The 57,671-nt window shown below is 50.1% G+C and carries 50 protein-coding genes (1 of these 50 running past the window's edge); 27 read left to right on the top strand and 23 right to left on the bottom strand.

All coding sequences use genetic code 11. The features are described from left to right. Positions 1 to 182: 182 nt before the first annotated feature. Both J5069_RS22165 and J5069_RS22170 read right to left on the bottom strand, forming a co-directional pair. Positions 183 to 1,184, bottom strand: a complete 1,002-nt coding sequence (locus J5069_RS22165) for an NADP-dependent oxidoreductase (protein WP_264645875.1) — start codon at positions 1,182 to 1,184, stop codon at positions 183 to 185. Positions 1,185 to 1,265: 81 nt separating this feature from the next. Beyond that, positions 1,266 to 2,069, bottom strand: coding sequence for an SDR family NAD(P)-dependent oxidoreductase (locus J5069_RS22170; RefSeq protein ID WP_264645876.1), 804 nt, complete (start codon positions 2,067 to 2,069; stop codon positions 1,266 to 1,268). A 108-nt stretch (positions 2,070 to 2,177) separates the two neighbouring features. Between J5069_RS22170 and J5069_RS22175 the strand changes: the two genes are divergently transcribed. The 3 genes from J5069_RS22175 to J5069_RS22185 all read left to right on the top strand — a co-directional run bounded on the left by J5069_RS22175 (position 2,178) and on the right by J5069_RS22185 (position 4,414). After that, on the top strand, positions 2,178 to 3,227 hold the full coding sequence (locus tag J5069_RS22175; protein WP_264645877.1) for an aldo/keto reductase: 1,050 nt from the start codon (positions 2,178 to 2,180) through the stop codon (positions 3,225 to 3,227). A gap of 83 nt (positions 3,228 to 3,310) precedes the next feature. After that, on the top strand, positions 3,311 to 3,895 hold the full coding sequence (locus J5069_RS22180) for a TetR/AcrR family transcriptional regulator (RefSeq protein ID WP_264645878.1): 585 nt from the start codon (positions 3,311 to 3,313) through the stop codon (positions 3,893 to 3,895). A gap of 87 nt (positions 3,896 to 3,982) precedes the next feature. Further along, positions 3,983 to 4,414 (top strand): winged helix-turn-helix transcriptional regulator, encoded by a 432-nt coding sequence (locus J5069_RS22185; protein WP_264645879.1) that lies wholly within the window; start codon positions 3,983 to 3,985, stop codon positions 4,412 to 4,414. A 48-nt stretch (positions 4,415 to 4,462) separates the two neighbouring features. On the opposite strand, the gene J5069_RS22190 is transcribed toward J5069_RS22185, so the two are convergent. Then, the gene (locus J5069_RS22190; protein WP_264645880.1) at positions 4,463 to 5,314 is read right to left on the bottom strand and encodes an SDR family oxidoreductase; all 852 of its coding nucleotides are present in this window, start codon (positions 5,312 to 5,314) and stop codon (positions 4,463 to 4,465) included. 271 nt (positions 5,315 to 5,585) lie between these two features. Here J5069_RS22190 and J5069_RS22195 point away from each other — a divergent pair, with 271 nt between their 5' ends. From J5069_RS22195 to aroG, 3 genes are all read left to right on the top strand, one after another. Then, positions 5,586 to 6,302, top strand: a complete 717-nt coding sequence (locus tag J5069_RS22195) for a DUF554 domain-containing protein (protein ID WP_222160046.1) — start codon at positions 5,586 to 5,588, stop codon at positions 6,300 to 6,302. A gap of 167 nt (positions 6,303 to 6,469) precedes the next feature. Next, positions 6,470 to 7,198 (top strand): nicotinamide riboside transporter PnuC, encoded by a 729-nt coding sequence (gene pnuC, locus J5069_RS22200; RefSeq protein ID WP_264645881.1) that lies wholly within the window; start codon positions 6,470 to 6,472, stop codon positions 7,196 to 7,198. 212 nt (positions 7,199 to 7,410) lie between these two features. Then, positions 7,411 to 8,463, top strand: coding sequence for a 3-deoxy-7-phosphoheptulonate synthase AroG (gene aroG, locus J5069_RS22205; protein ID WP_264645965.1), 1,053 nt, complete (start codon positions 7,411 to 7,413; stop codon positions 8,461 to 8,463). Between the two features lie 72 nt (positions 8,464 to 8,535). On the opposite strand, the gene J5069_RS22210 is transcribed toward aroG, so the two are convergent. From J5069_RS22210 to galE, 9 genes are all read right to left on the bottom strand, one after another. Further along, positions 8,536 to 9,678 (bottom strand): PDDEXK nuclease domain-containing protein, encoded by a 1,143-nt coding sequence (locus tag J5069_RS22210; protein ID WP_264645966.1) that lies wholly within the window; start codon positions 9,676 to 9,678, stop codon positions 8,536 to 8,538. Between the two features lie 305 nt (positions 9,679 to 9,983). Beyond that, positions 9,984 to 10,736 (bottom strand): 2,3-diphosphoglycerate-dependent phosphoglycerate mutase, encoded by a 753-nt coding sequence (gene gpmA / locus J5069_RS22215; RefSeq protein WP_264645882.1) that lies wholly within the window; start codon positions 10,734 to 10,736, stop codon positions 9,984 to 9,986. 207 nt (positions 10,737 to 10,943) lie between these two features. Further along, a complete protein-coding gene (locus J5069_RS22220) occupies positions 10,944 to 14,075 on the bottom strand; it encodes an efflux RND transporter permease subunit (RefSeq protein ID WP_264645883.1) in 3,132 nt (1,043 codons plus the stop codon). Beyond that, positions 14,072 to 15,592, bottom strand: coding sequence for an efflux RND transporter periplasmic adaptor subunit (locus J5069_RS22225; protein ID WP_264645884.1), 1,521 nt, complete (start codon positions 15,590 to 15,592; stop codon positions 14,072 to 14,074). The genes J5069_RS22220 and J5069_RS22225 overlap by 4 nt, the downstream gene beginning before the upstream one ends. Beyond that, positions 15,589 to 16,866 (bottom strand): TolC family protein, encoded by a 1,278-nt coding sequence (locus tag J5069_RS22230; RefSeq protein WP_413542273.1) that lies wholly within the window; start codon positions 16,864 to 16,866, stop codon positions 15,589 to 15,591. Before J5069_RS22230 ends, J5069_RS22225 begins: the two co-directional genes overlap by 4 nt. A gap of 13 nt (positions 16,867 to 16,879) precedes the next feature. Continuing rightward, positions 16,880 to 17,260 (bottom strand): copper-binding protein, encoded by a 381-nt coding sequence (locus J5069_RS22235; RefSeq protein ID WP_264645885.1) that lies wholly within the window; start codon positions 17,258 to 17,260, stop codon positions 16,880 to 16,882. Positions 17,261 to 17,448: 188 nt separating this feature from the next. Further along, positions 17,449 to 17,859, bottom strand: a complete 411-nt coding sequence (locus J5069_RS22240) for a hypothetical protein (RefSeq protein ID WP_264645886.1) — start codon at positions 17,857 to 17,859, stop codon at positions 17,449 to 17,451. A gap of 139 nt (positions 17,860 to 17,998) precedes the next feature. Further along, the gene (gene galM / locus J5069_RS22245) at positions 17,999 to 19,042 is read right to left on the bottom strand and encodes a galactose-1-epimerase (protein ID WP_264645887.1); all 1,044 of its coding nucleotides are present in this window, start codon (positions 19,040 to 19,042) and stop codon (positions 17,999 to 18,001) included. A gap of 19 nt (positions 19,043 to 19,061) precedes the next feature. Beyond that, positions 19,062 to 20,078 (bottom strand): UDP-glucose 4-epimerase GalE, encoded by a 1,017-nt coding sequence (galE, locus tag J5069_RS22250; RefSeq protein ID WP_264645888.1) that lies wholly within the window; start codon positions 20,076 to 20,078, stop codon positions 19,062 to 19,064. 807 nt (positions 20,079 to 20,885) lie between these two features. Here galE and J5069_RS22255 point away from each other — a divergent pair. Beyond that, positions 20,886 to 21,599, top strand: a complete 714-nt coding sequence (locus J5069_RS22255) for a PAS domain-containing protein (protein ID WP_264628080.1) — start codon at positions 20,886 to 20,888, stop codon at positions 21,597 to 21,599. 52 nt (positions 21,600 to 21,651) lie between these two features. Further along, positions 21,652 to 22,368 (top strand): PAS and helix-turn-helix domain-containing protein, encoded by a 717-nt coding sequence (locus J5069_RS22260; protein WP_264645889.1) that lies wholly within the window; start codon positions 21,652 to 21,654, stop codon positions 22,366 to 22,368. 66 nt (positions 22,369 to 22,434) lie between these two features. Here J5069_RS22260 and modF read toward each other — a convergent pair whose 3' ends face one another. Beyond that, entirely contained in the window at positions 22,435 to 23,916 is a 1,482-nt protein-coding gene (gene modF / locus J5069_RS22265) for a molybdate ABC transporter ATP-binding protein ModF (RefSeq protein WP_264645890.1), read from the bottom strand. Between the two features lie 101 nt (positions 23,917 to 24,017). Continuing rightward, the gene (gene modE, locus J5069_RS22270) at positions 24,018 to 24,809 is read right to left on the bottom strand and encodes a molybdenum-dependent transcriptional regulator (RefSeq protein WP_264645891.1); all 792 of its coding nucleotides are present in this window, start codon (positions 24,807 to 24,809) and stop codon (positions 24,018 to 24,020) included. A 237-nt stretch (positions 24,810 to 25,046) separates the two neighbouring features. On the opposite strand from modE, the gene J5069_RS22275 reads away from it, so the two are divergent. The 4 genes from J5069_RS22275 (at position 25,047) to modC (ending at position 27,891) form a co-directional block, all read left to right on the top strand. Further along, positions 25,047 to 25,196 (top strand): AcrZ family multidrug efflux pump-associated protein, encoded by a 150-nt coding sequence (locus tag J5069_RS22275; protein WP_264645892.1) that lies wholly within the window; start codon positions 25,047 to 25,049, stop codon positions 25,194 to 25,196. Between the two features lie 174 nt (positions 25,197 to 25,370). After that, positions 25,371 to 26,147 carry a molybdate ABC transporter substrate-binding protein gene (gene modA, locus J5069_RS22280; RefSeq protein WP_264645893.1) on the top strand — a complete coding sequence of 259 codons (777 nt, stop codon included), beginning with the start codon at positions 25,371 to 25,373 and terminating at the stop codon, positions 26,145 to 26,147. Next, a complete protein-coding gene (modB, locus tag J5069_RS22285; protein ID WP_264645894.1) occupies positions 26,144 to 26,833 on the top strand; it encodes a molybdate ABC transporter permease subunit in 690 nt (229 codons plus the stop codon). The genes modA and modB overlap by 4 nt, the downstream gene beginning before the upstream one ends. Further along, positions 26,833 to 27,891, top strand: coding sequence for a molybdenum ABC transporter ATP-binding protein ModC (modC, locus tag J5069_RS22290; protein ID WP_264645895.1), 1,059 nt, complete (start codon positions 26,833 to 26,835; stop codon positions 27,889 to 27,891). The genes modB and modC overlap by 1 nt, the downstream gene beginning before the upstream one ends. Positions 27,892 to 28,061: 170 nt before the next feature. On the opposite strand, the gene J5069_RS22295 is transcribed toward modC, so the two are convergent. Next, positions 28,062 to 28,883, bottom strand: a complete 822-nt coding sequence (locus J5069_RS22295) for a pyridoxal phosphatase (RefSeq protein ID WP_264645896.1) — start codon at positions 28,881 to 28,883, stop codon at positions 28,062 to 28,064. Positions 28,884 to 28,979: 96 nt separating this feature from the next. Between J5069_RS22295 and pgl the strand changes: the two genes are divergently transcribed. Further along, the gene (gene pgl, locus J5069_RS22300; RefSeq protein ID WP_264645897.1) at positions 28,980 to 29,978 is read left to right on the top strand and encodes a 6-phosphogluconolactonase; all 999 of its coding nucleotides are present in this window, start codon (positions 28,980 to 28,982) and stop codon (positions 29,976 to 29,978) included. Positions 29,979 to 30,155: 177 nt separating this feature from the next. On the opposite strand, the gene fdnI is transcribed toward pgl, so the two are convergent. From fdnI to metG, 4 genes are all read right to left on the bottom strand, one after another. After that, positions 30,156 to 30,794, bottom strand: coding sequence for a formate dehydrogenase-N subunit gamma (gene fdnI, locus J5069_RS22305; protein WP_264645898.1), 639 nt, complete (start codon positions 30,792 to 30,794; stop codon positions 30,156 to 30,158). After that, positions 30,791 to 31,681 (bottom strand): formate dehydrogenase subunit beta, encoded by an 891-nt coding sequence (gene fdxH, locus J5069_RS22310; protein ID WP_264645899.1) that lies wholly within the window; start codon positions 31,679 to 31,681, stop codon positions 30,791 to 30,793. The genes fdnI and fdxH overlap by 4 nt, the downstream gene beginning before the upstream one ends. 11 nt (positions 31,682 to 31,692) lie before the next feature. After that, entirely contained in the window at positions 31,693 to 34,740 is a 3,048-nt protein-coding gene (gene fdnG, locus J5069_RS22315) for a formate dehydrogenase-N subunit alpha (protein ID WP_264645900.1), read from the bottom strand. Positions 34,741 to 35,154: 414 nt separating this feature from the next. Beyond that, positions 35,155 to 37,182, bottom strand: coding sequence for a methionine--tRNA ligase (gene metG, locus J5069_RS22320; protein ID WP_264645901.1), 2,028 nt, complete (start codon positions 37,180 to 37,182; stop codon positions 35,155 to 35,157). Between the two features lie 226 nt (positions 37,183 to 37,408). Here metG and apbC point away from each other — a divergent pair, with 226 nt between their 5' ends. Beyond that, entirely contained in the window at positions 37,409 to 38,518 is a 1,110-nt protein-coding gene (gene apbC, locus J5069_RS22325) for an iron-sulfur cluster carrier protein ApbC (protein WP_264645902.1), read from the top strand. A gap of 287 nt (positions 38,519 to 38,805) precedes the next feature. Here the strand turns inward: apbC and J5069_RS22330 are convergent, their stop codons facing one another. Then, positions 38,806 to 39,090 (bottom strand): GIY-YIG nuclease family protein, encoded by a 285-nt coding sequence (locus J5069_RS22330; protein ID WP_264645903.1) that lies wholly within the window; start codon positions 39,088 to 39,090, stop codon positions 38,806 to 38,808. 230 nt (positions 39,091 to 39,320) lie between these two features. Here J5069_RS22330 and udk point away from each other — a divergent pair, with 230 nt between their 5' ends. From udk to dcuC, 4 genes are all read left to right on the top strand, one after another. Next, the gene (gene udk / locus J5069_RS22335; RefSeq protein WP_196906238.1) at positions 39,321 to 39,962 is read left to right on the top strand and encodes a uridine kinase; all 642 of its coding nucleotides are present in this window, start codon (positions 39,321 to 39,323) and stop codon (positions 39,960 to 39,962) included. Positions 39,963 to 39,999: 37 nt separating this feature from the next. Further along, positions 40,000 to 40,581, top strand: a complete 582-nt coding sequence (dcd, locus tag J5069_RS22340) for a dCTP deaminase (protein ID WP_222160069.1) — start codon at positions 40,000 to 40,002, stop codon at positions 40,579 to 40,581. Between the two features lie 44 nt (positions 40,582 to 40,625). Next, positions 40,626 to 42,476: an outer membrane assembly protein AsmA gene (gene asmA, locus J5069_RS22345; RefSeq protein ID WP_264645904.1), complete on the top strand. Its 1,851-nt coding sequence runs from the start codon at positions 40,626 to 40,628 to the stop codon at positions 42,474 to 42,476. Between the two features lie 474 nt (positions 42,477 to 42,950). Then, the gene (gene dcuC, locus J5069_RS22350; RefSeq protein ID WP_264645905.1) at positions 42,951 to 44,303 is read left to right on the top strand and encodes an anaerobic C4-dicarboxylate transporter DcuC; all 1,353 of its coding nucleotides are present in this window, start codon (positions 42,951 to 42,953) and stop codon (positions 44,301 to 44,303) included. A 58-nt stretch (positions 44,304 to 44,361) separates the two neighbouring features. Here dcuC and hepT read toward each other — a convergent pair whose 3' ends face one another. The 3 genes from hepT to J5069_RS22365 are packed head-to-tail and all read right to left on the bottom strand — an operon-like array spanning position 44,362 to position 46,753. Next, positions 44,362 to 44,763 (bottom strand): type VII toxin-antitoxin system HepT family RNase toxin, encoded by a 402-nt coding sequence (gene hepT, locus J5069_RS22355; protein WP_264645906.1) that lies wholly within the window; start codon positions 44,761 to 44,763, stop codon positions 44,362 to 44,364. After that, positions 44,760 to 45,143, bottom strand: a complete 384-nt coding sequence (gene mntA, locus J5069_RS22360) for a type VII toxin-antitoxin system MntA family adenylyltransferase antitoxin (RefSeq protein ID WP_264645907.1) — start codon at positions 45,141 to 45,143, stop codon at positions 44,760 to 44,762. The genes hepT and mntA overlap by 4 nt, the downstream gene beginning before the upstream one ends. 23 nt (positions 45,144 to 45,166) lie before the next feature. Further along, positions 45,167 to 46,753 carry a TerC family protein gene (locus J5069_RS22365; protein ID WP_264645908.1) on the bottom strand — a complete coding sequence of 529 codons (1,587 nt, stop codon included), beginning with the start codon at positions 46,751 to 46,753 and terminating at the stop codon, positions 45,167 to 45,169. Positions 46,754 to 47,347: 594 nt separating this feature from the next. Between J5069_RS22365 and wecA the strand changes: the two genes are divergently transcribed. From wecA to J5069_RS22410, 9 genes are all read left to right on the top strand, one after another. Continuing rightward, a complete protein-coding gene (wecA, locus tag J5069_RS22370; RefSeq protein WP_264645909.1) occupies positions 47,348 to 48,436 on the top strand; it encodes a UDP-N-acetylglucosamine--undecaprenyl-phosphate N-acetylglucosaminephosphotransferase in 1,089 nt (362 codons plus the stop codon). Positions 48,437 to 48,550: 114 nt separating this feature from the next. Further along, complete coding sequence (locus tag J5069_RS22375; protein ID WP_264645910.1) at positions 48,551 to 49,687, top strand: polysaccharide export protein; 1,137 nt, start codon at positions 48,551 to 48,553, stop codon at positions 49,685 to 49,687. A gap of 26 nt (positions 49,688 to 49,713) precedes the next feature. Next, positions 49,714 to 50,148, top strand: a complete 435-nt coding sequence (locus tag J5069_RS22380; RefSeq protein WP_264645911.1) for a protein tyrosine phosphatase — start codon at positions 49,714 to 49,716, stop codon at positions 50,146 to 50,148. A 15-nt stretch (positions 50,149 to 50,163) separates the two neighbouring features. Continuing rightward, the gene (wzc, locus tag J5069_RS22385; protein WP_264645912.1) at positions 50,164 to 52,332 is read left to right on the top strand and encodes a tyrosine-protein kinase Wzc; all 2,169 of its coding nucleotides are present in this window, start codon (positions 50,164 to 50,166) and stop codon (positions 52,330 to 52,332) included. 69 nt (positions 52,333 to 52,401) lie between these two features. Further along, complete coding sequence (locus J5069_RS22390) at positions 52,402 to 53,679, top strand: hypothetical protein (RefSeq protein ID WP_264645913.1); 1,278 nt, start codon at positions 52,402 to 52,404, stop codon at positions 53,677 to 53,679. After that, entirely contained in the window at positions 53,672 to 54,427 is a 756-nt protein-coding gene (locus J5069_RS22395; RefSeq protein ID WP_264645914.1) for a glycosyltransferase family 25 protein, read from the top strand. The genes J5069_RS22390 and J5069_RS22395 overlap by 8 nt, the downstream gene beginning before the upstream one ends. Continuing rightward, complete coding sequence (locus tag J5069_RS22400; RefSeq protein ID WP_264645915.1) at positions 54,424 to 55,374, top strand: glycosyltransferase family 2 protein; 951 nt, start codon at positions 54,424 to 54,426, stop codon at positions 55,372 to 55,374. The genes J5069_RS22395 and J5069_RS22400 overlap by 4 nt, the downstream gene beginning before the upstream one ends. Then, positions 55,361 to 56,821, top strand: a complete 1,461-nt coding sequence (locus tag J5069_RS22405) for a hypothetical protein (protein WP_264645916.1) — start codon at positions 55,361 to 55,363, stop codon at positions 56,819 to 56,821. The genes J5069_RS22400 and J5069_RS22405 overlap by 14 nt, the downstream gene beginning before the upstream one ends. Next, positions 56,814 to 57,671, top strand: the 5' portion of a protein-coding gene (locus J5069_RS22410) for an oligosaccharide flippase family protein (RefSeq protein WP_264645917.1). 405 nt of this gene lie beyond the right edge of the window; only the first 858 of its 1,263 coding nucleotides appear in the window; the start codon lies at positions 56,814 to 56,816; its stop codon lies beyond the right edge, outside the window. Before J5069_RS22405 ends, J5069_RS22410 begins: the two co-directional genes overlap by 8 nt.

The following is a 57,671-nucleotide window of genomic DNA, read 5'->3' on the forward strand; positions in this document are numbered from 1 at the left end:
TCGTTAGCTCAGTCGGTAGAGCAGTTGACTTTTAATCAATTGGTCGCAGGTTCGAATCCTGCACGACCCACCATTTCTTAGATATCCTCCTGAAATTCACCGTCTTCACATTTTCATGCGCGCCTGTCGGGCTGGTAAGACGCTGCGCTCAGGTTCGAGCCGAGCGAAGCGCGACAGCAACGCTATTTCATGCTGATGACAACTTTACCTTTCGCTCTCCCTGTTTCGACGTAAGCCAAAGCGTCTGCTGTCATATCAAATGGAAATACCCGATTAATAATCGGCTTGATTGCGCCGGACTCAATCAGGGCACCTATCTCGCACAGTTGCTCTGCGTGGGCGCGCATAAAGACAAACCGATAGCTGATACCCAAACGTGCCGCTTTCTTTCGGATACGGTAACTGAGAAGCCGTATGACCTGCTGTAGCCACCAGGGCAGCCCTTGCTCTATGGCAAACGCAAGATCGGGCGGTCCAGAGATCGAGATAAGCTGGCCTCCGGGTTTTAGTACCCGTAGCGATTTCTCCAGGGTCTCCTTGCCAAGGCTGTTGAGCACCACATCATAGTCATGCAAGACAGTGGCAAAGTCCTGTTTGTGGTAGTCAATCACCACATCCGCCCCTAGCGCCTTCACCCATGCCAGATTACGCGTACTGGTGGTGGTGGCAACGAAAACGCCCAGATGTTTGGCAAGCTGAATGGCAATGGTACCTACGCCGCCGGAACCCGCATGGATAAGCACCTTTTGGCCTTTCTTTAGCTTCGCGGTTTCCACCAACGTCTGCCAGGCTGTCAGGCCCACCAGTGGAAGGGCGGCGGCTTCCTCCATGCTGAGGCTATGGGGCTTTACTGCCAGCGAATGTTCGTTCACCGCGATGAACTCGGCAAAAGTGCCGATACGCGCCTGATCGGGGCGAGCGTAAACCTCATCGCCGGGTTTGAATCGACTTACATTCCGTCCAACGCGCACAACAACGCCCGCAACGTCATTACCCAACACTAACGGCATTCGATAGGGCAGTATTAGCCGAAATTCTCCGTTGCGGATTTTAGCATCCAGTAGATTGACACTGGCTGCATGAACCTGCACCAGCACGTCATCGTCGTGCATCGACGGTTCAGCAACCTGGCCCATTCTGCCAGTATTTTTCTTGCCATAGCGATCGATGATGTATGCCTTCATAGTCGGGCGATCTCCTTGATGAAGAGGGGCATCTGCCGACATGCTGGATGGGGCGACGTCGGCAGAGACACTTTGCTGGTGTTATACGGCGTCAGGGTGGGGGTCTGTACGATAACGTTCAGCGGCATGCTGTTGCGCAAAGCCTGACAGCATCGCTCCGCGTGCTGCCTGATAGGCTTCCCACTGTTCAACCTGATGCAGCGGCGGGATGGTGACGGATTCCCGCCGATCGAAACCGACTAATGCGGCATCAACTAATTCATCGACTTCCATCACGGCGGGAAGCGTATTCACATCTGTACCAGAACGTTCCCAGATTTCCGTGCGCGTTGCAGCGGGAAGCACGGCCTGAACGTAGACTCCTTTCGGGGACAGCTCGAGGCTAAGTCCCTGAGACAAAAACAGCACGAATGCCTTGGTGGCACCGTAGACGGTCAACCCGAACTCCGGCGCTAATCCAACCACTGAACCAATATTAATGATTGCACCTGCGCCAACGGTTGCCAGTCGCGGGGCGATTGCGCTGGCAAGACGCACCAGGGCAGTGGTGTTGAGTGTGACAAGCTTTGCTATATCGTCGGTTGTCTGTTCAACAAAGCTCCCCGCGATATTCATACCAGCGTTGTTCACCAGGATCCCGATGCGATCGTCACCGCGTAGCCGCGCTTCTACGGCAGCAAGGTCGTCGGGTTGGGTGAGGTCGGCAGGAAGGATATCGACGGCAACTCCATGCGCTTGGCGCAGCCGGGTGGCCAAGGTTTCCATGCGCGTCCGGTCACGGGCGACCAGCACAAGGCTATGGCCGCGACGGGCGAAGCGTTCAGCATAGGTTGCACCAATGCCAGATGAGGCGCCGGTGATGAGAACGGAAAGGCGTGTGTTCATAAATAGGCTCTCGTGTCTGATAAATAGAGGATGAATATCATGCTTGCATTATAGATGATGCATGACATATATTTTAAATGTCAATCGACATTTAAATGAGGTGCCAACATGAAATACACGACATTTGGTCGTAATACGGGTTTACGCGTCTCTGAACTGGCGCTTGGTACGGGCAACTTCGGTACGGGGTGGGGCTACGGTTCTGAAAAAGAGCAGGCGAAACAGGTTTTCGATCGCTATGTGGATGCCGGCGGTAACTTTATCGATACCGCAGATGCCTATCAGTTTGGCGAATCTGAGCAAATGGTCGGGGAGTTTATCGCTGCCGATCGCGATCATTTTGTCGTGGCGACAAAATACACCCTGAGCGCCTTGCCCAACGCGGGTATCTCTCGCACCGGTAACAGCCGTAAGAATATGATTTCTTCGGTAGAAAATAGCCTTAAACGGCTGCATACCGATCGCATTGATGTGCTGTGGGCCCACTTCGATGACCAACTGACTCCCCTTGAGGAAATCGTTCGCGCTTTCGACGATCTTATCCGTGCAGGGAAAATCCAGTATGCCGGATTATCCAACTTCCCGGCATGGCGTATTGCCCGCGCCGACACGATGGCGGAGCTGCGGGGCTGGTCGCGTATTGCTGGCGTCCAAGTGGAATACAGCCTGGTGCAACGTACCGCCGAGCGAGAACTGCTGCCGATGGCAGAGGCGCTGGGGCTGGCGGTGACGCCGTGGTCGCCGCTGGGAGGGGGGCTCCTGACGGGAAAATATCGCCAAAGTTCAGAAGGACGATTGAAGGGGTTCGGCGGACGGTTGATCCACGTGGAGCAGGACACGGCCTTGCTGGATACCGTCTTTGCCATTGCACAGGAATTGAACGCGATCCCCGTGCAGGTTGCTATCGCCTGGCTGCGTTATAAAGCCGCCCGTGCCAGTACCAGCCTGATTCCTATTCTGGGCTCGCGCACGCTGGCGCAACTTAACGACACGCTGCTGGCCTTGGATATCACACTGAGCGACGCTCAGGCCGCACGGCTGGATGAGGTCAGCGCGATCTCACTGGGAACGCCACACCAACAGATTGCCGGTACGCGGCCTCGCGCGCAGGGCGGTGAGGGTGTTCACTATATCTCTGGGTGGGCACCTCGAGCCTGAGTGGATTATTGATGAAAGGCATCATCTATTGAGTCTTGTTTTTCCATCCCCTAAGATGATGCCTGACTGAAAAGGAGAACATCATGGCCCGTGTATCAAAACAGCAGATGGCGCGTAATCGCGAGGAAATTATTCAGGTTTCGTCGCAGCTTTTTCGTGAACGCGGTCTGAATGGGGTCAGCGTAAATGATTTGATGGCGGCTGCGGGATTAACGCATGGCGGTTTTTATGGGCATTTTTCCTCTAAAGATGAGCTGGCGGCGATTGCCAGCCGTAAGGCGCTTGATGATTCCGCCTCCCGCTGGCAGGAAATCAGGCATCAGTCACAGCATGATAATTTTCGCACGTTGGTGGAGGCCTATCTTTCCCCGACACACCGCGATGCGGCGAAGGATGGGTGTCCGATAACGGCGTTAGCCAGCGATGTTGCCCGCGAGGAAGAAGATAAACCGGTGCGCGACGTCTATCGTGATGGCGTCAAGGCAATGCTGGAGCGGCTGGAGTCAGTTTCCGATAGCCAAGACGCTGAACAGCGCAGGCAGCACGCGTTGGTGCAATTATCCTTGCTGTTGGGCGCGTTGACACTGGCGCGAGCCACTGCCGGAGACGCATTGTCTGATGCGTTTCTTGTGTCGGCTAAAAAAGCCTTGGTCGGTGATGCGGTATAAACGCATCTGGTCAGATTGACGTTTGGGCAGCGACTGGCGTAGCATTCAATTACTTTTAGTTAGTACGAACATCCAGGTAAGCTACCCATGACCACATCTCCTACCCCACACGCTGATATTGATCGGCAAACGCTCACGCTCTCAGAGAAACTCGATCGCGGGGATGTCTTGGCGGCAAACTGCCCTTCACGCGAGGTGCTTAAGCATCTCACCAGCCGCTGGGGTGTGTTGGTGATGATTGTGTTACTGCCGGGCACACAGCGCTTTAGCGCATTACGACACGGCATTGAGGGCATCAGCGAGCGCATGCTGTCACAAACGCTACAATGGCTGGAAGCCGATGGAATGGTTCATCGACACGTCTACAACACCGTTCCCCCTCATGTGGAGTACACCCTGACGCCCTTAGGACGCGCAGCGGCGGAAAAAGTGCGCGACCTGGCTGATTGGATAGAAGTCAATTTACCGGCCATTTTGCAGGAACAGACGCCTCTGTCAGCGGAGAACCCGTTGAAATAGCCGGTAGTTGACCTGGACAGCCCTGCCGGGAAGGCAGGGCGGGTGACATCAGAGTGCTTTTAATGCCTGCGCTACCGAAACGGACAGCGGCGTGGTTGGGCGGCCAATCAGCGCGGAGAGCTGATGTGACGCTTCATATAACCCACCTTGTGATGCGCCCACATCCCACGATGCGATAGCGGCTGCGAACCCTTCCGGCAGGCCCGCGCCTTTCAGTGCTGCGGCGTAATCAGCTTCAGGAATATTGTTGTACGGAATCTGCTTGCCGCTCTGCTTGGTGACCTCAGCGGCCAGTTGCGCCAGTGTATAAGGTTCATCGCCAGCTAACTCATAGGTTTTCCCGCTGTGACCTGGCTGAGTGAGCACCGCCACAGCGGCTTGCGCAAAATCTTCACGTGCGGCGGAGGCAATTTTCCCCTCTCCGGCGCTGCCATAGAAAGCACCGTTAGCCAGCGCTGGGGCGATAGAGCCGGTATAGTTTTCGGTGTACCAGCCATTGCGCAGGATAGTGTAGTCAATGCCAGACGCTTTCAGCGCTTTTTCCGTCTCAGCATGCTCTGGTGCCAGATTGAGCGGCGAAGTGTCCGCGTGCAACAAGCTGGTATACACAATGCGCTTTACGCCGCTCTTTTTCGCCGCAGCGATTACATTGGCGTGTTGTACCGCGCGCTGGCCGATTTCATTCCCCGAGATTAACAGCAGAGTTTCTATACCGGATAAGGCGGCTTCAAGCGTGGCCGGTTGTGCATAATCGGCTGCGCGGGCGGTGACACCCAGGCTTTTGGCTTTTTCTGGGCTGCGCACTAACGCGACAATATTACTGCCAGCCGTTTTTTCTTTGAGTTTGGTGATAACTAACTGGCCCAGTTGGCCGGTGGCTCCCGTAACGGCAATCGTCATGATCCTACTCCTTCGCCGGATGGCGTGATTGATATAGAACTCACTATAAGGCCTTAAATAACTTTTAGTAAGTACTTACATAAACGTAAGTGCTCAATTATGATGACTCACCTAAGCGCGTCTGGTTGACTTATACCTGATATTGCATCCTGCCGGGGTCTGGTGGGAGTATAGTAGGTTCTTTGTATTTTTCTGCCCGCCTGTGATTGCCAGGGCAAACCCACTGAAGTCTCGTTGTCTGTAACACGCAGATGTGGGTGTAAGGAGTGTTATGATTGGTCCTCTGATTAACGGTTCCGCCATTATTATTGGCGGCGTACTCGGCATTTCCCTGAGTCGTTTTATTCCCCAGCGCCTTCGCGATGGTCTTCCCCCTGCGTTTGCCATGATCTCTATTGCGATGGGGATAACCTTGGTTATCAAGGTGCATCAATTACCCGCTGTTGCACTGGCAGTGGTGCTGGGTGTTGCATTGGGCGAACTGTTGCGATTGGAGCACGGTATTCAGCTCGCAGGCATCTGGATCCAACGGGTGTTAAGTCGTGTTCTGCCACCGCCCCGGCACAAACTGCCGACGGACGTGTATACGCAGAATTTCACTGCCTTAATCGTGCTGTTCTGTGCCAGCGGTACGGGGGTGGTTGGCGCGCTGACGGAAGGGCTGACGGGGGACTATCAACTGCTGATTATTAAATCGGCACTGGATGTGTTCACTGCGCTGATTTTTTCCATTACGCTCGGCGCAGCGGTAATTTCAATTGCTGTGCCGCAATTTCTGGTTCAGGCGCTGCTGTTTTTTTCCGCGCAATTGATCATGCCGTTTATGAATGACATCACCATGGGCGATTTTGCAGCCTGTGGCGGCATTATCATGATGGCGGTAGGCTTGCGTATTGCGCAGATCAAAATGTTTGCCGTGGTGAATTTCCTACCTGCGCTGTTATTTATTATCCCGTTGTCGATTTATTGGCATCGCTGGTTCGGTTAGTTTTATATCCGCTAAACAAAAGGGGATAATTAAACGTATTATTCATTATTTGTTTAGTATGCAAAACTTTAAGTGCCTTCTTGCTAACCGGCTGCTACCATATACCCCGCCTGGGAGTCTGGCAGAAGCAGGATTTCCTCATTTGATGATAAACATGGGGTGGCAAGATGGACTTTTTCAGTACCAGCAACATTTTGATTCATATCCCGTTCGGTACGGGAGGGTACGATCTTTCCTGGATTGAAGCCGTTGGCGCGCTGTGCGGCCTGTTGTGCATCTGGCTTGCCAGTCTGGAAAAAACCATTAATTACCTGTTTGGTTTGATCAACGTCTCGTTGTTTGCCGTTATTTTTTTCCAGATTCAGCTCTATGCCAGCCTGCTGCTGCAAATCTTTTTCTTTGTGGCGAATGTCTATGGCTGGTATGCCTGGACGCGGCGCACGGAACAGCAGGATATCGCCTTGAAAATACGCTGGCTGCCACTCCCCAGATTACTTGCCTGGTCAGTGCTGGGCGCACTCGCGATTGGTTTGATGACGGTCTACATTGATGCGGTGTTTGCCGCGCTGACTGGCGTCGCAGTGACCGTGATGCAGAGCATGGGCGTTCAGGTGACCATGCCGACATTGCAGCCGGATGCATTTCCCTTCTGGGATTCCTGCATGATGGTGCTCTCCATGATCGCCATGGTGCTGATGACGCGTAAGTATGTAGAAAACTGGATACTGTGGGTTGTGATTAACATTATCAGCGTGGTGATCTTCACCTATCAGGGCGTTTATGTGATGGCGCTGGAATACCTGATTTTGACGGGGATTGCCCTCAACGGCACCTGGTTGTGGATCAAGGAAGCGCGCCAGCGTCCAACGCCATCGTACCTACAGCGTCGAGCGTAACCAACGCGTTGGAAAACGCGGCGTAGCGCTAAGCTAACAGCATTTTATCGCGTAAAATTACGCGATATTGTTGTGGGTACGCCATACGCTTGACTTATCATTTGTGCACTGCAATATGGACAGTTCCGTTTTAAACGCCAGGGTAATCACCCTGCAACCGTTTCCTATTGGCAAGATGTGGCATGTTCTGCGCAAGAATCGATGGATGAATGATGAATTACCAAAATGATGACTTAAGAATTAAAGAGATCAAAGAGTTGTTACCTCCTGTCGCGCTGTTGGAGAAATTTCCGGCCACCGCGCGTGCGGCAGAAACGGTCTCATTTACCCGCTCGGCAATTCACAAGATTCTGCATGGCACTGACGATCGTCTGCTGGTGGTGATTGGCCCGTGCTCGATTCATGATACCAAGGCTGCAAAAGAATACGCCGCACGTTTGCTCACGCTGCGCAATGAATTAAGCGACGAACTGGAAGTGGTGATGCGTGTCTATTTCGAGAAACCGCGCACTACTGTGGGTTGGAAAGGGCTGATTAACGATCCGCATATGGATAACAGCTATCAGATTAACGATGGATTGCGTATCGCCCGTCAACTGTTGGTAGAAATCAATGATAGCGGGTTACCTGCTGCGGGTGAGTTTCTGGACATGATCTCGCCGCAGTATCTGGCAGATTTGATGAGCTGGGGTGCCATCGGCGCACGCACCACGGAATCTCAGGTACACCGCGAACTGGCTTCTGGTCTCTCTTGTCCGGTTGGTTTCAAAAACGGCACCGATGGCACGATTAAAGTGGCGATCGATGCGATTAACGCCGCGAGTGCGCCGCACTGCTTCCTGTCGGTGACCAAATGGGGCCACTCTGCCATCGTCAACACCAGTGGTAACAACGATTGCCACATTATTTTGCGTGGTGGAAAAGCGCCCAATTACAGCGCCGAGCACGTTAGTGCCGTTAAGGATGGGCTGGAAAAAGCCGGACTGCGCCCGCAGGTGATGATCGATTTCAGTCATGCCAACAGCAGCAAACAGTTCAAGAAGCAGATGGACGTGGGGACGGATGTTTGCACGCAGATTGCTGGCGGTGAACGCGCCATCACCGGTGTGATGGTGGAGAGCCACCTGGTGGAAGGCAATCAGAGCCTGGAAAGCGGCGAACCGCTGGTTTATGGCCGCAGTGTGACAGATGCGTGTATCGGTTGGGAAGATACTGAAACGCTGCTGCGACAGTTGGCTGCGGCGGTTAAAACGCGACGCGCGTAAAAAGTGGTTAACGAGCACATCGCTTGTTCCTGACCCCTGAAAGGGTCAGGAACGTCTGATGAATAGGAATGTTTACTTTTTGGCATCCGAGACGGGTTGTGTCACCCCGCGCGAGGCCAGCATACGTTGTGTATTTTCAAGCTCTTCTTGCAGTAACTCAGCATTTGGCAGCACCGTGCGAAAGTTTGCTGCCATCACCTTGGTAGGGAGTCCTTCCAAGGCATATCTTGCTAAAGCATGACCTCTGTCAGCACAGAGAATTAAGCCCACGGGAGGATTCTCGTCAGGCAAGGTCCAATGTTCTTTGGCATAGTTACAGTACATATGCATCTGGCCTACATCCCCATGAGTCAGACTACCGAGTTTTAAATCAACGATGACCAGACAGCGCAACTGGCGATGAAAGAATAGCAGATCAACGCGATACCAGGTCTGATCAATGCGTAGTCGTCGCTGTCGTCCGATAAAGGTAAAACCATCACCGAGTTCCAGCAGAAAGTCCTCTAATCGATGGATTAACGCTTCTTCCAGATCGGACTCTGAATACTCGTCTTTGAGATCGAGAAACTCCAGCACGTAAGGATCTTTGATCGCCTCATTGGGAGTAACAATGTCTTGTTGCTTCGGTATTGAGCCAGTGACCAGCATGGCTGCTTTATCACGGGAAAGCGCAGTGCGCTCATAAAACTGGCTACTGATTTGTCGGTCGAGTTGTCGCACACTCCAGCCGCCTTGTAGCGCTTCGGTTTCATAGAATTGGCGGGCATAGGCATCCTTGACCGATAACAGACGAACATAGGCTGACCAAGGCAGTGTGAAAAACTGTGCCAGTTCAGTGAGTTCAAAATTCCGAGACAGTGTCTCGGAATTTGTCGGATCGCGTTGCTTGCCAGATTTCCGAGACACTGTCTCGGAAATCATTGAACGTGAGTAGGTGAGGAAGAATCGGCGCATATTTTCCAGATTATCCACGCTGAAGCCGCGTCCAAACCGTGCTGTCAGATCATTGGATAAGCGCGCAATCAATTGCTCGCCGTAACCGGCTCGACGTCTGCCCTTCTGCTCGGCCTCAATAACGCGTCGGCCAATATCCCAATAGCTCGCTGTCATCAATGCATTGACGCTGTAGGCAACGGTGTGGCGAGCATCATCGAGCAACGCTACGATACCATTGTGGATACTGGCATAACCCGAGGGTAATGCGGTGCGCTTCATCGCTACAGCAGATTTCTTTTTTTTACTCAAGGCATCACCTCCGCAAAACACAGCCTCCTGCCATGTCATAGTGATGATGTTACGGCCTTGAACAGGCCTGACACTATCAAGGCGTCGGGCCCGTTGTTAACTTTGGAATCGGCATTCCAGAGAACGCCGTTATCAAGCCGATGCGTTGACGTTTTATACAGGCCCTGTTGGCAATTAACAGGGCGTGCCTTCGCCTGACGCAGAGGGCACTGTGCTAAAGCAATAAAAAAACCCGGCATATGCCGGGTTTTTTGTTACTACACATCAAACAGATCTTATTTAGCTTTGCCCTGATTGGCAACAGCAGCGGCTTTCGCTGCGATTTCGTCAGCGTCACCCAGATAGTAGTGTTTGATAGGCTTGAAGTTTTCATCGAACTCATACACCAACGGCACGCCAGTCGGGATATTCAGCTCAAGGATTTCATCTTCGCCCATGTTGTCCAGGTATTTCACCAGCGCACGCAGGGAGTTACCGTGTGCAGCGATAATAACGCGCTCACCGCTTTTGATGCGTGGCAGAATGGTTTCGTTCCAGAACGGCACAACGCGTTCAATGGTCAGCGCCAGGCTTTCGGTCTGCGGCAGTTCAGCGTCAGTCAGAGACGCGTAGCGCGGATCGTGGCCAGGGAAACGCTCATCTTCACGGGTCAGCGCAGGCGGAGTGATAGCAAAACCACGACGCCATTGTTTAACCTGATCATCACCGTATTTTTCTGCGGTTTCTGCTTTGTTCAGACCCTGCAACGCGCCGTAGTGGCGTTCGTTCAGTTTCCAGCTCTTTTCCACCGGCAGCCAAGCCTGATCCAGCTCGTCCAGGATGTTCCACAGCGTGTGAATGGCGCGTTTCAGCACAGAGGTATAAGCGAAATCGAAGGAGAAACCTTCATTTTTCAGCAATGTACCAGCGGCTTTGGCTTCTGAACGGCCCTTATCGGACAGATCAACATCGTACCAGCCTGTGAAGCGGTTTTCATTGTTCCACTGGCTTTCACCGTGTCTCACCAGTACCAGCTTAGTTACAGCCATAGCTAAACTCCTTCATTCCTAAGATTTCAGTGATAACTGATCTCATTATATTGCTGCGCTGCAATTAACGGCAATCAATAGTCACCGATAAACCTGATTTATCTGCATTAACTTTGCTCATTATCACGTTATGGCTTGCTCGTTTCAGCTCACAGCAATAGCCTGTCGGCCCAAGATGAGTATGGGCCGACATCACGGGATTGCCACTCAGGCGCTATCGCCTCGTTTACGGTGGGTCAGCAAGTAGAACGCGGGGATCACCAGCATCGACAGCAAGGGGGCTGTTACCATGCCGCCCACCATCGGTGCGGCAATGCGTTGCATCACCTCCGCTCCCGTGCCACCGCCCCACATAATAGGCAATAGCCCGGCCATGATGGTGGCGACTGTCATCACTTTGGGGCGCACGCGCAACACGGCACCTTCATGAATGGCCTCGCGCAGCAAAGGGAGCGCCAGCGTCTCATCGGATTGTTGACGTTTTTCAATGGCGTGGTTGAGGTATAACACCATGATAACGCCGAACTCGGCCGCTACCCCGGCAAGCGCGATAAAGCCCACCGCCGCCGCTACCGATAAGTTATAGCCCAGCAGATAAAGCAGCCATACGCCACCAATCAGCGAAAAGGGCAGGGTGCCCATGATCAACAGCGCATCCTTCACCTTGCTGAACGTCACATAGAGCAGGATAAAGATAATCAACAGTGTGAACGGCAATACCACTTTGAGTTTGGCCGTCGCGCGCTCAAGATACTCAAATTGTCCAGACCAGCTTAGCGACACGCCTTCTGGCAATTGCACCTGCTGTTCTACCGCACGTTGCATATCCTGCACGGCAGATTTCAGATCGCGGCCGCGAATATCGACATAGATCCAATCCGAAAGACGTGCGTTTTCACTTTTCAGCATGGGCGGCCCGTCGCTGATGCGAATATCGGCCAGTTCCGAGAGCGAAATTTGCCCACCGCTTGCGGTAATGACCGGTAAATTCTTGAGTTTTTGCAGCGAATCGCGGATCTCACGCGGATAGCGCAGGTTGATAGGATAACGTTCGCGCCCCTCAATGGTTTCGCCAATATTTTCCCCACCAACCACTACAGACACGATGGATTGCAGCTCTTTGACCGACACGCCATAACGCGCCGCCTTGGCGCGATCGATATCGATATCAATATAGCGACCACCGGCCAGACGCTCTGCCAGCGCAGAGGTGACGCCGGGAACGCCGCGCACCACCTGTTCAATCTGCTCGGCCACGGTTTCAATTTGCGCGATATTGCTGCCGTTCACTTTGATGCCCACCGGGCTTTTGATCCCCGTCGCCAGCATATCCAACCGGTTGCGGATGGGCGGGACCCAGATATTGGCGATCCCCGGTACTTTCACAATGCCGTCGAGTTCACTGACCAACTTGTCCATGGTCATGCCGGGCCGCCACTGATCTTTGGGCTTAAAACGTATGGTGGTTTCGATCATGGTCAACGGTGCGGGGTCGGTGGCGGTTTCTGCCCGACCCGCTTTGCCGAACACGGTGTCGACTTCCGGCACGGTTTTGATCAGCCGATCCGTCTGTTGCAATAACCGTCCTGCTTCCCGTGCGGATATTCCCGGCAGGGTGGAGGGCATGTAGAGCAAGTCGCCTTCATCCAACGCGGGCATAAATTCGCTGCCCAATTGAGAAAGCGGATAGAGCGTCGCCAGCAGCAACATTCCCGCTACGGCCAGCGTCACTTTTGGCCACTGTAATACCCGATCCAGCAGCGGCTCATAGGCACGGATCAGCCAGCGGTTGAGCGGATTGGCGTGCTCATCAGGAATTTTTCCACGAATAAAATAGCCCATCAGCACCGGCACCAGCGTAATGCCCAGCCCGGCGGACACCGCCATGGCGTAGGTTTTGGTGAAGGCGAGCGGGGCAAACATTTTGCCTTCCTGCGCTTCGAGCGAAAACACCGGAATAAACGACAGAGTAATGATCAGCAAACTACAGAAGAGTGCGGGACCCACCTCCACTGCGGCCTTTTCGGCTATCTTCCAATAGTCATCAGAGGCGGGTTGCTGGTTTGGATGCTCATGTCGCCACTGTTCCAGCACCTTGTGCATGTTTTCTATCATCACAATAGCCGCATCCACCATGGCTCCGATGGCGATGGCGATGCCGCCCAACGACATGATGTTGGCGTTCACCCCCTGATAGTGCATGACAATGAAAGCGCCGAGAATACCCAGCGGCAGTGTCACAATGGCGACCAGAGCCGAACGGAAGTGGAACAGAAACAGCGTACACACCAGAGCAACGACAATAAACTCTTCGATCAGCTTGTGCGTGAGCGTGGTGATGGCGTTTTCAATCAAGTGCGAACGATCGTAAACCGGAACAATTTCCACGCCTGCGGGCAGGCTGCGCTTGATGTCGTTCAGCTTTAGCTTGACCGCATCGATGGTTTCCAGCGCATTTTTTCCTGATCGCATCACGATAATGCCGCCTGCGACCTCACCTTCACCATTGAGTTCAGCAATGCCACGCCGCATTTCTGGACCGATACGCAAGGTGGCGACATCTGACAGCATAATGGGGATGCCGTCTCGGGTGGCGATCACCACGTGCTTAAAGTCATCAAGCGTTTTGAGATAGCCCGAGGTGCGCACCATGTACTCTGCTTCCCCAAGCTCGACAACGGAACCGCCGCCTTCCTGATTCGCGTTTTGTACCGCGGTCATCACCATCTCGTGGGAGAGGTTTAGGGCGCGCAATCGGTCTGGGTTGAGCACTATCTGGTACTGTTTAACCATGCCGCCGACGCTCGCGACTTCCGATACGTTGGGCACGGTCTTTAACTCATACTTGATGATCCAGTCTTGGATGGCGCGCAGGTCGCCAAGGCTGTGCTGGCCGGTTTTGTCTACCAATGCATATTCGTATACCCAGCCGACGCCGGTAGCATCGGGGCCAAGGGAAGCCTTCGCCTGAGGCGGCAACGTTGACTGCACCTGACTGAGATACTCCAGCACGCGCGAGCGCGCCCAGTAGGGATCGGTGCCGTCTTCAAACAGCACGTAGACATAAGAATCGCCAAACATGGAGAAGCCGCGTACCGTTTTGGCACCGGGTACGGAGAGCATGGTGGTGGTGAGTGGGTAGGTTACCTGATCCTCCACCACTTGCGGCGCTTTACCGGGGTAGCCGACTTTGATAATGACCTGAACGTCGGAGAGATCGGGTAACGCATCAAGCGGCGCTTTTTGCACTGCCCACCATCCCCATGCCGCCATCAGCATGGCGCTCAACAGCACCAATAGCCGATTGCGTAGCGACCAACGAATAATGGCTGCAATCATTGTTGATGTCCTTGGTGTTGGTGGGCATTGCCGTTAGACACGGGGGTGACACTCACTAACCGTGCACCCTCTTCTGGCAGCGCAAAGGTGAAGCTGACCTGTTGACCGATGGTCAGTGAAGGGCGCAGTTCAGCAGAGGCAATAAAGTCCATGGTCATCGGGCCCCAGTTCAGTGCGGCAACCGGGCCGTGCGAAATCGTAATCGTGTCGCCGTCGATCGCCTCGATTTTCCCTTCCGCCTGGTAGGTGGGGGACGCGCTGGCCGCCGGGGTATCCTGTTTAGGTTGATCGTCTGCCATTTGCGGCAGTGCACTTTTCAGGCTCGCTTCAGAATCGATCAGGAATTGGCCGGACGTAACCACCGACTGGCCCGCGTTAAGGCCGTGAGTAACTTCTACCCAACCATTTTGGCTACGGCCTGTTTTCACTTCGACCGGCGTGAAGTGACCGTTACCGTCAGCCAGCAGTACTCGATTGTGCGTGCCAGTGGTGATGAGTGCTTCGTCGGGAATAGCGACCACGGGAGACGTGGTGATGGGATGCGTCAGTGTCACGTTGAGGATCATGCCAGGTTTGAGTAAGTGCTCTGGATTTTCCAGTGTCAGCCTGGCCTTTAGCGTGCGCGTTGAGGCTTCCAGATTGGGCAACAGTTCGTCCACCTTGCCATGAAAGGTTTTCCCCGGCCAACTGTCCGTGCTGGCACTGATGTCACTTCCGCGCGACAGCAGGCTGGCCTGACTTTCTGGGTAATCCACCACAATCCATACCGGGTCGAGCGTTGCCAGTTCAAACAGGGATTGTGCGGCGTTGACCTGCGCGCCTTCACGCACGTCCAGCTTATTGATATAGCCCTGTGCGGGGGCGCGCAGCGTGATGCGGGTTTGCGGTTTTCCCGAACGCTCAACGGCTTTAACAATCTCTTCTGGCATAAACTGCAATTGCAGACGTTCGCGTGCGGCGGTAACCAAAGACGCATCGCCCCATTGGCGAATGGCGAGGTATTCCTGCTGTGCGGCCGACCACTGCGGCATCCACAGCTGTGCCAGAGGATCGTTACGTTGAACAAACTGCTGTGGTGCTTTCACATACAGTTTTTCGACCAGCCCGTTGGCGCGCGCCGCAAGGGTCTCAATACCACGTTCATCGGTGGCGACAGTACCAAAGGCGCTCAGTTGCAGATCTAACGTGCGCTGCGTTGCCTGCGCCGTTTTCACGCCCAGATTTTGCTGTTGGCGTGCGCTGATGGTGATGCCACCGTCATCCTGAGTTTCATCGGCGTAGCGCGGCACCAGATCCATGTCCATAAAGGGGGACTTACCCGGTTTATCAAAGCGCTGCCCTGGCGTCATCGGATCATACCAATAGAGTACTTTTCTTGGTGTTTCTTGTGGCGCAGTCGTTACTGTGCTGGCAACCGGGGTAGCACGATGGCCGGAGGAGGCTCCCAGTTGGTATCCCACGGCCAGCGCAGCGGCAACGGCAATAGCGACGACGCTTAACGTAACGATCGGTTTCATTGTTTGGTTTCCTGCGGTAGTAGCTTGGTATCCTGAGGGATCAAATAACGAATAGCGGCCCAACTGGCAGCGAGCGCTTTTTGCGCGTTGATCTGTTCAATTTCGCTGTTCAGCAGTGCGCGTCTGGCATCAAGGTTTTCTGCCAGCCCGCTGCTGCCAGTGCGATATTCGGCATCCAGCAATTTGAGCCGTGAGCGTTGCAGCGGGATCACCTCAGTGGCCTGACGATCGTAGATGGATTTCGCCGCCTGATACTGTGCGATAAGCGCATCCAGTTCGGCCTGATGTGCACGCGTCAGTAAGGTCAATTGATCGTTGGCTTCATAGGTTCGAGACATATCGGCTGCATAATCTTTATCCTGCCGCCGTGATTTGAATAACGGCAGATCGACCGTCAACATCACGCCGCCCATGTCCTCTAATCCATCTGCCCGCTTGCCGTAGTACACTTCCACCCCGACATCCGGGATGGCAGCGACGGCGGACTGCGCTGATTTTGCCTTGGCGGCATCCGCTTCGCGCGCTGCCTGAATGATTTCGGGGTGCTGCTTGATGGCATCAATCAACGCACTCTGACTGGCGGGAAGCCGAGTGATGGTCGGGAAATCGCCGCTGACGCGCGTGATGTCCGCCCCCGTCAATTGTTTGAGCCGGGAACGTGCCACCTCAACGTCACGTTTGGCGTTATCCAATTGGTTTTTCATTTCATTGACCGTGAGTTGCAGCGCCAGAACGCTGCTGGCGCTGTTGCTGCCACTCGCGACCCCGGCTTTTTGCATGCCAAGCTGCCGCTGAGTGTCGTTCAGCAGGCGTTCAATGGCTTGCTGCGCATGTTGCCCCAGCGCCAGCGCGAACCAGGCCAGAGAGGCTTCTCGTTGCAACGTGGCGCGAATCACGTCCTGATTGGCCTCCGCTTTACGCGCTTCTGCGCGAATGGCATCTGACTTGCGTTCGCGTTTAGTGCTGCTGACATAATCCTGCATGATGCCAACACGTTGCATGGTCATGTCAGAACGGGTGAAGCGATGCGCATTGGCGCCACTGACCGGAAAGTTCTCAATCCCGACTTTAAGTTTAGGGTCGGGCAACTGCATGGCGGAATCCGCCATATTATTCAGGGCGTTCACCTGGTGATGATTGGCAGAAATTTCTGCTGAATACTGTTCAGCGGCCGCCAGAGTTTGATCGAGCGTTGTGGCCTGAGCGGTAAACATCGCGCAGCCAAAGAGCCACGGCAGGGCATAGCCCGCCTGTTGTAGACGAAGCGTCAACATATCGACCTCGAAATCAGTTAGCGGATGCTGAAATCAGATCGTAGCCGGAGGCGCTTTGGATAAAGGTGAAGTTCACCGTTTGTCCCACGCTTAACGGACTGCCCTTGTAGGCACTGAGGCCAAAACGCATGGTCATGGCGGGCCAGTTAAGTGCGGGAATCGGTTGGTGGGCGAAAGTGACGCTGGTGTCCGACCAGGCTTTTACCACACCGGTGCCTTGATACACCGTAGCGGCGCTGGTGGGTTGAGTGCCGTGGTTCATGCTACTGTGATCCATCGGCATGGACATCATGGCATTGTGATCGTGTGCGGAGGCAGACGAGGTTTCGGCAAATGCGGGGGCTGTAGTAGCGATGGAAGCAAACAGGGCTATAGCGGTCAGTAACGTGCGCATAATCAATATCTCCAGAATAAAACATAACAGATGATAGAAAATCAATATGTTGTTTTAACCCGTCATACTTCAAATTGCAGATGCGTTGGCTACGTTCACTCACCCGAATCACTTACTAGAGTAAGCTCATCGGGATTCATTCGCTTGCCGCCTTCCTGCAACTCGAATTATTTAGGGTATATCTGGATTTATTCTCTAAAACGGCAGTATACGATCTCAGCCGGCGGCCCGGTTCGCGGTGGGGTTAACCAGGTGTGTTGGTCAGGTATGTTGGTATCGTTCGCCAACACGAGCAGCGTGCTGGTGTCATGTGTCATGGCATCCAGGTGCAGCGGCGAGGCAGTCTTTTGCGCAGTATCCGGCGTGCAGTGTTTATCACACAGCGGCGCTTTCACCATGGCTGAGGCGTGGTGAGACGTCTGCGTCATGTTCATGCCGTGGTGACTGACCACTTGCGTGGTTTGCACCACCGGTTGGACATCGCACAGATGGGCTGCCAACGCCAGTTGGGTATTAAGCATCAGCCAACAAACAATCACGCCAAACGCCAATAGACGGCGCTTGCGTTGCGGTAATTGTCTGAAAGGCAACCCAAACATGCGGAGCTTCCTGCGGAGTAGTCGAATAGCCCTACATATAACAATAAATTTTGCGTAAGCGAAAGCGTGAATTGTTCGCTGCGCACGCTCTTGACATAAATTTACGGTGCAAAAGCGTGCCCAGTCTGTCGTGGTGGCGTTATGTAAAGAATTGATAACTTGTCAGGGAGCAGTACTGCTTACCGGGTTTCAGCCAACAGTCTGGCTGGGGCCAGTCCGGATGATTTGGGCTGTCTGGCAAAAACTCACTTTCCAGCGCCACACCGGCGTAGTTGTCATACAGATTGCCTCCGCGGGCGGGGGTGCCTGAAAGAAAGTTCCCACTGTAAAGCTGCAAAGCTGGCGCGCTGGTAAAGACGCTCATCATCACTTTCTCATCCGCAGACCACAGATTTGCCGCCGGGCACTCGCTGGAGCCGCAAGTGCGATGTAGCAGATAAGCGTGATCGTAGCCGCTGACCGCTTTCTGATCGTCGTCGCGCAAAAAATCCTGCAATAGCGTCTTGGGCTGGCGGAAATCCAGACCCGTGTGGTTCACCAGTGCAAGGCCACCCACCGGGATCCCCTCTCTGTTCACGGGTAAATAATGGTCGGCGAACAGTTGTAAACGGTGGTTGCGCACATCGCTGGCATGCCCGTCCAGATTGAAATAGGCGTGGTTGGTCAGGCATACCGGGCAGGTTTTTTCTGTTAGCGCGGAATACTCAATTTCCAGCGCATTGTGTTCTGTTAACCGATAGCGTGCCTGCGCGGTCAATTGCCCCGGGTAGCCCTGATCGCCATCGGGCGAGACCAGCAGATAGGTTATTTGCGTGGCATCTTGCTGCACAATGCGCCAGCGACGTGCATGAAACCCGTCGGGCCCACCGTGCAACTGGTGTTGACCCTGGTTGGGCGTCAGCGCATAGGTTGCGCCGTTACGCTGTAATTGGGCGTGGTCAATGCGGTTAGCATAGCGCCCGATAGACGCACCGAGATAGGCCTGTTGGCGCAGATAATCCGCAGGTGTCGTGCAGCCGAGCAGTACTTCGCGCACTTCTCCCTCCGGCAGAGGGACCTGACAAGAGAGCCAGGTTGCGCCCCAATCCATCAACACAACGCGCATTCCAGCGCGGTTTTGTAGCGTAGTCAGGGTAAAAGGCTGGCCATCGGGGGCCAATTCAGCACTTTTTTCGTTCAGCATACACCTGCTCCTCAGGGTATCAGTCGGGATAGCCATTGGGATGTTTGGATTGCCAACGCCAGGTATCCTCCGCCATTTGCGCTAACGTCCGGGTAACGCGCCAGTGGAGTTCATTGGCCGCTTTTTCCGGGTCGGCCCAATAGGCAGGAAGATCGCCCTCGCGGCGCGGGGCGAAGTGATAGGGCAGCGGTTTGCCGCATGCCTGACTAAATGCTTGCACAACGTTTAATACACTGTAGCCGACACCTGCGCCAAGGTTGTAAATGTGTATTCCCGGGCGTTGATGCAGGGCTTTCATCGCTGCCACGTGACCCTCGGCCAGATCGACCACATGAATGTAATCTCTGACGCAGGTGCCGTCTTCAGTCGGGTAATCATTACCGAAGACAGACAGCGATTCACGGCGACCAACGGCGACTTGTGCGATAAAGGGCATCAGATTGTTAGGGATGCCTTGCGGATCTTCGCCCATCTCGCCTGAAGGGTGGGCGCCAACCGGATTGAAATAGCGTAACAACGCGATGCTCCACTCCGGATGGGCTTTCTGTAAATCCGTCAGGACCTGCTCCACGATCAACTTACTGCGCCCGTAAGGGCTGGCAGGCATACCGGTAGGAAAGCTTTCCTGATACGGGATGCGTGGCTGATCGCCATAGACCGTTGCAGAGGAACTGAAAATCAGGTTTTTCACACCCGCCTTTTCCATCGCTTTAACCAGCGTCAGGGTGCCATAGATGTTGTTGTCATAGTATTCAACAGGCTTGCTGACGGATTCTGCGACTGCTTTTAGCGCAGCAAAGTGGATCACGGCATCGATATCTTCAGTGGCGAAAATGCGGTCTAACAAAACGCCATCACGAATGTCGCCTTGATAAAACGTCACAGCCTTGCCAGTGAGACGGGTAAGGGTTTCCACCACGCTGGCTTTACTGTTGCACAGATTGTCCAGAATAATCGGTTGATGCCCGGCTTCTAAAAGCTGAACACAGGTATGGCTGCCGATGTAACCGCTACCACCTGTCACTAAAACATTCATAAGAACCTCGATGACCAATGTTGAATAAAACTAGCATAGCCTGTGGGGTGAAAAGGTGATCTGCAACGAAGAAATTCGCTGAAATTATGAGGTTTTTCATCAATCTTGCTGAGAAGAATAATCCGTTTCACACCTGAAAAATCCATCAAATATTGACGCGATAAAAGCGTGGTATCGCTATCACTTTGATCCGTCAATAAGAAACCCCGCCTCCTGTGCTGTGGAGGCGGGGAAAAAATACCATATCTGTTGGGGGAGGGGTACTTGATGATGAGCTAAAAGGGGGATGAGAAATGAAGCAGCGCGCCGAAGCGCGCGTGAAAATGCAAAAGGATCCCTGGTGTAAGTGAAGGGGATAGCTCCCATAAATATTTTTAGTTTGGTTTTCCCTTCGAATACACAGATTCTACATAAAATATCTGTGTAACGAAGATACACATATTTTTGATAAGCTATGACCAGCATGTTAAAACATTTTATTGAGTTTTAAATCGTATATTACCATATTCACTAAGGGGGAGTGCTACTGCTCTGACAGAGTAAACATTACTATAATAATTCACTTGTTATCACTTTTGTCAATGAAGAGCGGAATTTTGTTGATTTATTTCAATGGTCATATGTATTAAGTGTAAGGCTATTAGGTGGTTGTGTTCTCAAAATATGATTTTAAAGCATTTTTATACACTCATTTAATGTTGATTTATTGTAGTAATGTATTTTGTTATGTTTTTTGATATACAGGGTTTTGAGTGTGCTTTTGCATTATGAATTTTTGTTTCTGCTGCCTTTAAATGAGAGGTGACAATGAATAGTAATATGCAGGAAAACATTATCCTACCTAATATGCTGATAACGTTACTCGATCAGCATAATGATGCTTATTTTATCAAGGGGATGGATTCTAGGTTTATTTATGCAAATTTATCGGTTGCGAAAAAAGTGGGCGTGCACTCACCGAGTGATTTAATTGATAAGACAGAAGATAATATTCAGTCACGTTTAACTGAAGATTTGAGTATTGTAAAAGAGTGGCAGTGGCAAGATAATTATGTGATTACTTCCAGAAGAAAACTTGTTACATTAGAGGTCAATCCAAAAGCGGTGGATTGTCCTTATATTGTTAGGAAATTCCCCTTTTACAATGAGAATAACCAGTGCATTGGTGTGTTAACTAATTGTCGGACATTGGAAACATTTTCTCCTAGTGAATTTATTAACGGTCAGCGTCCCGGTTCTTTTCTTTTAACTAAACCCAATGATTTTTTCACTGAAAATGAATGTGAGATAATATTCTTAAATCTTCAAGGGCGAACGTCAGAAAGCATTGCTAACCGACTTTCATGCTCGATATCTTTTGTGGAAATTGTTTTGCAAAAAATATACCTCAGAGCAAATGTAACACATTTCGATGATTTTACTGCTTTTTGCCACCATCGCAATTACCATAGATATCTTCCGAAGCGGTTTGTTGAAAGCAATAGCATCCTATTTGATGATAATATTAATTCTGTTGTTTGATTTTTATTTGAGTAAATATTGACGAATTTATCAGTTTAAAAGGAGGTGTTTTATGAGTGATGATATTCACGATGACGATTATCTTCCACGAGTATTGGTAAATGTGTTGGACCAGCATCATGACCCCTATTGTATTAAGGGGTTAGACTCTAGATATATTTACGCCAATCTTTCATTGGCAAAACTTATAGGAGTTAGAACACCAAATGATTTCTTACACAAAACTGAGTTTGAGTTTAATTCGAGGTTGACAGAAAATGAAGATGTAGTAAAAGAATGGCAATATCAAGATAAATTAGTGAGTGACTCTAAAAATACATTAAGTACTTTAGAGGTTCATCCAGATGCTGTTGATTATCCCTATATTGTTAGAAAAATACCCTTTTATGATAAAAATAATCAATGTGTCGGTATAGTGACCTATGGTAAGACGCTACAAACCTTCACTCCCAATGATTTTGTCAACGGACGATGCCCCGGATCTTTATTACTCAATCGGCCAGATGGTTTTTTTACGGAAAAAGAGTGTGAAATTATTTTCTTAAAACTGCAAGGCCGAACCTGTAAAGCTATAGGCGATATATTATTCCTTTCACCTCGTACCATTGAAAGTGCCCTGCAAAGACTTTACACCAAAGTCGGTGTATCTCATTTTGATGATTTTGCTGAGTTTTGTCACAACAAAAATTACCATCGTTACCTTCCGCGGCGATTTCTTGAATGCAAACGTGCGATGTTTGAAAATAATTACGATTTGGGCGAGTGGTGATGTTTCTTATAACTTACGCTCATTCAGCCGTTAAAATAACAAAGGCCGCTCAGCGGCCTTTGTTATTTATTTCGGGTTACCCGCCAGCGTTTCAAACTGATATCCGTAAATATCACCTTGTGCCACAAAGGTGAGGCGGTTTGTGATGCATTCCGGTGCGTCTTCTGCGTGGTGGGAAACAAACAGCAACTGCGTTTCGCCTTCGCCGATCAACACATCCAGCCAGCGCCGCACCAACTGCCGGTTGAGCGGATCTAGCCCTTGTAACGGTTCGTCAAGAATCAACAGTGCAGGGTGTTTCACCAGCGCGCGCGCAATCAGTACCAGACGCTGCTGCCCCCATGACAATGCGTGGAACGGGGAGTCCGCTTGTGCTGCCAGCCCCAGCAGTTCGAGCCATTGCTGCGTTAAGAAACGCTGACGATCGGACACGGCCTGATAGATGCCAATCGAATCGAAAAAGCCTGAGGTAATAACATGGCGCACACTGCTGCTGACGCGATATTCCAAATGCAGGCTGCTGCTGACGTAACCGATATGCCGCTTGATATCCCAAATGGTTTCGCCACTGCCGCGACGGCGACCAAACAGCGTTAAATCGTTACTGTATCCCTGTGGGTGATCGCCAGTAATCAGGCTCAGCAGCGTGGATTTTCCTGCCCCGTTCGGGCCGACAATTTGCCAGTGCTGACCGGGTAACAATTCCCAATCAAGGTGATGCAGAATGGGGCTGTCGTTATATTGCACCACACCATCTCGCAATTGAATACGTGCCTGATCGGCTGGCAGTGTCGGCGTATGCAGTGGGTCTTCCGGGGCTGGTAACGCTGTGCCGGAAAGTGTTTCGCTAAATGCAAGCTGGGCGATCAAGGCATCCGCCAGTACCGCTTCACGTGTGCCAGTGCGTGTCAGGGTGCAGTCAGCCAAAATGCCAACATGATCAATAAATTCAGGAATATCATCAAAGCGGTTAACGATGATCGCCAGCGTGTAGCCGCGCTGCGCCAACTCAGCCAGATGTTCTGCCAACTGTGCGCGGGAAGCCACATCAAGGCCATCGAAGGGCTCGTCCAGAATCAGCAGATCGGGTTTTGGCATCAACGCCTGGCACAGCATGACCTTGCGTGTTTCACCGGTAGACAGGTATTTGAAACGGCGCGAGAGCAGGGGAGTGATGCCGAACAGAGCGGCCAGCGTGGCACAACGGGTAGGATCGTGAATCTCATCCTGAATCACTTCAGCGGTAGTCCGTCCGGTATCGTCTTCATCAGCGCTGAGCATATCGGTATTGTTGCGCTGCCACTCTTGCGTGACCAGTTGTTGCAACTGTTCGAAGGACAGACGAACAACGCGAGGAAAATCGCCGTGTTGCGAACCCTCCAGCAACGGGAGTTCACCCGATAATGCGCGCGCCAGCGCAGATTTTCCGCTGCCATTGGCGCCCACAAAGGCCCACTGCGATTTTCCTTCCAGCGTCAGGGCATCAAGGCGCAAAACGCGTGTGTCATTTATGCGAAAAACACCTTGCAAAATTTGCAACGACGACATTCTTTATCTCTTTTTTAGCAAGTAATACACTCAGAAATAAAGGGCATTGCCGCCATTGTCAAGCCGTTCCTAAGGGGATTCCTGTCGCGCGCGTTCAGGGATCAGCACAAGGTAGCGACAATCGCACGATCGGCATTAAAGCAGGCTGTCACCGCCATTTCCACGCGCAGTTTTTGCTGTGCAACTTGCTCGTTTGGCACCGTGGCGCACAGCGTCTCGCCGCTTGCCAGCGCGATCAGCACTTCACTGCTCTCTTGTCCCGCTTCCAGAGATGATACTGTGCCAGTAAGTTCGTTATCGGATTTAGGCCGGGCTGCTGCGGCATCGTATACCGCAATCCAGGGCGCTTTAATCAATACCAGCACTTCTTTGCCTTCATTAAGCCCCAATCGCTCGGCGCTCTGTTGGGTCAGCAATACGTTCACCGCTGTTTTCCCATCGGCCAGCAGTACACTCAGGTGCTGTTGAACCGTATCCCGGCTGCGGGCTTGCACCGTGCCAAAGAACTGATTGCGGGCGCTGGTTTGCAGTGAAAAACGTGCGATGGCAGCCAGCAGGCTGTCCAGCGGCAAATTATCATCTTGCAGAACGTCAAAGGCCTTTTGCTGTATTTGTGCCAGCAAATCATAGAGCTGAATCAATCGTTCGCCATAGCGCGTCAGCGTGGCCCCGCCGCCGCCTTTGCCGCCGGTCATGCGTTCTACAATGGTCTGCTCTGCCAGTTGATTCATTTCGTTAATGGCATCCCAGGCGCTTTTGTAGCTGATGCCTGCGAGTTTGGCACCTTGGCTGATTGAACCGGTGTGACGAATCTGTTTGATCAGCTCAATGCGTCGTGGATCGGCAAAAAGACGTTGTTGTAATTTGAGTGTCAGAAGGATTTCAGCTTGCATGGTCACGGTCCAGGGAGATTAAAAAAGACAAAAACGAGCGTGTATTACGCTCGGAGCAGCGCTATTGTCGCGCGTTTGGGCGGTGTGGGCAAACCGCACAAATGGTCGCATTAATTCTTACAGTTACGGTACACTATTCATCATCACCCGTAATGATTTTTCGTTGCGGTACGTTGAGATTCGCGATGAATGTCGCGCGCATTAATCAGCGCACCGTTGCCGATAAGTGAGGTAAGCATGTTGGAATTGCTCAAAAGCCTGCTGTTTGCAGTGGCCATGGTGCCCGTGATGATGGCGATCATCCTCGGCGCTATCTACGGTTTAGGCGAAGTGTTTAACGTCTTTTCCCGCATTGGCCATGCCGATGAAAGCAGTGTAAGAAAGTAACCCCACTAGGTTTTCATTTCTTCTGATGCCCGGTCAAACAGACCGGGCATTATTTTTTTGTATGTACTCTCTTCGGATTATGCGAGCAAAAGCGCATGACATTGCGGGATTTATCGTTATATTATTCCGAATACAACGATAACGTCCTGATGTAATTACTCTTGGGAGAGACCGATGAAACAGCAATGGATGAAATGGGGTGTCGCATTAACCCTGAGCGCAACATTGGCGATGCCTGCCTTTGCGGCAGAACAAAAAGTCACCGTGTTTGCCGCCGCTTCGCTGACCAATGCGTTGCAGGAAATTGCCGCACAATACAAAAAAGAGAAAAACGTCGATATCGTTTCCTCTTTTGCGTCCTCTTCAACACTGGCTCGCCAGATTGAACAAGGCGCGCCTGCGGATCTGTTTATTTCTGCCGACCAGCAGTGGATGGATTACGCTCAGGATAAAAAACTGACGGATACTGCGACCCGCTATACCCTGCTGGGCAACGCGCTGGTGGTGATTGCACCGAAAACCAACGATGTGAAGCATTTTGCCATCACGGATAAAACCGACTGGAAGAGCCTGTTGAAAGGGGGCCATCTGGCGGTTGGCGATCCGGACCATGTACCTGCCGGGATCTATGCCAAAGAAGCGCTGCAAAATCTGAAAGCCTGGGATGAACTCTCTCCGGTAATGGCGCGCGCCAACGATGTGCGCTCCGCTATGGCGCTGGTAGAACGTGAAGAAGCCCCTCTGGGCATCGTGTATGGCTCTGACGCGGTTGCCAGCAACAAAGTCAAAGTGGTCAGTATTTTCCCGAAAGAAAGCCATAAGCCGGTCGAATATCCGATGGCTATCATCAAAGATCATAACAACGCGACGGTGACCGGTTTCTATGAGTATCTGAAAACGCCTGCCGCTACGGATGTGTTCAAACGCTACGGTTTCTCGCCGCGCGGATGATGCTCACGGATTACGAATGGCAAGCCATTGAACTGAGTCTTAAAGTTTCCATCACCGCTGTAATATTCAGCCTGCCGCTAGGGATCCTGGCGGCATGGGTGTTGGTACGCTGCCGTTTTCCCGGTAAATCGCTGTTGGACAGCATTATCCATTTGCCGCTGGTGTTGCCACCGGTGGTGATTGGCTATTTGTTGCTGATTGGGATGGGCAGAAAGGGCATTATCGGCCAATGGCTTTATGAATGGTTCGGCCTCAGCTTCAGTTTCAGCTGGCGCGGTGCCGCGCTGGCCTCCGCAGTGATCGCATTTCCCCTGATGGTGCGCGCAATTCGTCTGGCGCTGGAAGCGGTGGACACACGGCTGGAACTGGCTGCCCGAACGCTGGGTGCCAATCCCTGGCGTGTTTTCCTGACTATCACGTTACCACTTTCATTTCCCGGCATTGTGGCAGGCACGGTATTGGCGTTTGCCCGTTCGCTGGGTGAGTTTGGTGCAACCATTACGTTTGTGTCCAATATTCCGGGGGAAACACGCACTATCCCGTCGGCAATGTACACATTGATTCAAACACCCGGTGCAGAAGCCGATGCGGCGCGCCTGTGTGTGATAGCCATTCTGCTCTCAATGGCGTCGTTGCTGCTCTCTGAGTGGTTAACCCGCTGGGGCCGTAAACGGTTGGGGGTGTAATGCTGGAGCTCAATTTTCATCAACGCCTCGGCGATCTTGATTTGCGTGTGGATACCCAATTGCCTGCGTCAGGTATTTCTGCAGTGTTTGGCGTATCTGGCGCCGGAAAGACGTCGCTGATCAATGCGGTAGTGGGCCTGACGCGCCCGCAGTCTGGCCGAATTGTGCTCAACGATCGCGTGTTAATGGATGCCGAAAAACGTATCTGCCTGCCGCCCGAAAAGCGCCATGTGGGTTATGTCTTTCAGGATGCGCGGCTGTTTCCGCATTACCGTGTGCAAGGCAATCTGCGTTATGGCATGGCGTCATCCATGAAATCGCAGTTTGATGCCATTGTGGCACTACTGGGCATTGAGGCACTGTTAAACCGCTTACCGCTCACCCTCTCCGGTGGCGAAAAGCAGCGTGTAGCGATTGGCCGCGCCTTGCTGACCGCACCGGAACTGCTGCTGATGGATGAGCCGCTGGCATCGCTTGATTTGCCGCGCAAACGTGAGCTATTACCGTATCTGGAGACGTTGGCGAAAGAGGTCAACATTCCTATCCTGTATGTCAGCCACAGCATGGAAGAGATTGTGCGGTTAGCCGATCGGGTAGTGGTGCTGGATAAAGGTAAGGTCAAAGCGGAAGGCCGGTTGGAAGAGGTGTGGGCGAGCAGCGCGATGCGTCCCTGGCTACCGAGCGATGAGCAAAGCAGCATTCTCAACGTGAAAGTGATGGAGCAGCACGAGCGTTATGCCATGACGGCGCTGTCGCTGGGCGAACAACGACTGTGGGTGAATCGGGTTGCGATGCCGTTGAAAACGCCGCTGCGGATTCGAGTCAACGCGGTCGATGTCTCTTTGGTGTTGCAACCGTCAACGGCGAGCAGTATTCGTAACGTGTTGCCCGCTAAAGTGTTGGAATGCATCGACGTCGATGAGCAGGTCGAAGTGAAGCTGTCGGTAGGCGGGCAAATCCTGTGGGCGCGGATTTCACCCTGGGCGCGCGATGATCTGAGATTGCATGCAGATATGTGGCTTTATGCGCAGATCAAAAGTGTGTCGATAACGGCGTAGCGTTTTCTACGTCGTTTCCACCCGTCATTCCCGTTTTTTCTTCGTCATTCCCGCGCAGGCGGGAATCTCTGACAGGCGAAACGCGTTTCTTCTGCCAGAGATCCCCGGCTTGCGCCGAGGATGACAAAGAATGAGGCCGAGGATAACTAAGAAAGTGGCTGAGGATGACCCTATTGCAATACGCGCTGGCGGATTAACTGCGCAATAGCAGGCTCTTCATTGTGTCCGATAACCAGATCGGCGTGCGCTTTAACCGCGTCATCACTGTTGCCCATGGCAACGCCAAGCCCGGCGGCTTCCAGCATACTGATGTCATTGAAGTTATCGCCAAAGGCCACTACATCGCCCATGGCGTAGCCCTGAGACGTGACCCATTCACTCAGCAGCTTGCCTTTGTTATTTCCGCTCTGCGCCACGTCAACCTGATCCTGCCAGGACCACTCACAGGTCAAGCCAAACTCATCCATGACCCGATTGGCAAAGTTGTCTAACGCCTGCGTATCCGAATGAGAAAGGGCGAATTTCCAGATATTTTGCACCCGATCGGCGGCGTTCAACAGGCTGTCAACGTGAAGGAACGTGGGGCGCTGGTGTGGCGGTAGGGTTTCGCCCCACGCCTGGGTACGAATCACGTGGCCGGTCGGTTCTTGATACAGCATGCCGTCATCGGCGTACATCAGACCGTGAATGCCGTATTCACCTAACAAGGTCAGCACGCTTTTAGCCTGGGTCGCGGTCAATGGATTGGCTTGCGATGTCTGTTTTTTCTGGTAATCGTACAGGTAGGTGCCATTGCAGCAAATGGCCGGCGTATCCAGATCCAACGCCTGATAGAACGGATGAATCGCGGAATGGTGCCGCCCGGTGACGATCACCACTTTGACACCCTGTTGGCGTGCCAGCGCCAGCGCAGTGAGGGATTCCGGTAAAATTTTCTTTTGCCGGTCAAGCAATGTGCCGTCCAAATCAAGAGCAATGATACGATACGTCATAGCGGTCCTATTAAGAGAGTCTAGAATTGCGTTAATGCCCATAATGTTACACCCTAAGTGGCATGGCGCAAAATGCGACAAACCAAGGAGAAAAGCATGCAGCAAGTGGTCTATATCGCCAGTCCGGAAAGCCAGCAGATTCACGTTTGGCAGTTGGCGTCCTCGGGGCAGCTAACGCTGTTACAGGTTGTTGATGCGCCGGGTCAGGTGCAGCCGATGGTGATAGCACCCAACAAACAGCATCTTTACGTTGGGGTACGTCCGACGTTCTCGGCCATCAGTTACCGTATCGATGCACAAGGTTTGCTGACACAGGTCGGTTCTGCCTCGTTGCCGGGAAGCCCGACGCATTTGTCCACAGACCGCCAAGGGCGCTTTTTGTTCAGCGCCTCCTACAGCGGTGAAACGCTGAGCGTCAGCCCGATTGATGCCGATGGCATTGTGGGTGAGCCGATTCAACAACTGGATGGTTTGTCAGGCTGCCACTCCAGCAATATCGATCGCCAAAACCGGGTACTGTGGGCGCCGTGTTTGAAAGAAGATCGCATTCGTTTGTATGACGTTTCTGCCGAGGGTGAGCTGTCCGTCGCGGCGCAAGCGGACCTGCATGCGGTGGAAGGTGCAGGCCCACGGCATATGGATTTTCACCCAAATCAGCGTTTTGCCTACTGCGTGAATGAGCTGAACAGTACGGTTGACGTGATTGAGCTGCACTCGGTAGAGGGCAAAGCACGTACCGTGCAGTCACTGGATGCCATGCCGCAGGGCTTTGCGGATACCCGTTGGGCGGCGGATATTCATTTGACGCCAGATGGCCGCTTCCTTTATTGCTGCGATCGTACCGCCAGCCTGTTGAGTATTTTCCAGGTGTCAGAAGATGGCAGCAGCTTGACGCTGGTTGGACATCAGCCCACGGAGACTCAGCCGCGTGGTTTCAATATCGATAATCTAGGTGAGTTTGTGATTTCTGCTGGGCAGAAGTCACAGCACATTGAGGTGTATCGTATCGATCAGGAAAGCGGAAAGCTGCAACCGTTGGCGCGCTATGCGGTAGGGCAGGGGCCAATGTGGGTGAGTGTGTTGGCGCTTGATTGAGCCGGGCCGAGACTGTAGGCGTCATCCCCGGCGTAGGCCGGGGATCTCTTACAAGACCACTCGGTCATCCCCGGCGTAGACCGGGGATCTCTGGCAGAATGAACGCGTTGCATCTGTAAGAGATTCCCGCCTGCGCGGGAATGACGTGAGAGGGCGCGGGAATGACGTGATTATGATCTATTTCTTCTCTTCTTCTTCGTTCAGCACCTGACGCGCCCAACGCGGGTGGTGTTTACGCGCCCACCTAGCGGACACTTTGCCTTCGATCATCCCCTTGATGGAACCGCGCACCCAGAACGCCATGTACATGTGAATCAGGATGGCGTGGATCAACACGATAGCCGCCGCCGCGTGAACCAGAATGGCGTAGCGCACGATATCGATCGGGAACAGGTGAGCAAAGTACGGTCGCCACATGATGATGCCGGTAACCAGCAATACCAGCGTCAATCCCATGATGCTCCAGAACATCATTTTCTGGCCCGGGTTGTATTTGCCCACATCCGCAACGTTGTGTTCGTTACCTTTCAGAACCTCAACGATATGCAGGAACCAGGGCAGGTCGCGGCGTTTTGGGATATTGTGGCTCACAAAACGGAAAAACATCGGCACCAGACAAATCACGATCAAAATGCCGAAGAACGGGTGCATGATGCGCCCCATCTGCGGCGTACCGAAGGTTTGCGTCAGCCATTGCAGCGTTGGGAAAAACAGCGCAATCCCGGAAAGCGCCACCAGGAAGAAGCTGATCACCACAATCCAGTGACAAATGCGGTCAACGAATTTGGTGCGCACAATCATTTTCTGCTTGCTCATTGCTTCTCCTCCTCGTCGTGGTCGTGCTCCGTCTCTTCCGTATTTGGCCCGATGCCAACATAGTGGAACATCAAACCGGCAAAGGTAGCGACAAAGCCAAGCGTTGCCAGCGGTTTGAGGATACCTTTCCACAAGTTGACCGGTGTGGAGATCTGCGGATTGTCGGGCAGATTGTTATAGAGCGACGGTTTATCGGCATGGTGCAGCACGTACATGACGTGAGTGCCGCCCACCCCTTGTGGATCGTACAGGCCCGCGTTGTCATAACCGCGTTTTTTCAGGTGCGTGATACGCTCTTCCGCCAGCAGTTTCATCTCTTCCTTGGTGCCGAAATGAATTGCGCCGGTCGGACAGGTTTTCACACAGGCCGGTTCCTGGCCGGTGCTCACACGATCGACACACAGGGTACATTTGTACACCCGGTTATCGTCTTTATTGAGACGCGGCACGTTGAACGGGCAGCCAGCGATGCAGTAACCGCAGCCGATGCAGTGCTCAGACTGGAAGTCGACAATGCCGTTCGCGTACTGAATGATGGCGCCGGCAGACGGGCACGCCTTCAAACAGCCCGGATCGCTACAGTGCATGCAGCCATCTTTACGGATCAGCCACTCCAGACGGTCGGCGCTTTCCACTTCGGAAAAGCGCATCACGGTCCAGGATTTGGCGCTCAGATCCATCGGGTTGTCATACACCCCGTGGTTATGGCCCACGTCGTCACGAATGTCGTTCCACTCGGAGCAGGCTGCCTGACAGGCTTTACAGCCAATACAGGTGGTGACGTCAATCAGTTTCGCCACTTCGCTTTTGTCGTTTCTCACGTGCGGTGGCGGTGTCAGGCTACTGGTAGCCGAACGTTGGATAATATCTTGAGATTGCATTGACATAGCGCGCTACCTTACACCTTTTCCACATTCACCAAAAACGCCTTGAACTCTGGCGTTTGCGAGTTAGCGTCACCGACGCTGGGCGTGAGGGTATTTGCCAGGAAGCCTTTACGCGTGGTGCCTTCAAAGCCCCAGTGGCAAGGTATCCCGACCGTTTCAATCGCTTTACCGGCGACGGTCAAGGTCTTGATACGCTTGGTGACCACCGCTTTGGCTTTGATGTAGCCGCGCTGACAGGAAACCTTCACCTCATCCCCCGCCTTGATCCCTTTGCTCTGCGCCAGGTTTTCGCCAATCTCCACAAACTGCTCGGGTTGGATAATGGCGTTAATGCGCGCATGCTTGGTCCAGTGACGGAACAGCTCGGTAATGGAGTAGGTGGTGGCGACATACGGGAAATCGCTCGCCTTACCCATGGTTTTGGCGTCGCGCGCAAACAGCCGTGCCGCCGGACTGGAGATCACAGACGGGTGCAGCGGGTTGGTATCGAGCGGCGTTTCAATCGGTTCGTAGTGTTCAGGGAACGGACCATCAACCAGTTTATCGACCGAGAACAGACGTGCCACGCCTTCCGGCAACATGATAAACGGCATGGTGTCTTTGCCGGGCGGTACGGTAGCGGCGAAATCAGGCACGTCAATGCCTTGCCATTTCTGGCCGTTCCACTCCAACAGCTTGCGCTTGCTGTCCCACGGTTTCCCTTGCAGGTCAGCGGAGGCGCGGTTGTACAGAATGCGGCGGTTTTGCGGCCAGCACCAGGCCCAGCCCGGCGTTGCCCCCAGACCGGCATCGCTGTTGTCGCGGTTAGCCATCTGGTTGCCTTTTTCCGTCCAGCTACCGGCATAGATCCAGCAGAAGCTGGACGTGGTGCCATCGTCGCGCAGCTGTGAGAAGTCAGCCAGTTGCTGACCTTTTTTCAGGATCAGCGTGCCTTTGTCGTCATAAACATCGGCCAGCGCCATACCGTTACTTTCGCGCGCAATCTCTTCCGGCGTTGGATCTTCCGGATCCTGATAGTTCCAGTTGATGTTCATCAGCGGTTCAGGGCATACGCCGCCTTCTTCGCGATACAGCTCGCGCAGGCGCATCAGCAATTTGCCGAGGATCTTCCCGTCGTGCAGCGCTTCTGCCGGTGGTTCAGCCGCCGCCCAGTGCCACTGCAACCAGCGGCCAGAGTTGGCGATAGAGCCGTTCTCTTCTGCGAAACAACTGGAAGGCAAACGGAACACTTCGGTCTGGATGGATGCGCTGTCGACGTCGTTAAATTCACCGTGGTTCTGCCAGAAGGTAGAGGTTTCGGTCGCCAGCGGATCGATAACCACCATGTATTTCAACTTGGAAAGCGCTTGCGTCGCCTTGTTCTTGTTGGAGAACGCGGCGAGCGGGTTGAAGCCTTGCACGATGTAGCCGTGCATTTTGCCTTCGATCATCAGTTCGGTTTGTACCATCACGTCGTAGCTGCGATCCCACTTCGGCAGCCATTCGTAGCCCCACTGGTTGTCCGCTTGCGCATGGTCGCCATAGAAACTCTTCATCATGCTGATAAAGAATTTTGGCGTATTTTTCCAGTAGTTCACCTGATCCGGCAGCAGCGCATCCGGCGTGATCTGCTTGAGGTAGGTTTTCAGGTCAGCCTGCTTTTCCGACGGCAGCGGCATATAGCCTGGCAGGTTAAGGCTCAGCAGCCCCAGGTCGGTATAGCCCTGAATGTTGGAGTGACCGCGCAGGGCGTTAACGCCGCCACCGGCCATGCCGATATTGCCCAGCAGTAACTGGATCATGGCAGCGGCACGGATGATCTGCGCGCCGTTGGTGTGGTGCGTCCAGCCCAGCGCGTACATGAAGGTCGCGGTTTTATCGGGGGCGCTGGTTTCTGCCAGAGAGCGGCAGATCTCTTCATAATGGTGCGCGGGCGTGCCGCACAGCGAGACCACCATCTCTGGGGTATAACGGGCAACGTGCGCTTTCAGCAGATTCCAGACGCAACGCGGGTGCGTCAGCGTCATGTCACGTTTGGCAAAGCCGTTGGCATCCAGCTCGTAATTCCAACTGGTCTTGTCGTACTGGCGGGCATCCGCATTATAACCGCTGAACAGGCCTTCATCGAAACTGTAGTCGTCACGCACGATCAGGCTGGCGCTGGTGTACGACTTCACGTATTCATGATGAATTTTATCATGCGTGATCAGATAGTTGATGATGCCCAGCAGGAAGGCGGCATCCGAGCCTGCGCGGATCGGAGCATAAAGATCGGCCACGGCGGCGGAGCGGTTAAAGCGCGGGTCAACCACGATCAGTTTGGCGTCGTTATGGGTTTTCGCTTCGACGGCCCATTTAAAACCCACCGGATGGGCTTCTGCGGCGTTACCGCCCATCACGATAATCAGGTTGGCGTTTTTGATATCCACCCAGTTGTTGGTCATGGCACCGCGACCAAACGTCGGCGCGAGTGCGGCAACGGTCGGACCGTGGCACAGACGTGCCTGACAGTCGATCGCCACCATGCCCAGTGAGCGGGCAAATTTCTGATCGAGGATACCGGTTTCATTGCTGGCGGCAGAAGAACACAGCATGCCGGTGGTCAACCAACGGTTAACCACCGTGCCTTTGGCGTTGACGCGCTCAAAGTTGGCATCGCGGTCAGCCTTCATCAGGCGCGCAATGCGGTCAATGGCATCATCCCAGCTAATGCGCTGCCATTTATCGGAACCCGGAGCGCGATACTCGGGGTGCTTTAAACGGCCTTCACTGTGGATGTAGTCAACCAGCCCCGCGCCCTTCGGGCACAGCGAGCCACGGCTTACCGGATGATCCGGATCCCCCTCGATATGATAAATGGCGGGTTTGGCGTTTTTCGCGCCATCACCCAGGCTGTACATCAACACACCGCACCCGACGGAGCAGTAGGTGCAGTTGTTACGTGTTTCCTTGGCGCGCAGTAACTTGTACTGACGCACCGATGCCATTGCTTCCGTGGGGGCAAAGCCCAGTGCGGCGAGGGTAGTGCCAGCCATACCCCCCGCACAAACTTTAAAGAAACCTCTTCTATTGATTTGCATTAGTTTCCCTAGGTGATGGTTTGTTTATTTTTTGTTGCAGGCAATTTAACAACACTCACGATAGGGGTTTTGCGCGAAATCAAAATTTAAGTATTTAAAACACCTTTTTACTCCTTTAAAGGTATGTTTTTATAGCGATATATAATAGATTATATAGCGTTTGGTTTCAGTTTTGTAATCTGACGGTTGTTTTTTCGCTGCAAAAATAGCCAAAACGGCAAAAAACCGCCGTACAAAAAAGACACAATTGAGCAACAGGAAAGAGGGAGAGATGCTACCTCTGTGAGATGTTTTGCGGCAAAACCCCGCCGTCATCCTCGGCGAAAGCCGAGGATCTCTGACAGAAAGAACGCGTTTCGTCTGTTAGGGATTCCCGCTTGCGCGGGAATGATTATGTTATGTCTGCTTGATGGGTTATTTCACTTGCATTCCCGGCTGAGCACCGCTGTCCGGGCTGAGCAGGAAGATTTCCTTGCCGCCAGGGCCTGCTGCCATCACCATGCCTTCCGACACACCGAAGCGCATTTTGCGCGGGGCCAGGTTGGCGACCATGATGGTCAAACGGCCTTCCAACGCTTTCGGATCGGGATAAGCCGTGCGGATGCCGGAGAAAATCTGGCGAGTTTCACCGCCGAGATCCAGCGTCAGGCGCAGCAGCTTGTCAGAGCCTTCCACGAAATCTGCCTGTTTGATCAGCGCTATGCGCATATCCACTTTGGCAAAATCGTCAAAGCTGATGGTGTCCTGAATCGGATCGTCAGCCAGCGGGCCGGTCACCACGTTCTTGGCACTCATGTCCTCTTTCGAGGCGTCAACCATCGCATTGACCTTGTCGAGATCGATACGGTTGAACAAGGCTTTGAACGCTTTCACGTCGTGACCCAGCAGCGGTTGTGCTACCGCATCCCATGTCAGCGTCGTGTTGAGGAACGCCTCGGTGCGCTCAGCCAGTGACGGCAATACCGGTTTCAGGTAGGTCATCAGCACGCGGAACAGGTTGATGCCCATAGAGCAAATCGCCTGCAAGTCCGCATCGCGGCCTTCTTCTTTTGCCACTACCCACGGGGCCTGTTCGTCCACATAGCGGTTGGCGAGGTCGGCCAGCGCCATGATTTCGCGGATGGCTTTGCCGGATTCACGGTTGGCAAAGGCGTCGGCAATGCTGTCTGCCGCATTGGCGAAAGTGGCATAAAGCTCGGCATCGGCCAGCGTTTCCGCCAGTTTGCCGCCAAAACGCTTATTGATAAATCCGGCGTTGCGTGACGCGAGGTTAACCACTTTGTTAACGATATCGGCATTAACGCGCTGCACGAAATCTTCCAGATTGAGGTCGATATCATCAATGCGTGACGACAACTTGGCTGCATAGTAATAGCGCAGGCAATCGGCATCCAGGTGTTGCAGATAGGTCTCGGCCTTGATAAAGGTACCGCGCGATTTGGACATCTTGGCGCCGTTTACCGTCACATAGCCGTGCACAAACAGGTTGGTCGGTTTGCGGAAGCCGCTGCCTTCCAGCATGGCAGGCCAGAACAGGCTGTGGAAATAGACGATGTCTTTACCGATGAAATGGTAAAGCTCAGCGCGACTCTCTTTACCCCAGAATTCATCAAAATCGATATCACCGCGTTTGTCGCACAGGTTTTTAAACGACCCCATGTAACCGATCGGCGCATCCAGCCAGACATAGAAATATTTGCCCGGCGCGTCCGGCACTTCAAAGCCGAAGTAGGGCGCGTCACGGGTGATATCCCACTGTTGCAGGCCAGCATCAAACCACTCTTGCATCTTGTTGGCGACCTGCTCCTGCAACGCACCGGAACGCGTCCAGGCTTGCAGCATTTCACTGAATGCAGGCAAATCGAAGAAGAAGTGTTCTGACTCGCGCATCACCGGCGTAGCACCGGAAACCGCCGATTTTGGATCGATCAGTTCTGTCGGGCTATAGGTCGCGCCGCACACTTCGCAGTTATCGCCATACTGATCGACCGCTTTACATTTCGGGCAGGTGCCCTTGACGAAACGGTCCGGCAGGAACATGCCTTTTTCCGGATCGTAGAGCTGAGAAATGGTGCGGTTTTTAATAAAACCGTTCTCTTTCAAACGACCATAGATAAGACCGGACAGTTCCCGGTTCTCTTCACTGTGGGTGGAGTGATAATTGTCGTAGCTGATCTGAAAGCCAGCGAAATCCCGCTGATGTTCCTGACTCACGTCCGCAATCATCTGCTCCGGTGCCACGCCCATCTGCTGTGCTTTCAACATGATTGGCGTACCGTGGGCGTCATCCGCACAGATAAAGTGAACCTGGTGACCGCGCATTCGCTGATAACGGACCCAGATATCAGCCTGGATATGCTCCAGCATGTGGCCGAGGTGGATTGATCCGTTAGCATAAGGCAACGCGCTGGTTACCAATATTTTCTTAGCGACTTGAGTCATAGTGGGGAACTTACTTTCTTTCATGATGATGAGAGGGAATCCCGATGTTAACCGATAGCCCCTTGCGGCGTAAACCGCTGTAAGCGGAAAACCCTGTCAAACGCGGGCAACGCGGCGTTCACGTGGCTTGGGCCGATTTTTTCACTGAGGTCAACGATCGGGGCGGGGCATTCTGTTATGCTATGGCTGTTTTTCCACAAAATAATGAGAACGATAAGGAGCCGGGATGAACGCAACAATCCCTGAGCAAACCCCCGATACGCTGAAGGCACTGGTGACCGGTGTCCTCTCCACGTTTAAGCACCCGACGCTGAAAAATAACCTGACGACGCTCAATGCCTTGCATCACTGCGCCTTGCTGGATGAGGTGCTGCGCATCGAACTGGTGATGCCGTTTGCCTGGTTAAGTGGGTTGGAAGTATTAAAAGAGACCGTCAGCCCCGAGTTGATGCGTTTAACCGGTGCCAAAGATGTGGAATGGCGCCTGACGCACAGTATTGCCACGCTGCGTCGCGTCAACAATCAGGCGGGTGTTAAAGGTGTCAAAAACATTATTGCCGTTAGCTCTGGCAAGGGCGGCGTGGGGAAATCCAGCACCGCGGTGAACATGGCGCTGGCGCTGGCCGCAGAGGGGGCGTCGGTGGGTATTCTCGATGCCGACATCTATGGTCCGTCCATACCAACCATGCTGGGCACCGCCAGCGAGCGTCCGACCTCGCCGGATGGTCAGCACATGGCACCGATTATGGCTTACGGCCTGGCGACCAACTCTATCGGTTATCTGGTCACGGACGATAACGCCATGGTGTGGCGCGGCCCGATGGCGAGTAAAGCGCTGTTGCAACTGTTGCAAGATACGCTCTGGCCGGATCTCGATTATCTGGTATTGGATATGCCGCCGGGCACCGGGGATATCCAATTGACGCTGGCGCAAAATGTGCCGGTGACGGGCGCCGTGGTGGTGACGACGCCGCAAGACATTGCCCTGGTGGATGCCATGAAAGGCATCACCATGTTCGAGAAAGTCAGCGTGCCGGTGTTGGGTATCGTCGAGAACATGAGCGTGCACATTTGCAGCCACTGTGGTCACCTGGAGCCGATTTTTGGCACCGGCGGCGCGCAGAAACTGGCGGAGAAATACAACTGTGCCCTGCTGGGGCAACTGCCGTTGCATATCTCCCTGCGCGAAGATCTCGATCGCGGTGAACCCACCGTTGCCAGCAAGCCGGACAGCGAGTTCACCTCACTGTATCGCGAACTGGCCGGGCAAGTTGCTGCGCAACTTTACTGGCAGGGTGAAGTCATTCCGACCGAGATTTCGTTCCGCGCGGTGTGACTGGCTACAGGAGTGGGAACGTATGGCGTTCCCACCCTTTACTTCGTCATTCCCGCGCAGGCGGGAATCTCTCACCAACGAAACGAGTTACTTCTGCCAGAGATCCCCGGCTGTCGCCGAGGATGACGAATGAGTATTTGTCATTCCCGCCCTTTACTTCGTGATTCCCGTGTAGGAGGGAATCTCTACCAGACGAAACGCGTTCATTCAGCCAGAGATCCCCGGCATTCGCCGAGGATGACAGTTAGGGGGAGCCTCATTTTTCGCTGAAGATGACGGAGGGGCACTCAGAACAGCGTAAAGAACAAGTCATTCCACAAAGGATTAGCTGCCTCGATCAAGTGAGTTTTCCACGCTCGCCTCCATTTTTTTAACTGCTTCTCCCGCTGAATCGCCACGAGCATATTTTCAGTATATTCATAATAAACAAGCTGATTTAGATTGTATCGCTGGGTAAATCCTTTGGCTTTTAGATTCTTATGCTGCCAGATGCGTTGTATCAAATTACTGGTTACACCGACATAAAGCGTGCCATTTGGTTTGTTGGTTAATATATAGACACTTGGCGACATTCTTATTTACCTGGCATATTAGGAACCCCGTTGTAACTGATCTTCACCGTGACATCTTTCGTTATCATCAAATACAGCGACCGTGCTCGCTTATCATTTTGCAAACCAGAAATGACCATGTGTAGGGCTGGCGCTACCTGCCTTAACTCCCTATAATTCGCTCGTTACTGTTTGTTTACCCGTTACTATGCCATTCGGCATTTCCCTCATTTATCAGGTCATTAATTGTCATGGCTGCGACGTCTCACCAGTGTGTCATCATCGGAATTGCAGGAGCATCCGCTTCTGGCAAGAGTCTTATTTCCAGTACGCTCTATCGCGAGTTGCGCGATCAGGTGGGGGATGAGCATATCGGGGTCATCCCGGAAGACAGTTATTATAAAGATCAAAGCCATCTGAGCATGGAAGAGCGGGTGAAAACCAACTATGACCACCCCAATGCCATGGACCATGACCTGCTGTTAACGCATCTGAAAATGCTCAAGGCCGGACAAGCGATTGAGTTGCCGCAGTACAGTTACGTCGAGCATACCCGCAAGCAAGAGACGGTACGCTTGCTGCCGAAAAAAGTGATCATTCTGGAAGGTATCTTGCTACTGACGGAAGTCCGCCTGCGCGCTGAGCTGAATTTTTCCATTTTTGTCGATACCCCGCTGGATATCTGCCTGCTGCGTCGTATGCGCCGTGATGTGAACGAACGCGGTCGTTCCATGGATTCGGTCATGGAGCAGTACCAAAAAACGGTACGCCCGATGTTTTTGCAATTTATTGAACCGTCGAAGCAATATGCGGATATCATCGTGCCACGCGGCGGTAAAAACCGTATTGCTATTGATATTCTGAAAGCCAAAATAAGTCAGTTTTTTGAATAACTCACCAGTGACGGCTTAAACGTGAAAAGGGAACAACATGAGACTGTGCGATCGTGACATAGAAAGCTGGCTAGACGATGGACGCCTGGTTATCACCCCTCGTCCTCCGGTTGAAAGAATTAACGGCGCAACGCTAGATGTGCGGCTGGGCAATCAGTTTCGCGTTTTTAGTGGCCATACGGCTGCATTTATCGATTTGAGCGGCCCGAAAGATGAAGTCAGCGCGGCACTCGATCGCGTGATGAGCGACGAGATTAACTTGCCGGAAGGCGAAGCGTTTTTCCTGCATCCCGGTGAACTGGCACTGGCGGTAACGCTGGAATCCGTGACGCTGCCGGACAATTTGGTGGGCTGGCTCGACGGTCGCTCCTCTTTGGCGCGCCTGGGATTAATGGTTCACGTTACTGCACACCGTATCGATCCCGGTTGGCAAGGTAGAATTGTGCTGGAGTTCTATAATTCAGGTAAGCTACCGTTGGCATTACGCCCTGGCATGATTATCGGTGCATTGAGTTTTGAACCGCTCTCTGGCCCGGCCGCACGCCCCTACAACCGTCGTGAAGATGCGAAATACAAAGATCAACAAGGTGCTGTGGCGAGTCGAATCGATAAGGATTGATCGCCAGTGCATAATGCTGTTGCACTGATTGTTGGGAGGATGGCATGAAAAGAGTGTTGACGACGCTGGCGATTCTGCTTGTGGTGCTGGCTGTTGGTATGACGGCGCTAGTCATGCTGGTAAACCCCAACGATTTCCGCGCTTACATGGTAAGCCAGGTCGACGCCCGCAGCGGATACCGCTTGCAGTTGGAAGGGGATCTGCGCTGGCACGTTTGGCCGCAGCTCAGCATTCTTTCCGGCGGGATGTCGCTAACCGCACCGGGAGCGGCGTCGCCGATTATTAGTGCAGAAAACATGCGTCTGGATGTCAAACTCTGGCCGTTACTGTCACATCGTCTGGAAGTGAAACAGGTGATGCTCAAAGGGGCCGTGGTGCGCTTAACGCCCGAAAGCGAAGCGCATCGCGCCAGCACAGCGCCGATTGCGCCAGCTGGTTCGTCAACCCCGGAAGAGACGCGTAATTGGCGACTTGCCGTTAATCAGTTGAAAATCGTGGATAGCCTGTTGATTTTGCAACGCGGTGACGACGAACAGCTCAACGTGCGCGACATCAACCTGACGCTGGAACAGAGCAGCGAGCGCCAGCTAGCGTTGGAACTGACCAGCCGCATTAATCGCGATCAGCGTGACCTTGCGGTGTCACTTCAGGCAAATCTGGATATGCAGCACTATCCACAGCAAATAGATGCAACCATCGAGCAATTCCAATACCAACTTCAGGGCGCGGGTATTCCCTCTGGTGGCATCAGCGGCAGCGGTAGCCTTCAAGCCAGTTATCAGCAGGCTGCTGGCACTGCCCAGCCAGAAAAGGTCACGGTAAGTCAGTTCACGTTAGCGGCGAGCGACAGCCAACTGAGCGGGAATGCGGCGGCAATCCTGGGTGAACACCCGGAATATACGCTGGACATCAACGCGGCGCGGCTAAATCTCGATGCACTACTGGGAAGTGCGCCAACGTCACAAACGCAGAACGCTACGCCTGCGGCGATCAAGACCGTTACGCCGGTAGTATCGACGGAACGTGGGCTGAGTGAAGGGGATGCCTTATGGCAATCGTTCAGCGCGCGGTTGGCATTGCAGGCAGACACGCTTATCTACCGTGGCCTGACCTTCAGCAAGGTGAACCTCAACGCGGTCAATCAGGCTGGTGTGTTGACCCTTTCCTCATTGCAGAGCGAGCTTAACGGCGGGCGTATTGCTCTGACCGGGAAAATGGATGCAAAGGCAACGCCGAAAATCACCCTGCAACCTGCTATTGAGAATGTACAGATCGAGCCGCTGACAGTAGCGTTTGCGTTGCCGCAAACGGTGAGTGGCAAACTGTCGTTAAAAGGACAGTTTAGTGGCGATACCTTCTCGCTGGATGCGTTGATGCGCCAGTGGCGGGGCAACGCGGCGTTGAGCGTGGACAACTTGCGCTTTCAGGGCGTGAATATCCAGCAGATGATTCAGTTGGCGGTGGTGCGCAACAACAGCAATGTGCAGGCGTTAGAGCGCTACGATCGCTATACCGACATTACGCGGTTGACCGGCAATGCCGAGCTCAATGCTGGCAAACTGCGAGTGAGTGATATCACCGGTCAATCCGCCTTGCTGTCTCTCACCGGCACCAGCCAGTTTGATCTTCCGGCTCAACAATGTGACATGAACTTTAGCGTGCACATTACCGACGGCTGGCGTGGTAACGAGCAGTTGGTAGAGATTTTAAAATCCACCAGCGTACCGCTGCGTATTTACGGCCCGATCAACAACCTGAGCTATCAACTGCAAGTCGATCAGTTGCTGCGCAAACGCCTTCAGGATGAGATGAAAAAGCGGCTCAATGATTGGGCTGATAAAAATCAACAGAGCCAGACCAGCAAAGGGCTAAAACAGCTTCTCGACAAGCTTTGATCGCCTATGACGCTTTCTTAGACCGAGGATGACAAAGAGGGGGAACTCGTTATTTACGTTCCCCTCCGCCAATCAACACGCCATTCATCATTCCCATGCACCATTCGTCATTCCCGCACTTCACCCGTCATTCCCGCGTAGGCGGGAATCTCCTACAGGAGAAACGCGTTCTTTCTGGCAGAGATCCCCGGCTTTCGCCGAGGATGACGGATGCATGCTGCGCCGAGGACGACAGAGATGGCTGCCACGTTAACCATGACCGTTAATGGTTTTTTTTCTTTCAATACGCCAATAGGCAGTTTATTAACCTCACCTCGTTTAGGGAAATAAACTTTACTTCTTTGATCTTTGCCATTTGTAGTTTTTCTACAAATCAGTACACTCCCCTGCTTTTATCGCGTTTTCTTATACCAGAGCGTTATCTGATGTCTGCCCGTCAGGCGCTTTTACGTTCACTTTCAACAGAGAAACATCATGATCGAACTCCTTATAGGTGTTGTTGTGACGGTGCTGGTGGGCCGTTACATCATTAAAGGCTATTCCGCGACCGGCGTGCTGATGGCGGGCGGGTTGTTGTTGCTGCTGATCAGCGTGCTGATGGGGAAAAGCGTACTGCCCGCCAGTGCGAAATCCACGGGGTGGGGCTTAACGGATATTGTTGAATACGTCAAAATTCTGCTGATGAGCCGCGGCGGCGACCTCGGCATGATGATCATGGTACTGTGCGGATTCGCCGCCTACATGACCCACATTGGCGCCAATGACGTGGTGGTAAAACTGGTTTCACGCCCGCTGAAAGTGATCAACTCCCCTTATTTACTGATGATTGCCGCCTATTTCGTTGCCTGCCTGATGTCACTGGCCGTGTCATCCGCCACCGGGCTGGGTGTGTTGCTGATGGCAACGCTGTTCCCGGTCATGGTGAACGTGGGCATCAGTCGTGGCGCGGCGGCGGCTATCTGCGCCTCGCCGGCGGCTTTGATCCTGTCGCCAACCTCTGGTGATGTGGTGCTGGCGGCACAGGCTTCGCAAATGAAGTTGGTGGATTTTGCGTTTAAGGTGACGTTGCCGATCTCCATTGCCGCCATTGTATCGATGGCGATTGCACACTTCTTCTGGCAGCGCTATATCGACCGAAAAGAGAACATCAGCCACGAAATGGTCGAAGCGAAAGACATTGAAACCAATGCGCCGCGCGTTTACGCCATTTTGCCGTTTACGCCGATCATCGGTGTGCTGATTTTTGATGGTAAGTGGGGGCCGGAACTGCACATTATCACCATCCTGGTGATCTGCATGCTGCTGGCTGCCGTGTGTGAATTTCTGCGTTTCTTTAACGCCAAAACCATTTATGCCGGGCTGGATGTTGCCTACAAAGGCATGGCAGAAGCCTTCTCCAGCGTAGTGGTGCTGCTGGTTGCCGCCGGTGTGTTTGCGCAGGGGTTAAGCACCATCGGTTTTATCAGTGGGTTGATCGGGTTGGTGCAATCCTTTGGCAGCGGCGCATTGCTTATCATGCTGGTACTGGTGGTGATCACCATGCTGGCGGCAATGACCACGGGTTCAGGTAACGCGCCGTTCTATGCGTTTGTCGAACTGATCCCTAAGTTGGCTTCACAAATGGGCATCAACCCAGCCTATCTGGCAATCCCGATGCTGCAAGCCTCTAACCTTGGCAGAACCATTTCTCCGGTGTCAGGCGTGGTGGTTGCAGTGGCAGGGATGGCAAAAGTCTCGCCGTTTGAAGTGGTAAAACGCACGTCAGTGCCGGTATTGGTCGGGCTGATTGTGGTGGTGGTGGCTACGGAAATTTTGATTCCGGCGTAAGGCAAATGGGCATCCCTCACTGTTTATTCGGTGGGGGATGTTTTGCAAACAAAATCAATTAACGGGCGAGTTGCTTAATGAACGCTTCAAAATCAATGAGGTGATGCTGCACAACATAGATAACGATATCCAGGTTCAGCGTTTGATAGTCATGAACCGCAATGTTACGTAACCCAACCATTTTCTGTAGTTTCTCAGCCAACTCCGGCGTAATAATGTGGTGATTTGCCAGCAAGGCAAAGCTGTCGCGGCTGCTTTGCGGAATACCGAGTTGATGTACGCGAATAGTATGATTGGCTAAATCAATGGCGGCTTCACAGGCGCGCAGCAGGTTTAAGATAACGGAATCTTGCCGGGTAAAGTCGGTAGTGAAGTGTTCTGCATCATGATTGAACTCTTCCCTAATTCGTTGCAAACAGCGACGTATCGCTGCACTTTTGTTAATGATGATATCTGTCATTGATGCAGGCTCTGTTTGAAATCCGCCAAGATCTCCGCACGCTCTTGCTGTAAATGTTGATACATGGAAAGCGTGGTCATTTCGAATTGTTCTGCTTCCTGATTGCGCTGATACAGGCAAACTCCGTGGCGAATAATCTCCATGCGTAATACCGTTGAGGCTTGTCTAAGGTCAATCAGATCGACATCACGATGCAACGCGCTGGCTATTTCGCCAGCAAGCTCCCAGCGATAAACAGGATCGAGAGGGTCTTGTGCCAACACGGCAACATCTATATCGCTGTCAGGGCCAGCATTTCCTGTCGCATGAGAGCCGAACAGGTAAATAAGGCTGACAGTGGGTATTGCCTCTTTTATCAAACTGATTAATGCATCACGCATAAGATATCTCCGCTTTGCGGTAATTATACCTCATAATCCTGCTCAGGCGCGTGCTCCAGAGTGATTGCCACTTTCACAATGCGGTGGCTCTCCATGCTTAATATCTTGAAGCGGTAACCATCGATGGTGAGTTCATCACCTTCTTGCGGCACGCGCTGTGAATATTCCATCATCAACCCGGCCAGCGTGTAATACTCGCGTTTTTCATCCAGCGTAAGGGGGATGTACATGGCGAGATCTTCTAGCGGTGTGTAGCCGTTGGCCGTCCAACTCCCGTCTTCGTTTTGCGTAATGTCGTGACGCGCATCGACATCTTCTCCCTCGACAGGTAGATTCCCGGCGATGGTTTCCATCACATCGCTCAGCGTAACAATGCCTTCCACCGAACCAAATTCATCCACCACAAAAGCAAAGTGGGTTTTTGCCGCCCTGAACTGTTCCAAGGCCTGTAGCAAAGAGATCTGCTCAGGGAACACCAGCGGCTGGCGCACCAGCTTATGCAGATCGAGCGGTTCATGGCGCAGCTGTTGTTGCAACAGGGAGGCCACGTGCACAATGCCTACCGGTTCATCCGAGGTCGGGCTATCCATCACTACCAACCGAGTGTGCGGACTTTTTTCCAACAGCGCTGCCAGCGCATCGTGGGGCGACTGAAGTTCTACGGCGATGATATCGTGGCGGGATGTCATGATGCTGCTCACGCTACGTTGCCCCATGCCGAGCACGCGTTCGATCATGCGCCGTTCCTGACGGTTGAATACCGCATTACCGCTTTGCGCATTGTCGCCAATCAAGTCTGAGGTTTGGTTATTCAATTCCGCATCTTCATGCTCACCGCGCAGAATTTTCAGGATTACATCGGCGGTGCGCTGGCGCAGGGGCACATCAGAGGTGAGGAAACGGCGGCGGTTAAACTGAGCAACCTGGTTTAGCACCTCAATCAATACCGAGAAACCAATCGCTGCATAGAGGTAGCCTTTGGGAATATGGTAACCAAAGCCATCCGCGACCAGACTAAAGCCGATCATCAGCAAAAAGCTGAGGCAAAGAATGACAATAGTGGGGTGGGCGCTGACAAACCGGGTTAATGGTTTGCTGGCGAGCAGCATCAGCCCAATGGCGATGGTCACGGCAGACATCATCACCAGCAGATGATCGGTCATGCCGACAGCGGTGATGACCGAATCCAGCGAAAAGATGGCATCCAGAATAACAATCTGCGTTACAACCGCCCAAAAACGCGCTCGTTTGCGCTGACCATGCTGCTCCTGATCTCGGCCTTCCAACCGCTCATTAAGTTCTACCGTGGCTTTGAACAACAGAAACAGCCCGCCGACCGCCATGATGATATCGCGTGCGCTAAACGGCTGTTGAAACAGGGTGAAAAGCGGGGCGGTGAGCGAAACCAGCCAGGACATAGAGGCAAGCAGCACCAGACGCATCAATAATGCGAGTGACAGGCCAACGACGCGGGCGCGATCTCTGAGTTTTTCGGGGAGTTTTTCCGCCAGAATGGCAATAAAGACAAGATTATCGATACCTAATACCAGTTCCAACACCACAAGCGTTGCCAAACCGGCCCAGATAGTGGGATCAGCGATCCACTCCATATAAATTTTTTCACCTGTATCAACCAGAACCGATATAGGGTAGCAGCGCAGCCCGCATTGAACCAGCATTTGTGGGGATATTACCAGTCTGACAACATCTTCATACAATCATTGCAAACACAATTACTTTATTTACAACTATTTAGCATTATAACCTGCTGATTTAAAATCGCTAACTTTCAAAAAACGGTATCTAGCCGCACTCAAGAGTGCTAGCATTTGTAAGTAATTATTAAATAATACCGATTTGTTTAAAAAACACTCAAACATAAAAAGACATGTGATTTCTTAAGGTTATTGCGGTTTTGTTGCGCGGGATAGGCCTAATCTGAAAATCTTTGTAAATCCACGAACTTCCTGTACAGAGTGAAATGTGCTCCATACTATAGTGGCGTACGCGGCACTATAGGGTCCTTTTCTGAAAGTTTCGCGGTTTTTTTTGCTTGACTAGCCCGTAAAAATAAATACGTACACAGGAATCATAATGTGGCCCACGGATGGTATTCCGTATTTTAACAGCACGTTGGCGGCTATGAGCCAAGGGCGGTAGCGTGCCTGGTGCGAAGTAACTTCACGGTTGATGATGGTGCAAAAATGCAAGAAATTACGGTTATCTTTATAAGCGCTTTTATTGCGCTTTTTCTGGCAAGAAAAACGGCAATAAAAGTAGGGTTAGTTGATAAACCGAACTCGCGCAAAAAACACCGCGGGCATATTCCCCTGGTGGGAGGCGTTTCTATTTATCTCGCCCTCTGGATCCTCTATGCCCTTCATCCTGAATGGCTCCCTGATTTTTCCCTCTATATGGTCTGCGCCAGCGCATTACTTTTCGTCGGCGTGCTGGACGACCGCTTCGATCTCCCTGTTATGCCTCGTATCTTCCTGCAAGCGCTGGTGGCCAGCATCATGATGTATTCCGGGCTTCACCTTGCGAGCCTGGGTAACATTCTATTCGGTTATGAGCTGGTGCTGGGTTGGGCGGGCTACGCGGTGACGCTGCTCGCGGTCTGGGGCGCTATCAATGCTTTCAACATGGTCGATGGCATCGATGGCTTACTGGGCGCACTCTCCTGCGTCACCTTTGGTGCGCTGGCTGTGATGTTTTATCTGGATGGTGAGCATGAACTGGCACAGTGGAGTTTATGCCTGCTGGCTGCATCCATTCCTTATATTCTGCTCAACCTCGGTATTCCCTGGGGACAAAAATTCAAAGTCTTTATGGGCGATGCCGGTAGCACCTTGATTGGTTTCACCGTTATCTGGTTGCTGATTGTCGCCACGCAAGGGCATGACGCTGTAATTCGCCCGGTGACCGCATTATGGTTTATCGCCGTGCCGTTGATGGACATGGTCACCATAATGACGCGTCGCATTCGCCGTGGCGACAGCCCCTTCAAGCCCGATCGCGAGCATCTTCATCATATTTTACTGCGTGCTGGGCTGGGACCGCGTCAAACCCTGTTAGCCATTGTTGGTGTGGCGTTTATGTTTGCGCTGGTAGGAATTATTGGTGAGCGTGCAGGAATCAGAGAGTCTGTTATGCTTAGCCTGTTTTTACTGGCATTCGTCGGCTATTTCTGGTCAATTACCCGGGTATGGCGCTTGCTGACGTGGGCCCGCCGTGGTAGCGGTCAGTCTGGGCATGTGCACGGCAAAGTAAGCCAAACGCCACTGAACAAGTAAATTACCCGTTTTTACAGCCGTAACTCATGGAATCAATAGCACCCGAATTCTTTATGATAGAGGCAGAGGATCGGCGGCGACTTATAACTTATTAAAAGTGATGGCATAAACAGGATGATAGCTTACAAAAGAAAAGTGATACCGTTGATGGTGTCTGCCGTGTTGCTGAGCGGTTGTACCATTTTTCCTGGTTCGCATTTGACGACCAGCGGCAAAGAAGTGATTAAACAACAGGATGCAGATTTCAACATCAGTAAACTGGTCAACGTTTACCCGATGACGCCTTACCTGATTGAGAAAATGCGAGCAAAACCGCTGGTAGCCCAGACTAACTCTGCATTGGATCGTGAACTGCAAAGCTACGAATACCTGATTGGCGTGGGTGATGTGTTGATGGTTACCGTTTGGGATCACCCCGAATTGACGACACCCGCAGGGACGTATCGCACCGCAGCAGACACCGGTAACTGGGTACATTCTGATGGCACTATCTTCTACCCATATATTGGCAAAGTGAAAGTGGCGGGGAAAACCGTCACTCAGGTGCGTGAGGAGATCATGGGCCGCCTGGCGCAGTATATAGAATCGCCTCAGGTTGAAATCAGTATTGCGGCGTTCCGTTCGCAAAAAGTGTATGTTTCTGGTGAAGTGGCGACATCTGGACAGCAGGCCGTTTCCAACGTGCCGCTCACTATTCTGGATGCCATCAATAAAGCCGGTGGGCTGACGGAAAACGCCGACTGGCGTAACGTGGTGCTGACGCACAACGGGCAGGAAAAACGCATTTCCCTTCAGGCGCTGATGCAAAACGGCGACCTGTCTCAGAACCAACTTCTCTACCCTGGCGATATCCTTTATGTGCCGCGTAACGACGGCCTGAAGGTGTTTGTGATGGGGGAAGTGAAAAAGCAAAGCACCCTGAAGATGGACCGCAGCGGTATGACGCTCACTGAAGCGTTAGGCAATGCGGAAGGGATGGATCAGGCCATGTCTGATGCGACCGGTGTGTTTGTTATCCGTCCGCTGCGTGGCTCACAAGGCCCTAAACTGGCCGATATTTATCAGCTCAACACCTCTGATGCCACTGCGCTGGTGATGGGCACCGAGTTCCAGTTACAGCCCTATGATGTGGTGTACGTAACCACTGCACCGATTGTGCGTTGGAACCGCGTGGTGTCACAGCTGGTGCCGACCATCTCCGGCTTCAATGACCTGACCGAAGGCGCATTACGTGTGCGTACCTGGCCGTAACCATCCTTTTGCACACGAAGAACGTCATGTTTGATTCCATCTTAGTGGTATGTGTAGGCAATATTTGCCGCTCCCCAACCGGGGAGCGGTTGTTAAAACAGTTATTGCCGAGCAAAAGAATCGCCTCCGCAGGGCTGGGCGCGTTAGTGGAGCATGCTGCGGATAACACCGCCAGTGACGTGGCCAGTGCGCACGGCCTTTCACTGGAAGGGCACTCAGCCCAGCAACTTACCAAATCCTTGTGCAGAGAATATGACCTGATTTTGGTGATGGAAAAAGGCCACATTGATGCTGTGGGGCGCATGGCACCGGAAGTGCGTGGCAAGACCATGTTGTTTGGCCACTGGCTGAACCAGCGAGAAATTGCTGACCCTTATCGCAAAAGCCGCGAGGCTTTTGAATTTGTTTATTTGCAACTAGAGCAGTCGGCCCAAAAATGGGCGCAGGCTTTAAATCGATAATTCTCAGAGAAACCGATGGCAGAGAAAAATTCAGTGAAAACATCTGAAATTGATCGTTCAGATGAGATTGATTTGGGGCGATTGCTTGGGACCCTGCTAGATAATCGTTGGTTAATAATTGGTGTGACGGCGTTGTTTACCATTGTTGGTATTGCTTATGCCATGCTGGCTACACCGATTTATAAAGCTGATGCATTGATACAGGTAGAGCAAAGTGGTGGCGACTCTTTGATCAAAGATATTTCCAGCATGCTGCCAGACGCGAAACCCCAGTCTGCTGCTGAAATTGAGTTGATCAAATCTCGCATGGTTATAGGGAAAACTATTAACGATCTGGCACTAGATATAGATGTGCGCCAAAAGTATTTACCCATTGTTGGCAAAGGTATTGCGCGCTTAACGGATACTGAGCCTGGACAAATTGCTGTATCTCGCCTTGATGTGCCCGAAAGTTGGCAGGATGAACCGCTGACTCTGAAAGTTATCGATAAAGAGAACTACACTTTAACAGGGGGAGACACCGTTTCTTTCTCAGGTAAAGTAGGTCAGGTGGCGAGCTATAACGGTATTACTCTCTTAGTTAGTGAGATTCAAGCTGATAATGATACAGTTTTTCGCCTAAGGAAACTTAATCCGTTAACAGCAATTAATAGATTATTAGATGATTTTGCTGTTGCCGATAAAGGGAAGGATACCGGTGTTTTGGGGTTAAGTTTAGAAGGGGAAGACCCTATCTTAACCACCAAGATTCTAAACAGCATCAGCCAAAACTATTTGCAGCAGAATGTAGAGCGTAAGTCGGAAGAAGCGGGCAGAAGCCTTGAATTTTTAAAAGAGCAATTACCTAACATCCGTGGCCAGTTGAATGATGCAGAAAATAAATTAAATACCTTCCGCCAACAGAATGATTCTGTTGATCTCTCATTAGAAGCAAAAGCGGTGCTAGACACTATGGTGTCTGTGGAATCTCAACTTAATGAACTAACGTTTAAAGAAGCAGAGATCTCCAAACTCTACACCCGTGAACACCCTGCTTACCGAGCGTTGATGGAAAAACGCAAAACTTTGCAGCAAGAGCGCGATAAGCTGAATAAGCGTGTGGGGGCGATGCCGAAAACCCAGCAAGAGATTTTGCGTTTGACCCGTGATGTTCAGGCTGGTCAAGAAGTGTATATGCAACTGCTGAATAAACAGCAGGAACTTAGCATTAACAAAGCCAGCACTGTGGGCAATGTGCGCATTATTGATAAAGCCGTAGTTCAGCCTAAACCGGTTAAGCCTAAAAAGCCATTAATTGTGCTGTTAGCCATGATTTTAGGCGGAATGGCCTCTACAGCATTTGTGGTCCTTAAAACCTTGTTGCATAAAGGTATTGAAAGCCCCGAACAACTTGAAGAGTTAGGCATTAACGTTTATGCCAGCGTGCCGCTTTCTGAATGGCAACAGAAGAAAGACAAAGCACTGCTGGCGAAGGGCAAGAAAAGCAATACCCGTTCTACAGAATTACTTGCTGTAGGTAATCCGGCTGACTTGGCTATTGAGGCAATCCGCAGCCTGCGCACCAGCCTGCATTTCGCTATGATGGAAGCCAAAAATAATGTGCTGATGATCTCGGGTGCCAGCCCCTCTATTGGTAAAACCTTTATCAGTGCCAACCTGGGTGCAGTTATTGCACAAGCTGGGCAGCGCGTGCTGATTGTTGACTGTGATATGCGCAAAGGTTATGCCCATGAGTTGATGGGCTCACAGAGTAATAATGGTCTTTCAGACATTCTTTCTGGACAGATGCAGATCAAAGACGCAGTACGTAAAACCCATATGGAAGGGATGGATTTTATCCCGCGAGGTCAGGTGCCACCGAATCCTTCTGAGTTGTTGATGCATAGCCGATTCGCCGAATTTATTAAGTGGACGGCAGAAAATTATGATCTGGTTCTACTAGACACACCGCCGATTCTGGCAGTAACAGATGCTGCTATCATTAGCCGCCATGCGGGTACATCTTTGCTTGTTGCGCGCTTTGAAATGAATACAGTAAAAGAAATTGAAGTTAGTATTCGTCGCTTTGAGCAAAATGGTACTGAGATTAAAGGCGTTATTCTTAATGCTATAGTTAAACGAGCTACTAGTTATTATGGGTATGGTGGTTATCATTACTATACTTATGATTATAAATCAAAATAAATATAATATGTGCATGTCCATTTTATAAGTTAGGATATGCACATTTTTTATCTTTAGAGTAAAATACTAGTGATTTATATACAATTGAAAAAATACTTTATCGATGGCGTGTTGTTGTTTTTTTTGATTTTTGGGTTTTACCTTACCGAAGGAATTAATAGTTCTTTTTTAGTTCCTTTTATTTCTATTTTAATAGGCTTGTTATTCAGAGGTAAGGAATTTGTATCTTCAATAAGAATATTGTTTTTGGATAAAAATTTTTTATTGATTATATCTTGTTTATTTTTTATTTCATTGTTGTGTGTGTTGATCACTGTAATGCATGAAAAATATGACTTCAGTTATTTTAAAAATTTCATTTCTCAGGTTATACAAATAATATGTATTTTTTTCTTTATTTGTCTGATATCTGCAAATTCAAATTTCCCTAATAAACAATCTTATTTTGAAATGTTGTTGATTTTTGTTTTTGTTGCTCAATCGCTAATACAAATATCAGCATTTTTATTTCCAGTAGTTGCTAACTTTGTGCATTTTTTTTATTTAGAAGACGATATCTCTAATTTATATGAAAAATCGGGAATGATTCGTGGGCTAGCTTTGGCTAGTTCTAGCGGTTGGGGACTTGCAGTTGGGTATGCGTGTGTTTTTATTCTTTTTACAAAACGTTTTCTCATTGAAAAGAAAATATCATTATTTGTTGTTCTTATTGGTGTTCTATTGTTTGTTGGATGTTTTTTTTCTGGGAGAACTGCATTTGTAGGTGCGTTGCTATCCTTTTTTTATTATTGCTTTTCTAGCAAAAGGCTCACTTTAAAAATAAAGGAAGTTTTAATATTTATTATCCCTTTGGGCATTCTTTTATTTCTTTCCCTTATGTTTTTTGGTTCTGACTCATCAGCCATAAATAAAGTTCTAGGTTTTGCTTTTGAACCCATATACAACTACATAAACAGTGGTCGTTTGGAAACACACTCAACGAACACTTTGATGGATATGTGGGATAAAGACGTTACAATCGAGGATTTTATGTATGGAGTCGGTGTGTTTACGGACCCAAATACAGGGAAGTATTACATGCAAACTGACGTCGGATATCTAAGAAATTTGTATTATGGTGGCATTCTTTGGGTTTTAATTATTTCTGTATATCATTTATTGATTAGTGGTTTCTTTTTAAATAAAAAGCATACTGAAAACATTAAACCTGTAATAAATATATTCATTCTTTTATCGTTCATATTAGAGTTTAAAGCTATGACTTTAGGCTTCAATAAATATCTTTTTACTATTTTGGTCTCATACCAATTTGTTTTAATACTTAATAGCAAAAAAAAATATGAGTAATATACCAATATTTATCGTTTCACTTAAAGATTCGATTCGGAGAGCGTCAATTGATAAGCAATTAAATGGATATGATTATCAGTTTGTTGATGCGGTAGATGGCAAGACATTAGTTGATGATTTTATTAATAAAATTAATGCAAGTGAATGGGTAAGAAGAAGATATAAAAGATCATTATCGGCGGGCGAAATAGGTTGTTCATTAAGTCATATGTCTATATATCATATGATGAAAGTTAATAATATCGAATGGGCGATAATTCTCGAAGATGATGTTATTCTGGAAACTGATATTTACCCACTAGTTAATTCTGATGTCAATTTTTTGAATAAAAATTCATTGTATGTCCTAGGTGCGCAAGACTATTTAGATAGTGAAAAATTAATAATAACGTCTAGGTTTTCGGATTTTTCTATTAATGAAAAAATAGTTTTTAAAAAAACTATAGCCAGTAGTAAATATATCTACCGAACTGCGGCTTATTTGATTAATCAGTCTGTTGCAGGAAGTATATATCAATTTAGTAATAATGATTTTTGTTTGGCAGATGATTGGGATGTTTTTTACAAAAAGAAATTTTTTGATAGTATTTATCTTTCAAATATTATTTCACATCCTAAGCCAACAACCACACAAAGTTTACTTGAAGCAACGCGTTCTAATGAAAAAATAAAGAGGAATTTCATTATTGTTCTTCTAAAGTCAATTAGAAATAAATTCAGGTGTACGGTGAATAAATTTTTATGAAAAAAAAATATTCTGTTATCATCCCAGCCTACAATATAGAATTTTATGTTTCGAATATACTTTCATTTATAAATGATGTTATTGAATCTAGGGACGATGTTGAATTCATAATTGTAAACGATGGTTCAACTGATAAAACAAAAGAGTTATTGACTCAAACTAATAGCTTCATCTACTTAGAACAATCTAATAATGGAGTGTCGAGTGCTAGGAATTTAGGTATCGAGCATGCAAAAGGAGAGTATATCTTATTTTTAGATGCTGATGACGATTTTTCTAAACACTTGTTTCTTACATTGGACGAGTGCAATAATGATAATTTCAATATTGTTATTTTCAATTATAAAATAAATAATGTAATAGTAAATACTGATTTTGAAAATGGTGATTACTCAGGGCGATATATTTTATATCTTTTTTTAAAAAGAAAGATAAATATAAGCTTTTGTTGTTTTTGTTATAAAAGATTTTTTTTACTAGAAAATAATATTTTTTTTAAAAATGGATATCCATTGGGTGAAGATATTCATTTTATGATAAGAGTATTGCACTACTGCGATACTCTTTATTATATAAAAGATTGCTTGTTTTTTTATAATTTGAATGCAAATAGTTCAGTTAACAGTAAAATCACAGGCCAGAAAATAAAAGTTCTAGACCTTTATGATGAACTGAATAATTTATTTGTGGATGATGTTTTTTTGAATTCTCGTTACTCTTATTTTAAATTAATGACATTTATGTATTTGTTAAAAAAAACACTCTTGTATAGCATCGATAATAAAGAAAGTATTGATTTTCTTTTTGAGAAAAGAAAAGAATTCAAGAAATTATCTTTTTCTAACTTAGAAAAACTGAAAGCATTTAATGTTTTTGTTTTTATAAAATTATCTTTTTTTATTATTTTATTTATCAAGGTTAAATTTAAAATTTATGAATTACGATAAAAATATTTTAGAACGTATAGATTCTAGATTTCATTGTTATAGATGTATTGATGAAGAAATTAATTATGTTTGTGCCAAAGATTTAATACACCCGAAAAGATTAGATATTCCCGTTAAGATAAAATATTTAGAAGCCGTGTTGGCAGGGAATGAAAGTGAAATTAATCGTAATCGGAAATACTACAAAGATACAATACAATATTTTACAGATGCTCTTTATAAAGAACCTGGCGATTCATTTAAGAAAAGTTTTTTAGATTTTGAAAAATACTTTATAACATTATTTAATGAAATTAAAGAAAATGGGTTTGATGTAAAAAAATCAATTATCCCTCTTTCTAAGGATGGAATGGTCTTAGATGGTGCTCATAGGGTTTCGATTGCATATCTTTTAGGATTAAAGATACCAACTATTAAGCTTAATGTTGAATCTCCTACTTATGATTATTCATTTTATAAAAGAAAGGGTGCTTCCCGGGAGGAATTACTTAATTTTGTAAGATGCTACCTTTCTTGTGATTGCTCATCCCGTGTTGCAATTCTTTGGCCATATAATAGCCTTTCTATTGATAGTGTTAAAAGAAAATATACAGACAGAGTGATTTACAGTGACTGTTTTACTTTAGATTCAAACGGTGTTAGGAATTTATGCCTTCTTGCGTATAAGAACGAAAAATGGATCGGTGATGTTGATAATTCTTGGAGTGGAATAAAAAATAAAGCTGATGCATGCTTTGTTAATAACAAAGAAACACATTTTTTATTTTATAAAAGTTTGGGGGGTGAAGACGATATAGATTTAAAAAATGAGATTCGAGCTCTTTCTGATGGTTCCAAAAATAATATACATACTACTGATGATATATTTGAGACTGGAAAGCTGTCTGAATTTTTATTATATTCGCACGGAGGGGTGTTGTTAAATAATATAGAGCTAAAAGTTTTGTCGAAAATTATTTTAGTCTTACAAAAAAATTCAATTTCAATTGATGATGTCATTGTTACAGGTAGTTCTCTTATGAGCCTTCTGGGGTTGAGAGATGCAAATGATATTGATCTATTGCATGATGAAAATATTACTATCACTGACACTCCAGAAATCGGGAGTCATAATAAGTATGCGGATTTATATAAAATAAATACGAAAGATATACTCAAAAAAGAAGATTTCTTTATTGATGTGTTTGGAGTGAAATTTATTAGACCAGAAAAATTGATTGATTTTAAGAAAAATCGAGGAGAGGAAAAGGATTTTGTTGATATAGAGAAAATCATTGAAGCTTTTGATGGGAATGTCAAAAGGAAAAAAATGAAAAACTTGAGGGTTTCGCTTAATAGAGTTATCCGGATTTATTATTTCAGATATAGAGAATTTATTGTCGACTTCTTGAGAAGAAATAATATCCTCCCACTAGTAAAAAAAATATTAAAGAGATTAAATGGATAAGATAAGTAAAGGTATTAAAGCTCTTTTTGCAAATACTGTTTCATTCTATATTGTCCAATTTTTAAATCTGATTGCGCCTCTGTTAGTATTACCATATCTATCGAGAGTGTTTAGCACTGAGGCTTTTGGGGTCGTTACATTATTTGCATCCTTAAGTGGACTTCTTTTTGTATTAAATGACTTCGGTTTTGGGCTATCAGCAACGTATAAAATAGCAAAAAATAGAACTAAACCATTGGTCATTAAGAAGGTAATTTACTCTATATATATTATAAAATTTTTTTTATTTTTACTCAGCGTTATTATAGTTTACTCTATTTGTTTTTATTGGGGGAAAGTGGATTTTTTATTTATACTTCCCTTGATTGGAGTCTGTTTTTGCCAAAGTTATCTTCCTCTATGGTTTTTCCAGGGCATGGAGAAGATGAAAGATATCGTGTTGTTCTTCACTATACCTAAGTTTTTTTATGTTTCTTATATATTTATTTTTGTTAAGCATGAACAGGATATCCATTCGGTTTTTATTGCATCCTTTCTAAGTATGCTGATAAATTTTGTTATGTTATCTTATATTATGATTAAAATGGGATATGTTCCAAAGATCGCATCAATAAAATATATTATTAATGAGTTGAAATTTAGTTCTACTTTTTTCCTATCACGTGTTTCTGTTAGTGCCTATACAACATTAAGCTCAATATTTGTAGGGGCCCATGCTGGAATGGTTCAGCTTGCATTGTATGGCTGTGTAGAGAAAATATATCAGGCAAGTCAAAGTCTAACTGGACCAGTAATTCAAGCTATTTTCCCCTATATGGCAAATGTTAGTAACAGGAAAATAATATTTAAC

The sequence above is a fragment of the Candidatus Symbiopectobacterium sp. NZEC127 genome, assembly GCF_025962675.1.
Taxonomy (GTDB): Bacteria; Pseudomonadota; Gammaproteobacteria; order Enterobacterales; family Enterobacteriaceae; genus Symbiopectobacterium.

Excerpts from the sequence above, each read along its gene's own strand:
- wecA (WP_264645909.1), top strand. The coding sequence starts at position 47,348 with ATGCAAGAAATTACGGTTATCTTTATAAGCGCTTTTATTGCGCTTTTT.
- J5069_RS22235 (WP_264645885.1), bottom strand. The coding sequence starts at position 17,260 with ATGCGCACGTTACTGACCGCTATAGCCCTGTTTGCTTCCATCGCTACT.
- J5069_RS22240 (WP_264645886.1), bottom strand. The coding sequence starts at position 17,859 with ATGTTTGGGTTGCCTTTCAGACAATTACCGCAACGCAAGCGCCGTCTA.
- J5069_RS22225 (WP_264645884.1), bottom strand. The coding sequence starts at position 15,592 with ATGAAACCGATCGTTACGTTAAGCGTCGTCGCTATTGCCGTTGCCGCT.
- J5069_RS22400 (WP_264645915.1), top strand. The coding sequence starts at position 54,424 with ATGAAAAAAAAATATTCTGTTATCATCCCAGCCTACAATATAGAATTT.
- pgl (WP_264645897.1), top strand. The coding sequence starts at position 28,980 with ATGCAGCAAGTGGTCTATATCGCCAGTCCGGAAAGCCAGCAGATTCAC.
- modF (WP_264645890.1), bottom strand. The coding sequence starts at position 23,916 with ATGTCGTCGTTGCAAATTTTGCAAGGTGTTTTTCGCATAAATGACACA.
- fdnI (WP_264645898.1), bottom strand. The coding sequence starts at position 30,794 with ATGAGCAAGCAGAAAATGATTGTGCGCACCAAATTCGTTGACCGCATT.
- J5069_RS22210 (WP_264645966.1), bottom strand. The coding sequence starts at position 9,678 with ATGAAGCGCACCGCATTACCCTCGGGTTATGCCAGTATCCACAATGGT.
- J5069_RS22380 (WP_264645911.1), top strand. The coding sequence starts at position 49,714 with ATGTTTGATTCCATCTTAGTGGTATGTGTAGGCAATATTTGCCGCTCC.
- J5069_RS22195 (WP_222160046.1), top strand. The coding sequence starts at position 5,586 with ATGATTGGTCCTCTGATTAACGGTTCCGCCATTATTATTGGCGGCGTA.
- J5069_RS22275 (WP_264645892.1), top strand. The coding sequence starts at position 25,047 with ATGTTGGAATTGCTCAAAAGCCTGCTGTTTGCAGTGGCCATGGTGCCC.
- modB (WP_264645894.1), top strand. The coding sequence starts at position 26,144 with ATGATGCTCACGGATTACGAATGGCAAGCCATTGAACTGAGTCTTAAA.
- mntA (WP_264645907.1), bottom strand. The coding sequence starts at position 45,143 with ATGCGTGATGCATTAATCAGTTTGATAAAAGAGGCAATACCCACTGTC.
- hepT (WP_264645906.1), bottom strand. The coding sequence starts at position 44,763 with ATGACAGATATCATCATTAACAAAAGTGCAGCGATACGTCGCTGTTTG.
- J5069_RS22165 (WP_264645875.1), bottom strand. The coding sequence starts at position 1,184 with ATGAAGGCATACATCATCGATCGCTATGGCAAGAAAAATACTGGCAGA.
- pnuC (WP_264645881.1), top strand. The coding sequence starts at position 6,470 with ATGGACTTTTTCAGTACCAGCAACATTTTGATTCATATCCCGTTCGGT.
- J5069_RS22330 (WP_264645903.1), bottom strand. The coding sequence starts at position 39,090 with ATGTCGCCAAGTGTCTATATATTAACCAACAAACCAAATGGCACGCTT.
- J5069_RS22405 (WP_264645916.1), top strand. The coding sequence starts at position 55,361 with ATGAATTACGATAAAAATATTTTAGAACGTATAGATTCTAGATTTCAT.
- J5069_RS22220 (WP_264645883.1), bottom strand. The coding sequence starts at position 14,075 with ATGATTGCAGCCATTATTCGTTGGTCGCTACGCAATCGGCTATTGGTG.
- J5069_RS22180 (WP_264645878.1), top strand. The coding sequence starts at position 3,311 with ATGGCCCGTGTATCAAAACAGCAGATGGCGCGTAATCGCGAGGAAATT.
- J5069_RS22365 (WP_264645908.1), bottom strand. The coding sequence starts at position 46,753 with ATGGAGTGGATCGCTGATCCCACTATCTGGGCCGGTTTGGCAACGCTT.
- J5069_RS22185 (WP_264645879.1), top strand. The coding sequence starts at position 3,983 with ATGACCACATCTCCTACCCCACACGCTGATATTGATCGGCAAACGCTC.
- asmA (WP_264645904.1), top strand. The coding sequence starts at position 40,626 with ATGAAAAGAGTGTTGACGACGCTGGCGATTCTGCTTGTGGTGCTGGCT.
- fdxH (WP_264645899.1), bottom strand. The coding sequence starts at position 31,681 with ATGTCAATGCAATCTCAAGATATTATCCAACGTTCGGCTACCAGTAGC.
- galE (WP_264645888.1), bottom strand. The coding sequence starts at position 20,078 with ATGAATGTTTTAGTGACAGGTGGTAGCGGTTACATCGGCAGCCATACC.
- fdnG (WP_264645900.1), bottom strand. The coding sequence starts at position 34,740 with ATGCAAATCAATAGAAGAGGTTTCTTTAAAGTTTGTGCGGGGGGTATG.
- metG (WP_264645901.1), bottom strand. The coding sequence starts at position 37,182 with ATGACTCAAGTCGCTAAGAAAATATTGGTAACCAGCGCGTTGCCTTAT.
- J5069_RS22190 (WP_264645880.1), bottom strand. The coding sequence starts at position 5,314 with ATGACGATTGCCGTTACGGGAGCCACCGGCCAACTGGGCCAGTTAGTT.
- J5069_RS22295 (WP_264645896.1), bottom strand. The coding sequence starts at position 28,883 with ATGACGTATCGTATCATTGCTCTTGATTTGGACGGCACATTGCTTGAC.
- J5069_RS22230 (WP_413542273.1), bottom strand. The coding sequence starts at position 16,866 with ATGTTGACGCTTCGTCTACAACAGGCGGGCTATGCCCTGCCGTGGCTC.
- J5069_RS22260 (WP_264645889.1), top strand. The coding sequence starts at position 21,652 with ATGAGTGATGATATTCACGATGACGATTATCTTCCACGAGTATTGGTA.
- modE (WP_264645891.1), bottom strand. The coding sequence starts at position 24,809 with ATGCAAGCTGAAATCCTTCTGACACTCAAATTACAACAACGTCTTTTT.
- galM (WP_264645887.1), bottom strand. The coding sequence starts at position 19,042 with ATGCTGAACGAAAAAAGTGCTGAATTGGCCCCCGATGGCCAGCCTTTT.
- wzc (WP_264645912.1), top strand. The coding sequence starts at position 50,164 with ATGGCAGAGAAAAATTCAGTGAAAACATCTGAAATTGATCGTTCAGAT.
- J5069_RS22375 (WP_264645910.1), top strand. The coding sequence starts at position 48,551 with ATGATAGCTTACAAAAGAAAAGTGATACCGTTGATGGTGTCTGCCGTG.
- udk (WP_196906238.1), top strand. The coding sequence starts at position 39,321 with ATGGCTGCGACGTCTCACCAGTGTGTCATCATCGGAATTGCAGGAGCA.
- dcd (WP_222160069.1), top strand. The coding sequence starts at position 40,000 with ATGAGACTGTGCGATCGTGACATAGAAAGCTGGCTAGACGATGGACGC.
- gpmA (WP_264645882.1), bottom strand. The coding sequence starts at position 10,736 with ATGGCTGTAACTAAGCTGGTACTGGTGAGACACGGTGAAAGCCAGTGG.
- aroG (WP_264645965.1), top strand. The coding sequence starts at position 7,411 with ATGAATTACCAAAATGATGACTTAAGAATTAAAGAGATCAAAGAGTTG.
- modC (WP_264645895.1), top strand. The coding sequence starts at position 26,833 with ATGCTGGAGCTCAATTTTCATCAACGCCTCGGCGATCTTGATTTGCGT.
- J5069_RS22170 (WP_264645876.1), bottom strand. The coding sequence starts at position 2,069 with ATGAACACACGCCTTTCCGTTCTCATCACCGGCGCCTCATCTGGCATT.
- apbC (WP_264645902.1), top strand. The coding sequence starts at position 37,409 with ATGAACGCAACAATCCCTGAGCAAACCCCCGATACGCTGAAGGCACTG.
- modA (WP_264645893.1), top strand. The coding sequence starts at position 25,371 with ATGAAACAGCAATGGATGAAATGGGGTGTCGCATTAACCCTGAGCGCA.
- J5069_RS22255 (WP_264628080.1), top strand. The coding sequence starts at position 20,886 with ATGAATAGTAATATGCAGGAAAACATTATCCTACCTAATATGCTGATA.
- dcuC (WP_264645905.1), top strand. The coding sequence starts at position 42,951 with ATGATCGAACTCCTTATAGGTGTTGTTGTGACGGTGCTGGTGGGCCGT.
- J5069_RS22175 (WP_264645877.1), top strand. The coding sequence starts at position 2,178 with ATGAAATACACGACATTTGGTCGTAATACGGGTTTACGCGTCTCTGAA.
- J5069_RS22395 (WP_264645914.1), top strand. The coding sequence starts at position 53,672 with ATGAGTAATATACCAATATTTATCGTTTCACTTAAAGATTCGATTCGG.